General features: G+C 42.9%; 53 protein-coding genes, 1 tRNA gene, 2 rRNA genes and 1 riboswitch. Of the genes, 37 read left to right on the top strand and 19 right to left on the bottom strand.

The window, feature by feature from the left end; translation table 11 throughout:
- The 3 genes from L4C38_RS19805 to L4C38_RS19795 all read left to right on the top strand — a co-directional run.
- Positions 1–269: ribosomal RNA gene (locus tag L4C38_RS19805) — 23S ribosomal RNA — on the top strand; the annotation flags it as partial.
- A 92-nt stretch (positions 270–361) separates the two neighbouring features.
- A 5S ribosomal RNA gene (gene rrf / locus L4C38_RS19800) occupies positions 362–477 on the top strand.
- 44 nt (positions 478–521) lie between these two features.
- A tRNA-Asp gene (locus L4C38_RS19795) sits at positions 522–598 on the top strand.
- 278 nt (positions 599–876) lie between these two features.
- Here L4C38_RS19795 and L4C38_RS19790 read toward each other — a convergent pair.
- The 6 genes from L4C38_RS19790 to hemC form a co-directional block, all read right to left on the bottom strand.
- Positions 877–3,564 (bottom strand): DUF2339 domain-containing protein, encoded by a 2,688-nt coding sequence (locus tag L4C38_RS19790; protein ID WP_428799270.1) that lies wholly within the window; start codon positions 3,562–3,564, stop codon positions 877–879.
- Positions 3,565–3,727: 163 nt separating this feature from the next.
- Entirely contained in the window at positions 3,728–4,066 is a 339-nt protein-coding gene (locus tag L4C38_RS19785) for a c-type cytochrome (protein ID WP_428799269.1), read from the bottom strand.
- A gap of 129 nt (positions 4,067–4,195) precedes the next feature.
- Positions 4,196–5,377, bottom strand: coding sequence for a heme biosynthesis protein HemY (locus tag L4C38_RS19780; protein ID WP_428799268.1), 1,182 nt, complete (start codon positions 5,375–5,377; stop codon positions 4,196–4,198).
- Positions 5,377–6,591, bottom strand: coding sequence for a uroporphyrinogen-III C-methyltransferase (locus L4C38_RS19775; protein ID WP_428799267.1), 1,215 nt, complete (start codon positions 6,589–6,591; stop codon positions 5,377–5,379). The genes L4C38_RS19780 and L4C38_RS19775 overlap by 1 nt, the downstream gene beginning before the upstream one ends.
- Positions 6,591–7,334 carry a uroporphyrinogen-III synthase gene (locus tag L4C38_RS19770; RefSeq protein ID WP_428799266.1) on the bottom strand — a complete coding sequence of 248 codons (744 nt, stop codon included), beginning with the start codon at positions 7,332–7,334 and terminating at the stop codon, positions 6,591–6,593. Before L4C38_RS19770 ends, L4C38_RS19775 begins: the two co-directional genes overlap by 1 nt.
- A gap of 5 nt (positions 7,335–7,339) precedes the next feature.
- Positions 7,340–8,278, bottom strand: a complete 939-nt coding sequence (hemC, locus tag L4C38_RS19765) for a hydroxymethylbilane synthase (RefSeq protein ID WP_428799265.1) — start codon at positions 8,276–8,278, stop codon at positions 7,340–7,342.
- A 345-nt stretch (positions 8,279–8,623) separates the two neighbouring features.
- Between hemC and L4C38_RS19760 the strand changes: the two genes are divergently transcribed.
- Positions 8,624–11,155 (top strand): class I adenylate cyclase, encoded by a 2,532-nt coding sequence (locus L4C38_RS19760; protein WP_428799264.1) that lies wholly within the window; start codon positions 8,624–8,626, stop codon positions 11,153–11,155.
- A 43-nt stretch (positions 11,156–11,198) separates the two neighbouring features.
- On the opposite strand, the gene cyaY is transcribed toward L4C38_RS19760, so the two are convergent.
- Positions 11,199–11,513: an iron donor protein CyaY gene (gene cyaY, locus L4C38_RS19755; protein WP_428799263.1), complete on the bottom strand. Its 315-nt coding sequence runs from the start codon at positions 11,511–11,513 to the stop codon at positions 11,199–11,201.
- Positions 11,514–11,588: 75 nt separating this feature from the next.
- Between cyaY and lptM the strand changes: the two genes are divergently transcribed.
- The 6 genes from lptM to yigB are packed head-to-tail and all read left to right on the top strand — an operon-like array spanning position 11,589 to position 16,209.
- Positions 11,589–11,705: an LPS translocon maturation chaperone LptM gene (gene lptM / locus L4C38_RS19750; protein ID WP_428799262.1), complete on the top strand. Its 117-nt coding sequence runs from the start codon at positions 11,589–11,591 to the stop codon at positions 11,703–11,705.
- A gap of 58 nt (positions 11,706–11,763) precedes the next feature.
- The gene (gene lysA / locus L4C38_RS19745; protein WP_428799261.1) at positions 11,764–13,017 is read left to right on the top strand and encodes a diaminopimelate decarboxylase; all 1,254 of its coding nucleotides are present in this window, start codon (positions 11,764–11,766) and stop codon (positions 13,015–13,017) included.
- 10 nt (positions 13,018–13,027) lie between these two features.
- Entirely contained in the window at positions 13,028–13,858 is an 831-nt protein-coding gene (gene dapF, locus L4C38_RS19740; protein ID WP_428799260.1) for a diaminopimelate epimerase, read from the top strand.
- A 13-nt stretch (positions 13,859–13,871) separates the two neighbouring features.
- Positions 13,872–14,576, top strand: coding sequence for a DUF484 family protein (locus L4C38_RS19735; protein ID WP_428799259.1), 705 nt, complete (start codon positions 13,872–13,874; stop codon positions 14,574–14,576).
- Positions 14,548–15,477: a tyrosine recombinase XerC gene (gene xerC / locus L4C38_RS19730; protein WP_428799258.1), complete on the top strand. Its 930-nt coding sequence runs from the start codon at positions 14,548–14,550 to the stop codon at positions 15,475–15,477. The genes L4C38_RS19735 and xerC overlap by 29 nt, the downstream gene beginning before the upstream one ends.
- An 18-nt stretch (positions 15,478–15,495) precedes the next feature.
- Positions 15,496–16,209, top strand: coding sequence for a 5-amino-6-(5-phospho-D-ribitylamino)uracil phosphatase YigB (gene yigB / locus L4C38_RS19725; protein WP_428799257.1), 714 nt, complete (start codon positions 15,496–15,498; stop codon positions 16,207–16,209).
- A gap of 2 nt (positions 16,210–16,211) precedes the next feature.
- Here the strand turns inward: yigB and L4C38_RS19720 are convergent, their stop codons facing one another.
- The gene (locus L4C38_RS19720) at positions 16,212–16,814 is read right to left on the bottom strand and encodes a tRNA-uridine aminocarboxypropyltransferase (RefSeq protein ID WP_428799256.1); all 603 of its coding nucleotides are present in this window, start codon (positions 16,812–16,814) and stop codon (positions 16,212–16,214) included.
- Positions 16,814–18,355: a COG3650 family protein gene (locus L4C38_RS19715; protein ID WP_428799255.1), complete on the bottom strand. Its 1,542-nt coding sequence runs from the start codon at positions 18,353–18,355 to the stop codon at positions 16,814–16,816. Before L4C38_RS19715 ends, L4C38_RS19720 begins: the two co-directional genes overlap by 1 nt.
- A gap of 38 nt (positions 18,356–18,393) precedes the next feature.
- Between L4C38_RS19715 and L4C38_RS19710 the strand changes: the two genes are divergently transcribed.
- Positions 18,394–18,867: an EVE domain-containing protein gene (locus L4C38_RS19710; protein WP_428799254.1), complete on the top strand. Its 474-nt coding sequence runs from the start codon at positions 18,394–18,396 to the stop codon at positions 18,865–18,867.
- 27 nt (positions 18,868–18,894) lie between these two features.
- On the opposite strand, the gene L4C38_RS19705 is transcribed toward L4C38_RS19710, so the two are convergent.
- Positions 18,895–19,722: a Cof-type HAD-IIB family hydrolase gene (locus tag L4C38_RS19705; RefSeq protein WP_428799253.1), complete on the bottom strand. Its 828-nt coding sequence runs from the start codon at positions 19,720–19,722 to the stop codon at positions 18,895–18,897.
- Between the two features lie 127 nt (positions 19,723–19,849).
- A complete protein-coding gene (locus L4C38_RS19700) occupies positions 19,850–20,839 on the bottom strand; it encodes an alpha/beta fold hydrolase (RefSeq protein WP_428799252.1) in 990 nt (329 codons plus the stop codon).
- 85 nt (positions 20,840–20,924) lie between these two features.
- Here L4C38_RS19700 and rhtB point away from each other — a divergent pair, with 85 nt between their 5' ends.
- The 7 genes from rhtB to L4C38_RS19665 all read left to right on the top strand — a co-directional run bounded on the left by rhtB (position 20,925) and on the right by L4C38_RS19665 (position 27,203).
- On the top strand, positions 20,925–21,542 hold the full coding sequence (gene rhtB / locus L4C38_RS19695; RefSeq protein ID WP_428799251.1) for a homoserine/homoserine lactone efflux protein: 618 nt from the start codon (positions 20,925–20,927) through the stop codon (positions 21,540–21,542).
- Between the two features lie 31 nt (positions 21,543–21,573).
- Positions 21,574–22,800: an EAL and HDOD domain-containing protein gene (locus tag L4C38_RS19690; protein ID WP_428799250.1), complete on the top strand. Its 1,227-nt coding sequence runs from the start codon at positions 21,574–21,576 to the stop codon at positions 22,798–22,800.
- A 115-nt stretch (positions 22,801–22,915) separates the two neighbouring features.
- Positions 22,916–23,257 (top strand): metalloregulator ArsR/SmtB family transcription factor, encoded by a 342-nt coding sequence (locus tag L4C38_RS19685; RefSeq protein WP_428799249.1) that lies wholly within the window; start codon positions 22,916–22,918, stop codon positions 23,255–23,257.
- 20 nt (positions 23,258–23,277) lie between these two features.
- Positions 23,278–24,279 carry an ArsJ-associated glyceraldehyde-3-phosphate dehydrogenase gene (locus L4C38_RS19680; protein WP_428799248.1) on the top strand — a complete coding sequence of 334 codons (1,002 nt, stop codon included), beginning with the start codon at positions 23,278–23,280 and terminating at the stop codon, positions 24,277–24,279.
- 10 nt (positions 24,280–24,289) lie between these two features.
- Positions 24,290–24,787 (top strand): cyclin-dependent kinase inhibitor 3 family protein, encoded by a 498-nt coding sequence (locus L4C38_RS19675; RefSeq protein ID WP_428799247.1) that lies wholly within the window; start codon positions 24,290–24,292, stop codon positions 24,785–24,787.
- A gap of 64 nt (positions 24,788–24,851) precedes the next feature.
- A complete protein-coding gene (gene arsJ, locus L4C38_RS19670) occupies positions 24,852–26,072 on the top strand; it encodes an organoarsenical effux MFS transporter ArsJ (RefSeq protein WP_428799246.1) in 1,221 nt (406 codons plus the stop codon).
- Between the two features lie 117 nt (positions 26,073–26,189).
- Positions 26,190–27,203, top strand: coding sequence for an acyltransferase (locus L4C38_RS19665; RefSeq protein WP_428799245.1), 1,014 nt, complete (start codon positions 26,190–26,192; stop codon positions 27,201–27,203).
- Between the two features lie 22 nt (positions 27,204–27,225).
- Here the strand turns inward: L4C38_RS19665 and L4C38_RS19660 are convergent, their stop codons facing one another.
- A complete protein-coding gene (locus L4C38_RS19660; protein WP_428799244.1) occupies positions 27,226–27,555 on the bottom strand; it encodes a DUF2500 domain-containing protein in 330 nt (109 codons plus the stop codon).
- Between the two features lie 251 nt (positions 27,556–27,806).
- Here L4C38_RS19660 and L4C38_RS19655 point away from each other — a divergent pair, with 251 nt between their 5' ends.
- From L4C38_RS19655 to L4C38_RS19640, 4 genes are all read left to right on the top strand, one after another.
- Positions 27,807–28,172: a DUF4145 domain-containing protein gene (locus L4C38_RS19655; protein WP_428799243.1), complete on the top strand. Its 366-nt coding sequence runs from the start codon at positions 27,807–27,809 to the stop codon at positions 28,170–28,172.
- 948 nt (positions 28,173–29,120) lie between these two features.
- Positions 29,121–29,744, top strand: a complete 624-nt coding sequence (locus L4C38_RS19650) for a lysoplasmalogenase (RefSeq protein ID WP_428799242.1) — start codon at positions 29,121–29,123, stop codon at positions 29,742–29,744.
- Between the two features lie 69 nt (positions 29,745–29,813).
- On the top strand, positions 29,814–30,047 hold the full coding sequence (locus tag L4C38_RS19645; protein ID WP_428799241.1) for a YecH family metal-binding protein: 234 nt from the start codon (positions 29,814–29,816) through the stop codon (positions 30,045–30,047).
- Between the two features lie 100 nt (positions 30,048–30,147).
- Positions 30,148–30,735 carry a YhgN family NAAT transporter gene (locus tag L4C38_RS19640; protein WP_428799271.1) on the top strand — a complete coding sequence of 196 codons (588 nt, stop codon included), beginning with the start codon at positions 30,148–30,150 and terminating at the stop codon, positions 30,733–30,735.
- A 47-nt stretch (positions 30,736–30,782) separates the two neighbouring features.
- Here the strand turns inward: L4C38_RS19640 and L4C38_RS19635 are convergent, their stop codons facing one another.
- Positions 30,783–31,049: a DUF1145 domain-containing protein gene (locus L4C38_RS19635; RefSeq protein ID WP_428799240.1), complete on the bottom strand. Its 267-nt coding sequence runs from the start codon at positions 31,047–31,049 to the stop codon at positions 30,783–30,785.
- 10 nt (positions 31,050–31,059) lie between these two features.
- Positions 31,060–31,659 carry a 16S rRNA (guanine(966)-N(2))-methyltransferase RsmD gene (gene rsmD, locus L4C38_RS19630; RefSeq protein WP_428799239.1) on the bottom strand — a complete coding sequence of 200 codons (600 nt, stop codon included), beginning with the start codon at positions 31,657–31,659 and terminating at the stop codon, positions 31,060–31,062.
- 211 nt (positions 31,660–31,870) lie between these two features.
- Here rsmD and ftsY point away from each other — a divergent pair, with 211 nt between their 5' ends.
- The 6 genes from ftsY to glpG all read left to right on the top strand — a co-directional run bounded on the left by ftsY (position 31,871) and on the right by glpG (position 37,304).
- Positions 31,871–33,064, top strand: a complete 1,194-nt coding sequence (gene ftsY, locus L4C38_RS19625) for a signal recognition particle-docking protein FtsY (protein ID WP_428799238.1) — start codon at positions 31,871–31,873, stop codon at positions 33,062–33,064.
- A 27-nt stretch (positions 33,065–33,091) separates the two neighbouring features.
- Positions 33,092–33,766: a cell division ATP-binding protein FtsE gene (gene ftsE / locus L4C38_RS19620; RefSeq protein ID WP_428799237.1), complete on the top strand. Its 675-nt coding sequence runs from the start codon at positions 33,092–33,094 to the stop codon at positions 33,764–33,766.
- Entirely contained in the window at positions 33,756–34,718 is a 963-nt protein-coding gene (gene ftsX / locus L4C38_RS19615) for a permease-like cell division protein FtsX (protein ID WP_428799236.1), read from the top strand. Before ftsE ends, ftsX begins: the two co-directional genes overlap by 11 nt.
- Before the next feature lie 184 nt (positions 34,719–34,902).
- Positions 34,903–35,760 carry an RNA polymerase sigma factor RpoH gene (gene rpoH / locus L4C38_RS19610; RefSeq protein WP_428799235.1) on the top strand — a complete coding sequence of 286 codons (858 nt, stop codon included), beginning with the start codon at positions 34,903–34,905 and terminating at the stop codon, positions 35,758–35,760.
- Between the two features lie 393 nt (positions 35,761–36,153).
- Complete coding sequence (glpE, locus tag L4C38_RS19605) at positions 36,154–36,474, top strand: thiosulfate sulfurtransferase GlpE (protein ID WP_428799234.1); 321 nt, start codon at positions 36,154–36,156, stop codon at positions 36,472–36,474.
- An 8-nt stretch (positions 36,475–36,482) separates the two neighbouring features.
- On the top strand, positions 36,483–37,304 hold the full coding sequence (gene glpG, locus L4C38_RS19600; protein ID WP_428799233.1) for a rhomboid family intramembrane serine protease GlpG: 822 nt from the start codon (positions 36,483–36,485) through the stop codon (positions 37,302–37,304).
- A 49-nt stretch (positions 37,305–37,353) separates the two neighbouring features.
- Here glpG and L4C38_RS19595 read toward each other — a convergent pair whose 3' ends face one another.
- Positions 37,354–37,764: a flagellar basal body-associated protein FliL gene (locus L4C38_RS19595; protein ID WP_428799232.1), complete on the bottom strand. Its 411-nt coding sequence runs from the start codon at positions 37,762–37,764 to the stop codon at positions 37,354–37,356.
- A gap of 162 nt (positions 37,765–37,926) precedes the next feature.
- Here L4C38_RS19595 and L4C38_RS19590 point away from each other — a divergent pair, with 162 nt between their 5' ends.
- Positions 37,927–38,466 carry a chorismate lyase gene (locus L4C38_RS19590; RefSeq protein WP_428799231.1) on the top strand — a complete coding sequence of 180 codons (540 nt, stop codon included), beginning with the start codon at positions 37,927–37,929 and terminating at the stop codon, positions 38,464–38,466.
- Positions 38,463–39,317, top strand: a complete 855-nt coding sequence (gene ubiA, locus L4C38_RS19585; RefSeq protein WP_428799230.1) for a 4-hydroxybenzoate octaprenyltransferase — start codon at positions 38,463–38,465, stop codon at positions 39,315–39,317. Before L4C38_RS19590 ends, ubiA begins: the two co-directional genes overlap by 4 nt.
- Before the next feature lie 56 nt (positions 39,318–39,373).
- Here ubiA and plsB read toward each other — a convergent pair whose 3' ends face one another.
- Positions 39,374–41,830: a glycerol-3-phosphate 1-O-acyltransferase PlsB gene (gene plsB, locus L4C38_RS19580; protein ID WP_428799229.1), complete on the bottom strand. Its 2,457-nt coding sequence runs from the start codon at positions 41,828–41,830 to the stop codon at positions 39,374–39,376.
- Between the two features lie 194 nt (positions 41,831–42,024).
- On the opposite strand from plsB, the gene L4C38_RS19575 reads away from it, so the two are divergent.
- From L4C38_RS19575 to L4C38_RS19565, 3 genes are all read left to right on the top strand, one after another.
- A complete protein-coding gene (locus tag L4C38_RS19575; protein WP_428799228.1) occupies positions 42,025–42,387 on the top strand; it encodes a diacylglycerol kinase in 363 nt (120 codons plus the stop codon).
- An 85-nt stretch (positions 42,388–42,472) separates the two neighbouring features.
- Positions 42,473–43,093, top strand: a complete 621-nt coding sequence (gene lexA / locus L4C38_RS19570) for a transcriptional repressor LexA (RefSeq protein WP_428799227.1) — start codon at positions 42,473–42,475, stop codon at positions 43,091–43,093.
- A 98-nt stretch (positions 43,094–43,191) separates the two neighbouring features.
- A complete protein-coding gene (locus L4C38_RS19565) occupies positions 43,192–44,004 on the top strand; it encodes a class I SAM-dependent methyltransferase (protein WP_428799226.1) in 813 nt (270 codons plus the stop codon).
- Between the two features lie 72 nt (positions 44,005–44,076).
- Here the strand turns inward: L4C38_RS19565 and sthA are convergent, their stop codons facing one another.
- Positions 44,077–45,477, bottom strand: a complete 1,401-nt coding sequence (sthA, locus tag L4C38_RS19560; protein ID WP_428799225.1) for a Si-specific NAD(P)(+) transhydrogenase — start codon at positions 45,475–45,477, stop codon at positions 44,077–44,079.
- A 277-nt stretch (positions 45,478–45,754) separates the two neighbouring features.
- On the opposite strand from sthA, the gene fabR reads away from it, so the two are divergent.
- Both fabR and L4C38_RS19550 read left to right on the top strand, forming a co-directional pair.
- Positions 45,755–46,396 (top strand): HTH-type transcriptional repressor FabR, encoded by a 642-nt coding sequence (gene fabR / locus L4C38_RS19555; RefSeq protein WP_428799224.1) that lies wholly within the window; start codon positions 45,755–45,757, stop codon positions 46,394–46,396.
- Complete coding sequence (locus L4C38_RS19550) at positions 46,396–46,785, top strand: YijD family membrane protein (RefSeq protein ID WP_428799223.1); 390 nt, start codon at positions 46,396–46,398, stop codon at positions 46,783–46,785. The genes fabR and L4C38_RS19550 overlap by 1 nt, the downstream gene beginning before the upstream one ends.
- 66 nt (positions 46,786–46,851) lie before the next feature.
- Here L4C38_RS19550 and trmA read toward each other — a convergent pair whose 3' ends face one another.
- Complete coding sequence (gene trmA, locus L4C38_RS19545) at positions 46,852–47,958, bottom strand: tRNA (uridine(54)-C5)-methyltransferase TrmA (protein WP_428799222.1); 1,107 nt, start codon at positions 47,956–47,958, stop codon at positions 46,852–46,854.
- A 185-nt stretch (positions 47,959–48,143) separates the two neighbouring features.
- A riboswitch (cobalamin riboswitch) is annotated at positions 48,144–48,345 on the top strand.
- A 52-nt stretch (positions 48,346–48,397) separates the two neighbouring features.
- On the opposite strand from trmA, the gene L4C38_RS19540 reads away from it, so the two are divergent.
- Both L4C38_RS19540 and murI read left to right on the top strand, forming a co-directional pair.
- The gene (locus L4C38_RS19540) at positions 48,398–50,311 is read left to right on the top strand and encodes a TonB-dependent receptor (protein ID WP_428799221.1); all 1,914 of its coding nucleotides are present in this window, start codon (positions 48,398–48,400) and stop codon (positions 50,309–50,311) included.
- A 247-nt stretch (positions 50,312–50,558) separates the two neighbouring features.
- Positions 50,559–51,350 (top strand): glutamate racemase, encoded by a 792-nt coding sequence (gene murI / locus L4C38_RS19535; RefSeq protein WP_428799220.1) that lies wholly within the window; start codon positions 50,559–50,561, stop codon positions 51,348–51,350.
- Here murI and L4C38_RS19530 read toward each other — a convergent pair.
- Positions 51,316–51,765 (bottom strand): RNA recognition motif domain-containing protein, encoded by a 450-nt coding sequence (locus L4C38_RS19530; protein WP_428799219.1) that lies wholly within the window; start codon positions 51,763–51,765, stop codon positions 51,316–51,318. The genes murI and L4C38_RS19530 overlap by 35 nt on opposite strands.
- Between the last annotated feature and the right edge of the window lie 689 nt (positions 51,766–52,454).

Below are 52,454 nucleotides of genomic sequence, written 5' to 3'. Positions count from 1 at the left end.
TTGAAAGGGGCTGCTCCTAGTACGAGAGGACCGGAGTGGACGAACCTCTGGTGTTCGGGTTGTCATGCCAATGGCATTGCCCGGTAGCTAAGTTCGGAATCGATAACCGCTGAAAGCATCTAAGCGGGAAGCGAGCCTTGAGATGAGTTCTCCCTGGCACTTTAAGTGCCCTAAAGGGTTGTTCGAGACTAGAACGTTGATAGGCAGGGTGTGTAAGTGCTGCGAGGCATTGAGCTAACCTGTACTAATTGCCCGTGAGGCTTAACCATACAACACCCAAGGGGTTTTGTGGACTCAATACAAGAACGATTGAATGTGTAAGAACTTTATATAGAAACAGCTTTCCGAATTAAAGAATTTGCTTGGCGACCATAGCGTTGCGGACCCACCTGACTCCATGCCGAACTCAGAAGTGAAACGCAGTAGCGCCGATGGTAGTGTGGGGTCTCCCCATGTGAGAGTAGGACATCGCCAGGCTTTAAATTATGAACACTTGTTATAAATAACGAGTATTCCACTGCGGAGTGGTAGTTCAGTTGGTTAGAATACCGGCCTGTCACGCCGGGGGTCGCGGGTTCGAGTCCCGTCCACTCCGCCATTAATCGTAAAGCCCTGCTAGCAATAGCAGGGCTTTTTCGTATGCCTAGAATAATCTGTGTATCAATCGTTGCTTGATAGCATCTTCATTTTTTTGAATAGCACTCTGCTGTATTCGGTTCGTTATTATTATCCTTATGCGCAGAGGGATTTCTGTCGCCATCCTAGGTAATCTATCCCGTTTTACGCTTACCCTCTGCTGTTAAAAAAAGCCCATGATATTGCATGGGCTTCTTGTCTTTCTGGTAATGAAAAGCCTACTTAGCGAAAGCTAAACCGCTATTCAAAGTGCGCTTTCTTTTGGTTTGTTTGCTGGTAGTTCAGGCGCTGGAATAACCATCCAAGCGCTATGAGTGATCCACCTAGCCCTAAGAAGCTAATCGCTCGCCAGATCCCCTCTAAGGTTGCTGTATCGAGTAAAAATACTTTGAATACAGCGACGCCAAGAGTCGCTAAGCCAACCTTCTGGAGGATGGAGTTTTCTTTTCTTACTCCAAAAAATGTCGCTACAGCACCAGCTATAATAAGCGCCACAGAGTAACTGAACATCTCTGCCATACCTGTTGGTTGGCTCAATGTCATTTCACCTTCTTGCCAAAACTGGCGAATTGAGTAAGTCATCCATAGTGCAAAAGCTGTGGCTGAAAATGCGTATAGATGAAGGGCTTTAATCGATGCGGTATGAAATTTATACCTTGCGATAATGGCACTTATTATTCCGGGGACTAACCAACCAATTGATAACCAGTTAATGAGCGGTAAATCATTACCCACAACATATGTATTAACTAGTGGCTGATAAATTGAATTGAGTATTATAAATAGACTAGCTCCAATGGCGAGTAAGGTGTAAGAGTAGCTTTGGTAAAGCCAACCCAAACTCAGCGATGCTTTTTGTTTGAGTTGATATACACCAAATAGAGCCAATGATTGGCACATAAAGAGCGAAGCACTGTAGAAGCTGAATGCCGAAATAAAGTTAAAGCTGCCAAGTAGCCAGTAGTTGCTTTGAGCAAAAGTTAGCACTATGGCTACATGTAAGATCGAGGCATCAAACCATTCTTTTAATTCACTATTGGACTTAGTTAGAATCTGCCGTGCACTTAGCAAGATTATTAATGCTGGGAGATAACAGGCTAAAACCCAGCTCCATGCGCTAAATAATTTAATCTGTAGGTCTGATACAAAGGGAATTAAACTCATTAAGACAATAAGTAAACTCATGATGGCCTTAACGGCGAGTTTACCTGGTGAACAGAACTGTTTGTCTATTTGGATCACTGCCACCAAAATTTGCAGTGCAATCACGAGTATCAGCAATTCACTATTAATATAACAATAGCTCAGCACTAAAATAACAAGATGTAGTGCAATCGAAGTTTCCTGTACTAATTGTCTGGTTTTGTGTGCGTACAAGAGGGCAGTTATGCTGGTCGCAAAGCTAAATATAGCCCAATAATTTAAGTCTTGTGTATGGGTGTGATTGAGATAAAGCAGGTTGAAAATCAGTAATATGGGTAGAGAGAGAAAAGCCATCCAGTAGGCAACAGGATCTCGATCACCGTATAAGTATTGGCTGTAAGTTCTAACCGCTATGATTAAAGTCAAAATGCTAACAATCCACCATACATAGCTTTGTGGTGCATTATCGGTAATGGCAATCGCTGATAGTTGTACCATTAAAGTAGCCAATACAGTGACGCCATAAAAAGCTTGAGGAACGAGCTTGCGTCTTAACATTGGTAATACAAGTAACAGAGCAGGGAATACGAAGATCAATAACTCTTCACTATTCGAATAGAATGACTGCTTAAGGAAAACGATACTGACTAATGCTAGTCCAATTGACGGTATGATCGGATGGGCATAACGCCATGTTTTTGCAGATTGATAGCCAGTTTTAACTTTCCAGCCCATTGTTGGAGTAAATACAAGCAAATAGCTACTTAGCGGGATGAATAGTAAATACCACAAATTACTTAGTTCAGTAGGGATGCTGAATGCGATTAACAGCAGCCAGAGGCAATGACCAACGGATACGCATGTTGGTAGCCACTTTATCTTGCTACGAGAGTAAGTCAGAAGTCCTGCGAATGTTATAGCCAAAATATAACTGCTAAGCAGAAGATAGTTTGGTTCACTACCACCAATCCAGATTGGAGCGCTATAGCCACCGAATAGACCGAGCGCAGCCATCAGCGATCCCAATCTTAGAGTTAACGCAAGACTGGTTAATGCCAGTATAGCCATTGCGATTAATGCAACGCTTGGGGTAAAGAACTGATAAATAACGGTTGAAAATAGTATCGTGGCATATAACCCACTCATTCCTGAAGAATAGAGAGCTGCAGGAATATAGGTGCTGGCTCTTTCACTGAGGAAAGTGACGGAAATCGCGCTGATTTTTCTATGTGCCCATTCGCCAAGTGATATGAGTAATAGTGAGATAGTTGCGGCTAAGATAACCCTCAACATCGGAGGGACGGTAAAGTTGCTGCCAACCTCTTGAACTAGATATCCTGCACCAATAACCATGGCGATCCCGCCAATCCAAACTAGCCAATTGTCACGCATATGATCGAAGCATTTATCTGCCCATTGTTGCATTTGTTGTGACTGTAATGTGAATTGAGGTTGTGTGGAAAGCGCTAGTGATTCGATTTCATATGAAGCATCTTGATTAAGCTCCGATTTCGTTTCTTCTTTTTGCTTCTGCTGATTTACTGTTGGGCTAACGTTAGTTACTTGAGTTATGGAAGGTGTAACGGCAATGGGTTCTGTGATTGTTTCACTTTGGGCTTGTGGCTGAAGAGTTGGGTTATTGTGTTTTAGCTTTTCTATATCCAGTTTAAGCTGCTTGATCTGCTGCTCAAGTTGGTTTGCTTTTTGGTAGGCTTTTAAGGCCATAATGGGGGCGATGATGGCAGCTGCTACAGCCATCAAGCCGATAATACCAATCAATTCCATGACTCATTTCCATGCCGTTCTTGCCAGATATAGGCTCATCAACGCTGATGCTGATGTAAGATTCGATAGAAAGAGTATAAAGCCAATCTAAGTTTATGAAATAAGACCGCCATTAATAAGCCCTTACTTATACCGTCAATAACGGAATACTGGGCAGAGATCGCTATGGCGCTTGGTTAATTTCACGGATGTATACAAAAATGTCTTTCACTTGTTGCTCGGATAAAACACTCCCCCAAGCTGGCATGCCTTCATTGCCGTTCAGCACTGTGTCAATTAGTTCGGCTTCTGTTTCGAACCAAGAGTTTAGCCCGTCATTAATATTTGATGGAGCCTCACTCAGCGCTTTGCCAGCGATGCCGTCGCCATGTCCAAGCTCACCATGGCATGAAGAACATAACATCTGATAGTTCATTTTACCTTCATCAATAGGATTCGCATTAACTAAAGATGATGTTGAAAGAGTCAAAATTACGATTAGTGTTGATAGAAGTTTTTGCATCTGTTTGGTACCGTGTTTAATCAATATATTTATAGAATGCAATACTCTATATGAATTGATTCTGAACAACTTATTTAGAATAAAAAAAAGCCGACCTGATGGTCGGCTAGTTGGTTATGTATAAATATTCTATTGGTTATTAATTAGTGTTAGTGCTTTCTTTGATACTTCATGCGCTGCTTTGTTAAAATTTTGCTTTTCTAGAGCGTCAGCGAGGTAAGAATAATCTGAAACATTAGAACGTTGCGCGAGCGCTTTTTCTAAATGTTGTTGAGCCTCTGACCATTTTTGAGTGCGCAAGTGGAACTGAGCCAATGCACTGTGAGCTTCAGCATTATTAGCATCTTTGCGTAAAGCATCTTCGAGAAATACGATAGCTGGGTGGTTATCGGTGAGATTTAGTTCAGGTAGTAATTTATAAAGATCCGCAATAGGGTGCTTCTTCAGCGTCTCTTTAATAATGGTGAACGCTTGGTCGTCTGCTTTGCGGCTGATCAACTGTTTGGTAAAGCACTCGACTAGATGTAGATCTGATTTGAGCTTACGAGGAAGCGAGTTCCAGTGCTGAAGTAGACCTTCACTGCCTTTATTTTCTGCAATCTCAGCCAGTAGACCACATTGTGCTCTCAATTCGAGTTGCTGCTGCTCTTCTTTGTCGATGAGTTTTGCTTTTATCAGTTTAGGCAGAAGCTCTAAAAGTAGTTCCCAAAGCTTTAACTCAACATACACAGACTTAAGTAAGTTGAGCACAATAGGGTTATTTGGGTATTCGCCCTTTAGATCAGAGAGTGTAGCGAACGCGTCATTAAAATTCGTCTCACGTAATTGTTGCTTTGCACGTGTTAACTCGACGGCAAGACGAGAATCTTTCTGCTCAGTTGCTAACTTTAGGTAATGATCGCGTTTATTAGCATCACCTAGCCCTTGTGCCGCCTCGGAGGCTACAAGGTAGCAGAGCAGTGGCATATCGTGGTGGTTTGCCCAACGCGTTACTTTCTTCTCTGCATCTTTAAAATCACCTTCGAGTAGTTTGATGATGCCTTCGTTGGTGTAACGACGAGAACGACGCATTTTACGTACGCTGAAATAATTCCATGTCGCTGAACTCGCGTAGAAAATTTTCTTAATTATGAACTCTAAACCGAAAAGACCTGCGAGTGCTGCAATGATAAATATCACGAGAGTAGTAACACTCATTTCGATGGTCTTATCAGCCACAGATACGAGGACATAGCCTTGTTGGCCATTGTATTGGCTGCCTACAAACAGCCCTGCACCTAAAATGGCAAAGAGGAATATAAGTCGAAACATTATTTCTCCTCCGTCACTAAGGTTGTTACTTCGCGGCGTAGTCGTTCGCGGATGACATCAGATAGAATTTGCTGAGTTTCTAATTTAACTGGATATTCAACTTGGACAGATTGCTTACCGAGTAGCTCTAGAGTCTTATTAAATTCTTTTACTGAGGTATTTTCTTGATCATAGAAAGATTGTGACCAGGTTTTCGCAGTTGTTAGTGCCGCTACATAAATCTCTTGCTGCTCTACATAAACAGCTTTGATAGCCGTTTCAAGTTTCGCCTTCATGTTTTCTTTTAGATAGAAATGCTGTTGAGGTGAAAGTAGTGGGATCGCATTGCCGTCACGAGTGCGGAAGGTAATGAAATTCTCTGAGAAATCTTTAAGAGACGCCTTTAGGTTTGATTGCCAGTCATTGATATCTTGCGAGACTTGCTCTGGCTTCTCAATTTTAGCTTCAGGAAGAATGGCGTTTGCCAGTGGTAAACTATCGACTTGTTGCTGAAGGGCAGTTAAACGTAGCACCAAACCATCGCGATCAATGAGCGGTATAGATTTTAGGTTAGTGATGTCGTTTGCCATTGATTTACGTAAAGGCACCAAACTTGGGTCATTGAGTGCCGCGATACGCTGATCTGCACTTTCCATTAGAAGGGTGGCGCTTTCAGCGTCATGTTCTAAGAATAGTTTACGTCCCGCCAGCTTTACTAAATAGTCAGCTTCAGCTAGTAGCCAATCATTGGGACGGCGTCCTTTAACATCAGAAATTGCCAACTGAAGGCTTTCAATACTTTTCTGTTGTTGTGCTAAAACAGTTTCCGCACGATGAGTGACTTCCGTTGCCTTGGCAATAGTTGCCTGTTCTACCGCTTTCACTTCACTGATTAATGATGATTGAGTTTGATCCAGCTTAGCGCTGAGTAGCTTAATTTGTTCTTGGTATTGCGCGTCTTTTTGTTGGATGTGGAACGTTAAGCCACCACCAAATAAAATAGAAAGCACGATAGCAATTGCGCCTAGCTTCACCCCACGTTTACCCTGTTTTTCTTCTGCTTGGGGCGCTTTGGCTGGCTTAGTTTCTTTTGCAATGCCGCTATCTGCAGGCGTTGTTTTCTCGACTTTGGCTTCTGGTTCGGTGGGTGAGGTTATCTCGACATTTTGCTCTTGAGCTTGTGATTCCTCAGTTTTTTCAGATTCAACCTGATCGTTATTCTTCTTACTTGTCATTATTTTCGTCCTGTTTCCTTGGCCAGAGCTGCCAATAAGTCTTTATTTGAAGCACTTCCTGTATTGACGACGGTATGGAAGCCAACGCGTCGCGCTTCAATAGCTATGCGTTCACTCGGTACAAATAGCGCTAATTTAAAAACCCAATCTCTATACTGTGGCGCAATTTGCTCTATGAAGAAATTCAGTTGTCCCGAGCTAGTAATGATTAGTTGATTTATCTGACTATCTTGCCAGAAAGGCACTGCAATTTCTGAGCGGAAAGCGAGATTTTTCCGTTTATAAACCTCACAGTACTGTACTTGAGCTCCTCGTTCGACGAGAGCGTCGTAGATTAACTCGCGACCGCCATTCCCTCTTAATATGACAATTCGCTTTCCAGATACATTTTGCAACTGGGTCAGTTCAAGCAAGTTCTCGCTATCACTTCTCTCTGGGTAGTGTACTTTCTGATGAGTTGATTTGCTTAAAAACTGCGCAGATTTTTGACCGACGGCAAGGTAGATTGCTGTTTTGGGCCAACTCACGTTAGCGTTAGTGAGAGATTGATGAGTGAATTCAATGGTGTGCTGACTAACAGCAATGATGATATCTGCCGTTGGCAACACACTTATTAAGCTGGGGATTTGCTCCCCAGCTTGGATGGTGATTAGTGGATGGTGAAGCGCTTTGAAGCCATGCTGATTGAGTTGATGGCAAAGCGAGATTCCTTGTTCACCAGGCCGAGTAACCAACACTGTCATATGGGTTACTCGTGTTCAGCGTATAATCTAGTTAGGATTTCACGAGCGCCAGCATCAAGTAGTTGGTTTGCTAGCTTCACACCCATCTCCTCGGCTTGAGCACGTGGCCCTCTAATTTCACCGCGAACCATCTCTGTACCGTCAGGCTCGCCAACCAATGCCCGTAGCCATAGGTTGTCTCCTTCAAGTAATGAGTAACTACCAATTGGTACTTGGCATCCACCTTCGAGAGTAATATTCATCGCACGCTCACATTTGACCCGATCAGCGGTATCGGTGTGGTTGAGTGGTGCAAGCAGTTCAATAAGGCGTTCATCATCAAGGCGACATTCGATGCCAACCGCTCCTTGACCAACCGCAGGTAATGACTGCTCTGGTTCAATAAAGCTTGCGATACGCTCTTCAAGTTTTAATCGTTTAAGACCAGCCGCCGCCAGTACAATGGCGTCATACTCACCAGCATCTAATTTGCCTAGGCGTGTTCCTACGTTCCCGCGCAATTCTTTAATAACAAGATCTGGGCGATATTCTTTCAGCTGACACTGGCGTCGAAGGCTACATGTGCCGACAATCGCACCTTGAGGTAAGTCGTCCACGCAAGCGTATTGGTTTGATACAAACGCATCGCGAGGATCTTCACGTTCACAGATAGTGACAAGACCGAGGCCTTCAGGAAAATCGACAGGTACATCTTTCATTGAGTGCACAGCAAGATCGGCTCGCCCTTCTAGCATTGCCACTTCCAGCTCTTTAACGAACAGACCTTTCCCACCCACCTTCGCTAATGGCGTATCCAAAATGATATCGCCCTTGGTCACCATTGTAACGAGTTCAACCTCGAGGCCTGGATGCGCTGCTTGCAAAGCATCTCTTACATAGTATGCCTGCCATAGAGCTAGAGGGCTTTTGCGAGTCGCAATTCGAATTGGAGAAGTGTTTGTCATATTCGCCTGTTTTGAATTTGTGGTTGATGGCTAATCCTACCACTGAGAAGGAAAAAAATTTACTTATCTATGCTTTGAATGAAGAAATGCATTCGGAGTGGCACAAATCGGTCAAAATATTGTGATAAAAGTCTCGTTTGTTGACTAGGTTATTATTAGAAAAGGCGGATACACACCAAACTAGGGGCTAGGAACTTCACGGAAGTTGAAACACAAAACAATGTAGATTCGATCGTACAATTCTTTACCAATTAAAATAAAAATGTTAGATTGATCACGTTTTGTTGGCGCTTTTGGCGGTTTTTTGAGCAAAGCGTATTATAGGAAATAACCAAGGAATCTCCCTTGCAGGCTTACACCGAGAAGTTAATTCAAAGATTAGATAGTTTGAACCAGCAGCGAATTGATCGCGCGCTGGCACTTATGGATTTACAAGCTCAGCGAGTATTTCATCTTATTCCTGCTCTCCTGCACTACAATCATCCTGTATTCCCCGGTTATAACGATTCACAAACCCCTTATGGTCTCTATGGGTTTGAGCTCAACCAAGAGCAACAACAGTTCATCGAAGATACTGAATTAACCATTGGTCAGTCGTTAGTCGCAAACCCTCGTCCTGCTATTTTAGCCTTATATACTATGGGCAGTACTTCATCGATTGGGCAAAGCACATCCAGTGACTTGGATATTTGGGTTTGTGTGTCGCCATTAATGAGCCGAGATGAGCGTGAAATTCTCAATAATAAATGTCTGCTAATTACTGATTGGGCACAAAGCCAAGGGGTAGAAGCAAACTTTTTCCTTATGGATGAAGATCGTTTTAGATCAAATCGTTCTGAGGAAATGACCGGCGATAATTGTGGTTCATCGCAACACATGCTGTTGTTGGATGAGTTTTATCGCAGTGCTGTCCGTTTAGCAGGTCAACGCTTATTGTGGCAAATCGTCCCTCCGGAAATGGAAGAGTGCTACGACGAATACGTTAAAGAGCTTTGTAATAAGGGCTTTATTGATTGCAATACTTGGATCGATTTTGGTCAGTTGCACCGTATTCCAGCTGAAGAGTATTTTGGCTCGAATTTGTGGCAGTTATACAAAAGTATCGACTCGCCTTATAAATCGGTACTGAAAGCCATCTTATTGGAAGCGTATTCGTGGGAGTACCCAAATGCACAGTTACTCAGTATAGATACTAAGCGTCGATTCTTTGCGAACGAGCCAGCTCTCTACTGCATGGATGCTTATTATCTGATGTTGGAAAAGGTGACTCGTTACCTTGAGCGTATTGGTGATACTACACGCCTTGAGCTTGTTCGCCGCTGTTTCTACCTTAAAACGCATGAAAAATTATCACGTGAGCCTGGCGCTGGGTCAGTCCCTTGGCGCCGTGAGGTATTAAGTATTTTGGTAGAAAAATGGCAGTGGCAACCACAAGTGATTGCTGAACTGGATAACCGTCGTCACTGGAAAGTTGAACAAGTTAAATTGGTGCACCATTCGCTGTTAGATGCATTGATGCTCAGCTACCGTAACTTGATTCAGTTCGCACGTCGTAACGACATCACATCAGCCATTAGCCCACAAGATATCAGTATTCTTGCGCGCAAGTTATACGCCGCATTCGAAGTGTTACCGGGCAAAGTGACTTTGCTCAACCCACAAATTTCCCCTGATTTACACGAACCGGAACTGACTTTTATTGAAGTTCAACCGGGCCGTACCAATCAATCTGGCTGGTACCTTTATAAACAACCTTTGCAGCCACATCGAATTTTGGGTCAACCCTCTCTCGACCACAACGAATATCTAAGTAAATTAGTTGCTTGGGCGTTTTTTAATGGTTTGATTACGGAATCAACTCATTTGAATGCGGTAATTCGTGATGCCCACCTCGACATTGATAAGTTCTATCAAATGGTGGGTGATTTACGTAATACCTTTTCACTACGTAAACGACGCCCAACAATGCAGGCGTTAGCGAGTCCTTGTGAAATTAGCCAGCTAGCGATGTTCATCAACTTTGAAGAAGATCCGACAGCAGAATTAGGCAGTAAGTCGCTTAAAGTTGAATTGAAAGATATTGATATCTTCAGCTTTGGTCCAGAGCAGAAGTGCTTAGTAGGCAGTGTTGATTTAGTTTACCGAAATTCTTGGCATGAGGTGCGTACCTTACATTTTAAGGGCGATACCGCAATGCTTGATGCGTTGAAAACGGTGTTGGGTAAGATGCATCAAGATGCAATTCCACCGGAATCTGTCGATGTGTTCTGTTATAGCAAAAACTTACGCGGTGTAATGCGTAATATGGTGTACCAGCTATTGGCCGAGTGTATTGATTTACGTTTAAAGCCAGTTGAGCCAGAGAAACGCCGCCGATTTAAAGCACTACGTGTTGCTCAGCAGATGTATGGTTTGTTTTTTGAGCGTCGTGGCGTGTCTGTGCAGATGCTGGAAAACTCAGTCGATTTCTATCGCAGTATTTCGACCAACAAGTTGAACGGTTCACCATTACTGATGTTGGACCAAGAGCAGGATTATCAGTTACCAGCGATTGTCGACAATTGTGCTAGTGAAGGCTTAGTTCAGTTCTTTTTTGAAGACAATGAGCAAGGTTTCAATATTTATGTGCTTGATGAGGCAAACCGAGTTGAGGTTTATCATCAATACAATGGCGAAAAAGATGAAATGATTGCCAGTGTGAATAACTTTTATACATCTGTTCGTGATGATAATAAGGTGGCATCGAAGTTTATTAACTTCAACTTCCCGCAGTATTATCAAATCGTGTATTGCGAGGAAGGCGGAGAGCCTTATATTGTGCCTTATCGCAATGATGGTGCAACGTACGAAAAGCCCAATCGCGCGGTTAACGTCTAAAAATAAAAAAGAGCATATTGTTGCTCTTTTTTATTTTTAACCCTTACACCCAGCCAATTGTTTCACCAGCGTGTTTTTCACACTCTTGTTTTACCATCGCAATCAATTCGATGCCTGTTTTTGAGCAGACCCATTGCTGAGCAACGTAGGCAAAGTGAAAGCCACCTGAACGAGAAGCAAGCCAAATTTCTTTCATCGGTTCTTGGCGATTGATAATGATTTGGCTGCGGTCTTCAAACTCCAAAGTCATTACGTTGCCTGATGTTTCGTAGTCAACATCAGCGCCTGAATCATCAATCATTTCCTCGATGAATTGCATTTGCTCATCCGCAAGTTGATGAAATTCTGTATCGTTCATCTTGTCTATCCTATTGCTTTTCCTGAGTGTGGTGCGATTATAGGGGGCATTGAAAGAATAATCACGGTTAGACCTATGAAAAAATCAATCTTGGCTCTATTTCTTGTCTCTATGTTGGGTTTGGCTGGTTGTGGTCAAACGGGACCACTTTATACGCCTGATGACGCGCCACAAAACGAAACGTCTCAGTAATATCGCAATCGGCAATGACGCCAGGTGATAAACAACAAATAATTTAAGGGATAGCAAATTGGATTACTTCAACTATCAGGATGATGGCCAACTTTGGGCCGAAGAGGTTCCTCTTTCTGACTTAGCAGAGCAGTTTGGAACGCCACTTTACGTATACTCTCGCGCTACGATTGAGCGTCATTGGCATGCGTTTGATAAATCGGTTGGCGAGCATCCACATTTGGTGTGCTTTGCAGTAAAAGCCAATTCAAATATTGGCGTACTGAATGCGTTAGCTCGTTTAGGATCAGGGTTTGACATTGTCTCTGGTGGTGAATTAGAGCGCGTACTTGCCGCCGGCGGTGATCCAAGCAAAGTGGTATTTTCTGGTCTCGGTAAGACTGAAGCAGAAATGAAACGAGCTCTGGATGTGGGCATAAAATGCTTCAATGTTGAATCAGAGCCAGAGCTAGAACGCTTAAATAAAGTAGCCAGTGAGATGGGTGTCAAAGCGCCTGTATCCTTGCGGATCAACCCTGATGTTGATGCTAATACACATCCTTATATTTCAACCGGTCTGCGTGATAACAAATTTGGTATTGCTTTTGACCGTGCACCAGTCGTTTACACACTCGCTAACAGCCTAGAACACCTCGATGTAAAAGGTATTGATTGCCATATCGGATCTCAACTGACAGATCTTGAACCCTTTATTGATGCCACCGATCGTTTGTTAGCGCTCGTTGATCAATTGAAAGCTCAAGGTATTAATATCCGACATTTAGATGTTGGTGGTGGTTTAGGGGTTATTTACCGTGATGAGCTTCCTCCGCAGCCTTCTGAGTACGCTAAAGCGCTACTTGGTCGTTTGGACAATCATCAAGATCTTGAATTGATATTCGAACCAGGTCGAGCGATTGTTGCTAATGCCGGCGTGTTGTTGACCAAGGTCGAATTCTTGAAACATACCGAATATAAGAATTTTGCCATTATTGACGCGGCGATGAATGATCTCATGCGACCTGCACTATACCAAGCATGGCAAGATATCGTTCCGGTTCTGCCGCGTGACAGCGAGGCAAAAACCTATGACGTGGTTGGGGCAATTTGTGAAACCAGCGACTTCTTGGGTAAGGATCGTGCATTAGCCCTTGAAGCTAATGATTTACTGGCTGTTCGCTCAGCTGGTGCGTATGGCTTTGTGATGGCCTCTAACTATAATACTCGTACAAGAGCTGCCGAAGTCATGGTTGATGGCAATCGAGCGCACTTGGTTCGTCAACGTGAAAAACTGTCGAGCTTGTGGGAGCTTGAAAGCGTATTACCGGAGTAATTGAAACTGTATGCATTTCCATTTTTCTAAAATGCATGGTTTGGGTAACGACTTTATGGTTGTGGATTGTATTACCCAAAACATTTTTTTCTCCCCAGATTTGATCCGTCGTTTGGCTGATCGAAATACTGGGGTAGGCTTTGACCAGCTTCTTGTGGTTGAAGCTCCTTATGATCCTGAAAGCGATTTTCACTACCGTATTTTCAATGCTGATGGCAGTGAAGTAGAGCAGTGTGGTAATGGCGCGCGATGTTTTGCTCGTTTCGTTCGCATGAAAGGGTTGACCAACAAATACATCATCGGTGTGAGTACTAAGAAAGGCAAAATAGTGCTCACTATAGAAGAAGACGACCAAGTTACCGTGAACATGGGCGTGCCTGAGTTTGAGCCAAACAAAATTCCATTTAAAGCCAAACAAATGGAAAAGACCTACATTATGCGAGCAGAGGATAAAACCTTGTTCTGTGGTGCAGTGAGTATGGGTAATCCTCATGTTGTTACCGTAGTGGATGACGTTAATACGGTAGACGTTGGGACGCTAGGTCCCATGCTCGAGTCTCACGAACGTTTTCCGGAACGTGCCAATGCGGGTTTCATGCAAGTTCTCAATCGAAATGAGATCAATCTACGCGTTTATGAGCGTGGAGCGGGTGAAACGCAAGCGTGTGGTAGTGGCGCCTGTGGTGCGGTTGCCGTTGGTATACTGCAAGGTTTGCTTGATGAGCAGGTGAAAGTACATCTACCTGGCGGTGAACTGAATATTCGCTGGCAAGGCATGGGTACACCACTGTATATGACAGGACCTGCAACGCATGTCTTTGATGGACAAATTAACTGTTAACTAAGGATCTCTTGTGTCTCAGATTGAAGCGGATGCATTAACTGCAGAAGTAGTGGCAGAGTATCTGCGTGATAACCCTGATTATTTCGTTGATCGCCGAGAACTGGTGGATCGTCTTGCATTGCCTCATCAAGAGCAAGGTGCGGTATCTTTGGTTCACATACAGCTGAATCGTCAACGTCAACGTATTGAAGAGCTGGAAGAAGAAATTACAGCCTTTATGTCGTTAGCCGCGAACAATGATAGAACCTTCCATGAATTTATGGATCTGCAAGAGCAGATCTTAAAGTGTGACTCGTTATTGGCAGCGATTAGAGCGATTGAAAGTACAGCTAAGAAATTGGATTTAGTTGCCTACGTACGCTTGTTTGATGCTCCGTCAAAACATTATCGAACCAGTTTCGAGCATTATCAACGTTTTGCGACCACTAACCTCAATGGTAAATTGGCTTACTTAGGGCGAATGCGTAAAGCTGATCGAGAACTATTGTTTGGTGAGCAAAATCGCTCTCCAGAGCTTGGCTCTTATGTTGTGTTACCTTTAGCGAAAGGAAAGTCGCAAGGGTTAATCGCTTTCTCTAGTGGAGACGGTGGTCATTTTCAACCCCATATGGATACTCTATTTTTACGCCATTTAGCATTGGTCTTATCACATGTGATTGCGACATTGCCTTGGCATATGGACATCAATGAGCGAATTAGTACAACCTCTGCCTAACGGCTTACAAAAGCCCTTGGAACGCTTCTACGAATATCTACGAAGTGAAAAAGGGCTTAGTCTTCATACCCAACGTAATTATAAGCAGCAGCTTGAAACCATGGCGCGACATTTAGTCAGCATGGGTTTGAAAGAGTGGACACAAGTTGACGCGGCTTGGGTTCGACAGTTGGCAAGTAAAGGAATGCGTGAGGGGATGAAAGCAAGCAGTATTGCAACGCGGCTTTCTTCGTTACGCAGTTTTTTTGATTTTCTCATTCTGCGCGGTGAATTAGCGGCAAACCCAGCGAAAGGTGTTTCAGCACCGCGTAAACAGCGTCCATTACCAAAAAACCTTGATGTCGATGAAGTTGGTCAGTTACTTGAAGTGACCGACGACGATCCGTTGTCGATTCGTGATCGAGCCATGATGGAGCTGATGTACGGTGCTGGTCTGCGTTTGGCTGAAATGGTAAGCGTGGACGTTAAAGATGTCAGTTTTTTTAGTGGTGAATTACGCGTAGTGGGTAAAGGCGATAAAGAACGCAAAGTGCCATTTTCTGGTTTAGCCAAAGAGTGGGTTGGTAAATGGCTAAAACTACGTTCCGATTTTGCTAAAGGGGACGAGAAGGCATTGTTCGTCTCAAAATTGGGCGTTCGGATCTCTCATCGGAATGTGCAAAAGCGTATGGCAGAGTGGGGGCAAAAACAGTCGGTTTCGAGTCACATTAGCCCGCACAAATTACGTCACTCATTTGCGACACATATGCTGGAGTCGAGTAATAATTTACGTGCTGTGCAAGAGTTGTTAGGGCATGAGAATATCTCTACCACACAAATTTATACTCATTTGGATTTTCAGCATTTAGCGGAAGTCTATGACCAAGCACATCCACGAGCAAAAAAGAAATCGGAAACATGAAACTAGTAGGGTGAAGCGATGAAATTTTACCGTCAGTTAAAGCCAATTCAGGCAATGAGCTTTGATTTGGACGATACCTTATATGATAACCGTCCGGTCATCACTCGCCTTACTCGCGAGGCAACGGCTTGGTTTCATCAGCATCACCCAATCTCAAATACGCGTGACGATGCTTGGTGGCTACAACTTAAACTCAGTTTAGCGGAGCAAGATAATTGGCTATATAGCGATTTGACCTTATGGCGACATCGCACTACACAGGTAGGGTTAACTCAACTGGGTTACTCATCTCAACAGGCTAAGCAAGCGGCGGATGAGTTACTTGAAGTGGTATTCTCTTTGCGTAGTGAGTTCGTCGTACCAGATGAAACGCATCATGTCATGAATCAACTGGCTGAAAAGTACCCGCTGGTGGCTATCACTAATGGTAATGTCGATGTCGAACGAATTGGTTTGAGTGGCTATTTTGTTTTGATTTTAAAAGGTGGGCGAGACGGTCACGCCAAGCCTCACCCGGATATGTTTGTTAAAGCGCAGCAGTTTCTTGGCGTTGATAGTCATTCAATTTTACATATTGGTGATCATCTTAAGACCGATGTCGCAGGTGCCAAACATAATGGATTTCAAGCTTGTTGGTTTAACGACCAAATCCCGTCTCTACGCCAAGCCCGTCATGGGAGTGTGCTACCTGATATTGAAATCCATAAACTAAGATCATTGTTATTGCTTTAATATCACAACCTTAAAGTATGACCACTCTTATCCGCTTTAAATACTCGCATATAGTGGCAGAAGAAATCATCGAGCTGTTTGGCTTCGTTGCTTAAACCAATGCTTTTGATGATTTCTGCACCCACTTCTAATGTGCACAGATGTCCTTGTTGTTGATTGCGTCTTAGTTGATAATTTGATTGCTCGCTTGGCTGTAAATGAACGCAAGCTAACCCTGCCAGCCAAACGCTTTTTCTCAACATCTTTCCTGCTTCCTGCCATGTACCATCAAGAATGATGAACAGTGGTGTTTTTCCAGCCTCGGTACTCACACTATTAGCCTGTGATAATGGTAGGCTTTGTTCGCCGGGAAAAACTAAATAGGGCTGATATTGTTCATTGTTAATGAGCGCCATCAATTGAGGGCAGGGAGCTTTTCGTTGCCAAATATGCTGACTGGTTGAAGGAATGGCTTTAAGGAGCCATTGCCCAGTATTGGTTTCTCGGTTGAGTTCGTTTTCATGCATCAGCAGTGCGATATGGATCGGTGTATCAAAATGAGGCACTAAGTCACAGACACACTGGTGATGCAGACCACAACCTGCACAGGCGGATAGTGGCAACATTACAGTCTTACTCCCTCTTGATGTGGAGTGAGACCGTCGCTAAACAGCTGTACTGGGCTAATATCATCAAAACTGGCGACGGGAGCCGTACTAGGGTTTAGTGGGTAGTTGGTTTTATCGAAACGAAGCACATGTTGATTTGGCTGAGAGCCACCACCGCGAACAAACAGTATTAAGTCACGCCAGCCACTATTGGTTTTGTGTCCCAAATTCAACGGTGTGTTGACTAATGTAATTCGGCTATTGAAGCGCCAATTTTGTTGATGGTTTTCAAAAATTAACAATGTGCACCCACCTGAACCGCACCAATCTAACTGGGTTAAGAGCTCTTTCTGCCCATCGCCATTTAAATCATAAGTAAGCCAACGGTAGCGGGTATCACTCGCGTCGGTGTTGTTGTGCTCAAAGTATTCACGTAAAACGCGATCGACCTTAGGGCTAAACTCCGCTGATGATGAGATTGCTCTCATGTTATTTGATGTTGGTGATTGATTCGCTTCAGTTTCACTTTGTTGATGCTTGAACAGAACTAATCCACCATCCGCTATTGGGTAAATGACCTCTCCAACTTTTTCCTTATCGGCGTTAAGTGTATTGTCGTTACGTGTAAACAGACGTTCAGATAGCAGAGGTTGCTGCTGGTGATGTGTCATGACCACTTGAACTTGATGTGGACTTAATGATTGCCAATAGCCACGCTCAACTAAATCTCCACTGCCATCTTGATAGCGGTAAGTGGTGGTTGCTGAGTGGTCACCTTGCATATCCAAAATAACACTAAAACTGCTGCTCTTCGTTGACTCTGCTTGGTAGATGCCTGTCCAATCGAGGGTTGCGTCAGCATTGGAGAGTGTGGCACAGCCTTGGTAGTTCTTTCCATCGATCTGTAAGATGGCACTCCAACCATAAAGGCTGTCGCTCATACCATCAGAACAACTGCGTAGGTTTAATTCTAACTGCCCTTGTGCAAAACTATAACGGCGGCGATTGGGTTCGATGTGAGAAGAGTTGATGGCAAGAGTTTGCTTTTGACCACCCATAGGCTGAAAGGTTAAAGCTGAAGGGCTAAAGTTCAATGACCAAAAAGGTTCGTTGCCAAAAGCCCGAGTAGGCTGGATCTCACGATCGCAACGATTTGGGTTTTCTGCGGTAAGTAAATTAACTTGTTCGACAACAAAACGAGCATTGTAGTCACCGTCAAAACCCTCTTGGCTTGAGGTTTCTAAATGACCAATCATTTCCCCGTACATAGGTTGGTACGGGTGGTTGATTAAACGCATTGCCTGTTTGAACTTGTCGTTATCAACTTCAAGCCAGTATTGTATATCGCTGCCACAAGGCTGAATAGATTGTGCTTCATGTCCAAGAATGACTTCACCACGAATAATGAATGCTTGCGGATTAATGGAATTAGGTTGCTCTAAGTTCGCCAGAGGTACAGGGGACTTGGCTTGTTCGGCTTGTGATCCAAAATCGAACATTGAGCACGCTTGCAACGCTAAAAGACCGGCCAGCATCGCTGGGATTCTCAATGCCTTCATGCTATATCTTCCTTCTCCGAATTTATACTGAGGACATTATGGCATATTGGCTGTTTAAAACTGAACCAGACACTTTCTCAATTGACACTCTACAGACACAAAACTGTTCATGTTGGGAAGGGGTACGTAATTACCAAGCACGTAATATGTTACGTGACGAAGTGAAGGAAGGTGATTTAGTGTTGATATACCACTCCTCATGTAAAAACGTGGGTGTTGCTGGAATAGCTAAAGTGACGAGAGAGTCTTACCCCGATCATTTTTCTTTTGATATGGAAAGTGATTACTTTGATGCAAAGTCAACCGTGGAAAAACCACGCTGGTTTATGGTCGATATTGAGTTTGTTAGAAAAATGGATCGTGTGATTCCGTTAGCGGTATTAAAAGCGATGCCAGAATTGACGGGTTTACCACTAGTGAAGCGTGGCAATCGCCTCTCGGTTATGCCTGTTTCTGAGGCGGAGTGGCAAGCGATTCTAACCAAAGAGCACCTGCCATCGCGGCAAAAATAAAGGCAACCGAAGCTGCCTATATCGAAATTACAATAGATGATCTTGCAGATAGTGAGCTACCGCGTCATCAGCGTTACTACCAATCACTTCATTGTTTGGTAATGTATCTTTCAATCGTTGGTGAGAGGTTTCCATTACTAACCCTTTACCTGCCATTTGCAGCATTTCCACATCGTTCATGCCATCACCAAAAGCAATACAGTTTTCAAGACCTAAGTTAAGCGATTCGGCGATCACTTTAAGCGCTCCACCTTTGGATACGTTCGCTGCCATTACTTCTAAACACCAAGGTGTTGAGAAGGCGATATTTAATTGCTCGCCAAACTTCTCATTCAGTTGTTGTTCAAATTTAACTAAGTAATCGTGCTCTTGATTTGGATGGGTGAAGAACAATTTTGCTATGCCATCTGTTGGTGGGTTGTTCACATCGTACAAGGTATAGCTAAAACCAGATTCTTCGTGGTAGTTGCGCAAGAATTCGTCATCACGATCGAGCATCCAGTCTTCGTTGCGGTAGATGTGAATGAAAATTTCAGGATCAACTTTGATCGTGTCGATCACTTTTGCGACTAAATCCATTGGTACGTTGTTGCTATACATTAGCTTGTCGTTCTGATCATGAACGCGTGCACCGTTTGAAGTCACCATGTAAGCAGGAATGCCCACATGCTCACGAATACCGGCAACATCAATGTGGTGACGACCAGTTGCAAAGATAAATGTGAAGCCTTTGTCATGGAGATCTTTAAGCGTTCTCTTTGAGAAATCACTCAGTTTATGATCGGGAGCTAAAAGCGTACCGTCAAGATCCGAGGCTACCAGCTGGAATGGAGTATCTTTGCGTGTTGTGATCATATTACCCTCATTTGAACATAACGCTGCAATGCGAAGAACCGAATTGCGAGAACACTAAGTTTACTCCAATTGAGGAACGAAAAAGAGGGTAAAAAACAGTCGCACTATTTCCTTATTTTTATTTAGCTCAGTGAGCTGAGAAAAATTGTAGTGTGCTCTGTAATGCTTGGTTGCGATACTTGTCTTGCTCGAAAAAGAGTTCGTGTTTTGCACCGTAGATAATATGCATGGCGCAATGCCTATTGGTTTTGGCCAGTTTTTTAATGAATTGCACTTGAGCGTCGTTGGCAACGATTTGATCATTGCTGGCTTGCAAGAGCAGTAGCGGTATCTTCACCTGACGTGTCATTAAAAGACTTTGCTTACAGGAGATGAGCCCTTGCCATACCCAACGTGTACTTGCGCCACCAACTTGTAGCTCGGGTTGGTTGTCATAAAGCTGGCGAAACCATTGATAACGAGTATGACTTTGGCTGAGCAAATTACCTTTGTAGGGTTTTGAATAGTATGGCGCTTGCCCTGGAGCATAAGTCGGCTCGGCGTGGAACGCCGTAAGTAATTGGCCAACCCAACGCGCAATGGGTTTTAAATACCATGCGATATTAACGCCAAACATTGGCGCACTGAGTGCCATGGCATCGAAAGAGTGTTTGGGATGAGTTTGTATATAGCGAGCAATAACATTGCCGCCCATTGAGTGACCGAGTAGAAAGCGCTTTTTGTAGCGACTTAAATCAAACTGCTTCACCATCAACGCTAAGTCTTGTACATAATCATCAAACTCTTCAACATAACCAATATCGCGACTTTTCACTAAGCGATCGGAGAGTCCTTGACCACGATGATCGTAGGAATAAATGTTATAACCTTGGCGATACAGATCGTAGAAAAGCTCTTGGTATTTATAGGTGCATTCTATTCGCCCATTTACGACTACAATTGCTTTAGTATGGTGTTCTGAAGTGAGTGAAACCCAAAACAGATTGCGTCTGTCTGGTGAGCGTAAAAAACCTTCTTTGCGAGTGCTCCAGAGATCAGCAATTTCCTTATTGATTGCTTGCTCAAAATGAGACTCTTGAGTATAAGGAGGCGGATTGACTGCGCTGTTAGTGGTCATGGTTTGTGAACCTAAATTTCTTTGGGTTTTACGACAAGTTTTAATTATGTTTGGCTAATATAGATTAGTCGAGGGGTAATACAACATGGAATTGCATGTTTGGTTGGCGTATCTAGTAACCGCAACCGTTTTTAGCTTGGCTCCGGGATCTGGTACAGTCAACTCGATCAGTAATGGTTTGAGCTACGGTACGCGTAAATCTTTAGGGGCGATAGTTGGGCTACAGATCGGTTTGGCTTGCCACATTATTTTGGTTGGCGCTGGTATTGGTGCGCTGGTAGCGCAGTCTGCAATGGCGTTTACAGTGATTAAATGGGTAGGTGCAGCTTATCTTGTTTGGTTAGGCATTCAAAAGTGGCGCGACAAAACGAGTTTAGCGACTCTCAGTGGCGATGATCACCGCTCAGGTTGGGCGTTGTTGCGTAGTGCAATAGTGATTAATTTGACCAATCCTAAATCCATAGTTTTTTTGGTCGCGCTATTTCCGCAATTTATTAACCCAAGCCAGCCGCAATTGATTCAGTTTGCTGTTTTAGGTATTACAACTGTGGTGATTGACGCAATTGTGATGCTGGGTTACACCACGCTGGCATCGCAAATGGGACGTTTCATCCGTTCTGAGAGAGTGATGGGGAAGATCAACAAAGTATTTGGTTCCATGTTTGTTGGTTGTGGTGCACTATTAGCCACAGCTAAATCGTAAAATACTGATAATATTAATAATATAGTGAAAAATGAAAGATACTTATGTAGCGAGACAACCAATACTCAATGCTCGAAGGCAAACCCTCGGGTACGAGTTGCTGTTTCGTGATGGGGAGCAGAACGCTTACCCTGCACATATAGAATCGAACCGAGCGACTTACCGTTTAATTGCTGAAAATTTTTTGAGCATTGGCACTAACCCTGCCATTGCCCATTCTCGTTGTTTTGTGAATTTTCCGTACCAAAGCCTGTTGCGTCGTCTGCCTTTATCGTTACCGAAAGAAAAAATCGTGATAGAAGTCTTAGAGACTTGTCAGCCTACTGACGAGTTGTATGAGGCGATTCTTGAAATTAAGCGCCATGGCTATATTATCGCACTGGATGATTTTGCCTACAGTGTAGAGTGGGAGCGTTTCTTACCTTTAGTGCAAATAGTAAAAATCGATATTTGCGCGATGGGTTTAGAGAATGCTTGTCAGTTCGTAAAACAACGTTTAGCTGCAGGTAGCAAGCGAAAGTACTTAGCGGAACGTGTCGAGACAGAGCAAGAATTTACCAAGGTTCGTGAAGCTGGCTTTCATTTTTTCCAAGGTTTTTTCTTTAGCAAACCTGAAATGATACGCCAGCGTTATATCAGCCCAGAGCAAATGATTGCTATGGAGCTGTTTAAAGAAGTATGTCAAACGGAAGTTGATTTTGCGAAGGTAGAACGCATTGTGGCAAGGGATGCGACGCTTTCATACAAATTACTCCATTTTGTAAACAGCCTTTCTGACCGATTGGAAGTGACTATCTCTTCATTTCGACAAGCGTTAATTTATCTGGGGCAAGATCGACTAAAAATGTTTGTCTCTTTAACGGTTGCCTCTTTCATCTCCACCAAGAAACCCCGTGAACTGCTGTGTTTGTCTTTGCAGAGAGCGCAGTTTTGCTCATTAATGTCGACTCATAACCCATTACAACAGCATAAAGAGCAAGCTTTCCTTATTGGCTTGTTCTCGATATTAGATGCAATGTTCGATCTTTCTATTGAATATCTAGTAGACCAATTGCCACTTAGCCAAGCGATTAGGTTAGCTTTATTAGAGCGCCAAGGTCCTTACGGAATATTGCTGACGATTGAAGAATGCTATGAGCGAGCTGATTGGCAAGGTATGCAAAGTGCCTGTGATCTGCTCAACTTGTCTATTGATGATGTAATGTTGAATATTTCGGAAGCTCAGCGTTGGAGCCAATCCATCCAAAAAATCAGTTAGTTGCCCTAATCCTGCTCATCTCTTAAATGAATGTTTTATGACACGTGCTCTGAGACGCTTGATCTTGGTTTTAAAATAAATAAGAATATATGCATATCCATATGTGAGTATATTTATGTTGCCCCATCAGTTTTTCAAGTTACTTTCTGACGAAACTCGAGTGCGTTGCTTGATGTTAATTATGCGAGAAGAGTGTTTGTCCGTAGGTGAGTTAACGCAAGCACTACAAGAAAGCCAGCCGAAGATTTCTCGTCACCTTGCTCAGTTGCGCTCTAGTGGCGTCTTGGTGGATGTGCGTCAAGGTCAATGGGTGTTCTATCGCCGTTCATCATCGCTTCCAGGATGGATGAATAAATTGATTGATGATCTGGTTGCTTCAAACTGCTTAAAAACCCAATACCAACTAGATACTTCAAGACTTCACGCGATACAGGCTCGTCCTGTGTGCTGCCAATAAATTTAGAAAGAGACACGATTATGACGATTAAAGTAGGAATAAACGGTTTTGGGCGTATTGGTCGCCTAGCACTTCGCGCGGCATTTGATTGGCCGGAGATCGAGTTTGTTTTGGTTAATGATGTGGCAGGTGATTGCAACACTCTTGCCCATTTACTTGAATTTGATTCGGTACAAGGACGCTGGGGTTATGAAGTGAGCACGGAAGGCGATGAGATGATTATCGCTGGTCAGCGGATTAAGACGACTTGTGAAAAAGAGATCGACTCTGTCGATTGGTCTGGTTGCGATGTCGTAATTGAGGCGACAGGTGTTCATCGTAAAACTGAATTTCTGAATAAATACCTCGCACAAGGTGTAAAACGGGTTGTGGTGTCTGCACCAGTAAAAGAAGAGGGCGTCGCGAATATCGTGATGGGGGTAAATGATGAAATCTTTAACCCTGATGTTCATCGTATTGTGACTGCAGCTTCGTGTACCACCAACTGTATTGCACCTGTCGTCAAAGTGATCAATGAAAAGTTGGGTATTGAGCAATCTTCATTTACCACCATTCACAATTTAACTAATACACAAACTATTCTCGATGCACCACATAAAGATCTACGCCGTGCTCGAGCCTGTGGTATGAGTTTAATTCCAACTACGACGGGTTCGGCAACCGCAATTGTAGAGATTTTTCCTGAGCTTAAAGACAAGATCAATGGTCACGCAGTGCGAGTGCCGCTGGCGAATGCGTCACTTACCGACATTATTTTTGATGTGAAACGCGACACTACAGCGCAAGAAGTTAATGCACTCTTGGAGCAAGCTTCAGAAGGGGAACTCAAAGGTATTCTTGGCTTTGAAGATCGCCCATTGGTGTCAATTGACTATAAGGGTGATCCGCGTTCGACCATCGTTGATGCGCAATCGACCATGGTTGTCGGTACGCGCATGGTAAAAATTTATGCTTGGTACGATAACGAAATGGGTTATGCAACCCGCACGGCGGAGTTAGTCCGTAAAGTCGGCTTGGTATAAGGAGAAAGTAATGACACATCCAACATGGCAACTGAGTGTCGATGAGGGCGCACTGATTTTAACCCCTTGCCCGGGAACCAAAGAGGCTTCATTACAAGAAAGCTTGGAACAATTGAAGGCGCAAGGTGTTCAGGCGATTGTGACCGCGCTTGATTACTCTGAACTGGCTGAGAAGAACGTGCTTCAACTTGGTTCACTGACGAAAGAGCTTGGCATGCAGTGGTTTCAGATTGAAATTGAAGACGATTGTGCGCCGAATGATAACTTTGCCGCGAAGTGGCAAGTTGCATCGCCAGCACTGCATGAGATTGTTAATCAAGGTGGTAAAGTCGCCATGCACTGCATGGGTGGTTCTGGTCGAACAGGGTTACTCGCTGCGCATTTACTCCTAGAGCGTGAATGGGCATTAGACGAAATTATTTCTCAGGTTCAAGCATTGCGCCCTGGTGCGTTTACTAAACCTATTCAAGTAACTTATATCGAGCAGGTTGCTCAAGGCGAATCTTAGGTCGTGGCAGCTTTTGGAACATGGGTGTCCAAAAGCTCTCTTAGCTGTTCATATAAGGTGGTCTATGTTTTCCAATTTGAGCAAAAGTGTTCGCCAATACATGCTGGTGACGTTTAATTATTGGAACTTCACCATCACAGATGGTGCGCTTCGAATGCTGGTGGTGCTGTATTTCCATGATTTGGGCTACGGTACGCTGGAAATTGCCTCACTTTTTCTATTTTATGAATTTTTCGGTGTGGTCACGAATTTAATTGGTGGTTGGTTAGGCGCGAGGCTAGGGCTAAACAAAACCATGAATCTAGGGTTGGCGATGCAAATTGCAGCGCTAGTTATGCTCGCCGTGCCAAATGCTTGGCTGACAATTCCTTGGGTTATGTTGGCACAAGCGATGTCGGGTATTGCAAAAGACCTGAATAAGATGAGTGCTAAGAGTTCAATTAAAACCTTGGTGCCAGATGATCAGCAAGGCGCTTTGTACAAGTGGGTAGCGATCCTTACTGGTTCAAAGAATGCGTTGAAAGGGGTCGGTTTCTTTGTCGGTGGCTTATTGCTTTCGCTGGTGGGTTTCAAAACGGCAGTATTACTCATGGCTGGCGTACTAACTCTTGTTTTACTGGGGAGTTTGTTGGGTCTAGAAAGTAACTTGGGTAAAGCGACGATTAAGCCTAAGTTTAGCCAAATTTTTTCTAAATCAGAGTCGATAAATATTCTCTCTGCCGCACGTATGTTTTTGTTTGGTGCCCGTGATGTATGGTTTGTTATTGCGTTGCCTATTTACCTAGGCAGTACATTTGGTTGGTCTCATTTATGGGTGGGGGGATTTCTTGCACTTTGGGTCATCGCTTATGGTTTGGTGCAAGGCATAGCCCCGAAGATCACCGGTAAAGCACAAGGACGAGTACCTGATGGCCACGCAGCCTTAGTGTGGGTGGCGTTACTGGCGGTTATCACCGGAGGTATTGCTTACGCGGTCCAAATTGAATGGCATCCACAATGGGTTATCGTGGTGGGCTTGTTTGTATTTGGTGCCGTTTTTGCCATTAACTCTTCACTGCACTCATATTTGATTGTCAGTTATGCCAAAGGTGATGGGGTATCACTGGATGTTGGCTTCTACTATATGGCGAATGCCATGGGGCGCCTAATCGGTACGATATTATCGGGATGGGTATTTCAAATGGCAGGTCTTTCAGCTTGCTTATGGGTATCATTTGTTTTCCTTGTCATTACCACGCTTATCTCTATTAGGCTACCTAAGTTAGAGGTAGTTGCGAGCTCGTAATCATCACCTGACATTTTTAAACGTTTACTAAAAGCTGACTAAACCGTTACATCACATTGGTTTAGTCGGCTTTTTTATTGCTATATTCAATACACTTGGTTTATCGATTGGTCGTTTATGAGAGAACGTGTTCGTTTTTTTGATCTTTTACGTTGCGTAGCTGCCATTGCTGTCATCGCTATTCATGTCCTTGCGCCTTATCGACATGAATTGGGGATGATTCCATTTGATCAATGGGCTACGGCAGTCTCAATAAACAGCATTAGCCGCTGGGCGGTGCCGGTGTTTATTTTGATCACTGGCGCGTTAATGTTGAACGATAAACGCGAATTTGAGATTGGTTATTATATCAGACGCCGTTTGGGTAAAGTGATGGTGCCATTTTTAATTTGGTCGCTGTTTTACGCTTACCTTTCTGGTTGGTCAGCACAAGGCTTTGATAGCCAAGTGGCGAAAGAGGTGTTACTCGAAAGCCCAAGCCATGCTACTTACTACCATCTTGGTTTTTTTTACTACTTCATTCCGCTCTATTTTGTGATCCCATTTTTTCAATGGGTCGTAAAGCAAGGCAATGATGGCGCACTGTACGCTTATGTTGGTATTTGGTTAGTGACGACCTTATTGTATCTGTTGGGTATAAAAGGGCCTTGGAGTGCTGAGATGTGGCTTTACAGTGGTTACTTGCCCCTTGGTTACCTACTGTATCAAAAATTGCCACTTAGCCGCTTGGCTGTGATTGGTTTGACATGGTTAGGGGGAATCTCTTTGATGCTCACCGTTTTTATGGTGATCTCGAATAGTGTTGATATAGGGGAATATACGGTAGGTCGTTGGTTGTCTTATAAGACGCTGAATGTAGTCTTGGCTGCGAGTATGATTTTTATAGTTTGCCGCTATATGTGCGAATTCCTTTCCTCGCGGGCGAATAGCGTGATTGGATTTATCAGTCAGTACAGCCTAGGTATTTATATACTGCATCCAATTTTTTTGTGGCCGATGAAAGCGTTTGAATGGTATCAAGGGCACCCAGTTTGGGTTATTCCGTTATGGATATTAATTAGTGGTGGTGGTGCGCTAGCATTAAGTTGGTTACTAGCGCGAGCAAAAACAACAGCATGGCTGTTGCCTTAGTGATGACATTAGCAAGAATGGATTAGCGCTTCATTGCGAAATGAAGGAATTTATCACCTTGATAGGTGAGTGTGCCTTTGTCGCCAGGGTTTAATGCGTGAAAATAGTGAATGCCGATTTGAAATTCCCGTTTTGGTCCCAGGCGACCTCGTTGGACGTAGATCCAATATTCTTGATCATCTTGACCTAGTGAAGCGTCTTCAATCTCAATGACCTGTTTGTCTAATACAATGACATCGACGCTTTGCTCCGGCGCATTTTCACCTTGCATGTGCCGACGATAGAAATTGGTAAAAACCCAACCCGCCAAAAGACATAGCAAAGCAATGGCGAAAAATATTGAAATAGGCATCAGTTCCTCCCCATGAACTTAAGGGTGCATTCTAGCTACTTTTTCGACGTGATGTTGACTATGCTCTGAGATATAAAGCACATAATGTTCATGTCGAAAATAGATCTTCGATCTATATCACAAGCTATTGATGCTTAACTCGTTAATCTAGTCATAATTAGATAATTCATTTGTATGATTAGCTTTGCAACTTGTTTTATTAGAATGAGAATAGGGATGGAAGCTGTAGTACAGATACAGGGAGAGAAGTTATGTCAGATATCGATAGCGTAGTTACACGCACCCGCAAGATCGAGCATCTGCTGCGAACACAATACCATGCCAAAGGTAAAGGTCTACATCAGTTGATTACTAGCTGTGAAGAACGCTTACCTCATACCATTGTGGGTAAGCTGCGTTTTATCGCAACTGTTCGTAATAAAGTGGTTCATGAATATGATTATGAACTAGAGAATCGTCGTGAGTTTCTTGCAGTTTGCGATGAGTGCGAAAAAGAGCTCACACCTAGAAGTAGTCGCTTTATTTGGCGAGTTGCAATATCACTGATGACGTTGATCACTATAGCTGCAATGCTGTTTTATTACGCTCATTGGGATGTTTTATCTGAACACTTCTAATTATTGAATTGAAATGAATAAAATAGATAGTTTTAGTGAAAGGTGCAAAATTTGAAGTGCGCTTAATTATTGTTCGGCAATTGTCTATTATTCGGGCATAAAGCAAAAAGGGACGCCATGGCGTCCCTTTTTGCTTTTTAAATTTGAACTAGTACATCATCGGAAGAGTCATCAAACCAACGATGACTGCGATCATTACAAGTCCTTGTTTTTGTGAAGAAGTAATCATAGTTGTGCTCCCTAAAGATGATGTTGGAATCTATGTTTTACAGAATAGCAGAATTTTACTGCTTTGATCAAGGAATAAGCGCAAAACAGACTAAAAAAACAAATTAATGGTCTCGATTATGCCGATTTATCGCATTATGCCGTATGCAATTTATCACTTCTCCTGTTGGTGATTTTTTGTTTTTAATTGGGGTTTGTATTTAAGTTGCTGTAAATAAACAATAAAAAATGCGTTTAATAAGTGTTCGCTTGTTTTTTTTGTGTTTTTGGTGTGTTCGGTTTGCTAGATCGTATTTTTGCTTGTTTATCGTGGTTTTTGCTTTTTATTCTATGCTTGGATGCAATAAATTCTCATCCAGTAAGAGTGCTATGTGATTTACTAGGCAAAAAATTATTTTCAGTTTTTGTAGTACATCATTGCTCTTGGCTCTAAATTGCTATTTTTTTATGTAAGACTCTGTATTTGATGAATAAATTGATTATTTTTGTTTGTTGTTTTATTCCGGAAATTTGTCTTTATTTGCTTTTATTTGGCTTACTGGTTGTCAGGCTAGAAAGTGGATTTTTTTTGCTAAAAATGATGAGTATTGAAATCGAAATGTGATGGTAGAAAAACGAATCAGGATTGAATCGCTACCAAGATCCAAGTTTTTTGGTCTGATTGTGGACAATTGACACTCCGTGCCTAAACTGGCCGTTCGAAGTTATAGAGGTGTCATCATGTGGAGCTGGCTTGCTGTCGCACTATCGGGGTTTATTTCAACCTCTGCTTGTGAAAATAACCAACCTAAACAAGCGATGTTTTTTTCTTGTTTTTCACTGGTATTACTACTTTTTATGCTTTGGGGGCAAGAGAGCTTAGTTGGGCAGCTTGAGTGGTGGGTTTCGCTTGGGCTTGTTATATCTATGTTTGCTGATGGTCTTTATATTACGAAGGGTTTCAAACGTTTCTGCTTTGCGGGTTTTATTGCTGCTCAGCTTTGTTATAGCACTTCTTTTTGGTTGCAGCTCTCTGGAGAAGTTGTCTGGTGGCTGGCTGCTATGCTATTGGCTATGGGTATCGTTGCGTTTTTCTTACTGCTTCCCAAAATAGACCGTCTGATCTTTCCTGTTGTTATTATGGGCATGGTGTTATTGCAGTTAAATTGGGTTACGGGTGAGTTATGGCTGTTACAACAAAGCCAGCAAGCTCTATTCGCGTTTATTGGTAGTATGTCTTTAACCACTTCCGCAGTACTATTAGCGATCCATGACTTCCGCCATTCTATTTTTTTGGGGCGCTACCTCATTTCAGGTAGCTATTTGTTAGCCCATTCGTTAATAACGGCCTCCTTCATTATCTGATATCAAAGACGGATGAGCTTTGGATCCTCTATTCTTGGCGGTGTTTTACATCTTCAGGAGTTATCTACAATGAATGAAATTCATGCCCACAAAGTGCTTAATTTATTACGCGAAAAACCAATGACTGAACAAGAGTTACGTGAAGCTGTTTTGGTTGAGTTTGGCGAGCAAGTAAAGTTTCGTACCTGCAAACTAGCCGATTTTGACTTTGAAAAACTACTCACCTTCTTTATCGAAAAACAGAAAATTACCCAAGTCGGTGAGCGCTGGGCGATTAATTTAGAGCAAGTTTGTAGCCATTAGAGTTGAGTTTAAAGTGCCTTGAAATCGCTAAGGTTTAAGGTAAACAGGCATTACCGCTGAGATCGGTATATACTTCGCCGAAAAGTCTTGGAGGTAAATGATGGACATTATTTCGGCAGCGACCTTGCTGTTTTTGATTATGGACCCATTGGGAAATCTCCCGATTGTTCTATCGATTTTAAAACATTTAGAACCTAAACGACGTCGTATCATACTGATTAGAGAGTTATTTTTTGCTTTAGCGATTTTGTTGTTGTTCCTGTTTGCAGGAAAAAGCATCATGGCTTTCTTGCATGTACAGCCTGAAACATTGAGTATTTCTGGCGGCATCATTCTCTTTATTATTGCGATCAAAATGATCTTCCCTTCAGCTGGCAGCGTGACTGGACTTGCTGCGGGAGAAGAGCCATTCATAGTGCCAATGGCGATCCCAATGTTGGCTGGTCCATCAGTGATTGCAGCAATACTATTGTTGTCTACACAGCACCCCAATAGATTGGTAGAGCTCTCCGGTGCCGTTTTTATCGCGTGGTTAGCGACATTTATTATTCTGATGTTTTCCGGTGTGTTACATCGACTATTAGGTGAAAGGGGTTTAAAGGCGGTAGAGCGCTTGATGGGGTTATTGCTCGTAATGATCTCTACACAGATGTTCCTTGATGGTATGAAAAGTTACATGAATATTTAGAAATAAAAACGCCGCTTTCAAGAGCGGCGTTTTTATTTCAGTACTTTTTACATCATATGCTTACGACGGATATCGAGTAGGGAAAATATACCAAATATCAATATCGACCATTTTTCCCAGCTACTCATCTCAATCTTGTCACCGAACGCACCGATGAAGATCAGCATTTGCAAACCATGCATAAAAAACAGAAATGCCGTTAGAATATAAAGTGCGATTGCCGCTGTGCCAGGAAATGGCATAAAAATATTAAGGATTAGAATAAACCATACAAATCCAATCGCGGCTTTTGCTAACATAATCAGTGCTTTCATCATTTGTCCTTTATGCTGGTTGTCGATGGTAAAGGCGGAAGCTCACTTGACCTGCATTCTTTTCGCGGTACAAATGCCAATTTTCCGGAATACCATCAATGGGCAGCTCTTTTTCAGTTTCAATATAAATCATGGCATCTTCAGCGAGCCAACCATTTTGTTCAAGTAAGGATACTGTTTCGCTTAACAATCCTTTACGAAATGGTGGGTCGATAAAGACCACATGTTGTGGTGTGCCTGGTTGACTTAAGAAAGCCAACGCATCGGTATTTTTTGCCGCGATATTTACAGCTTTAAGTGATGCTATATTTTTCTCAAGTTGTTTAAATACCGCGGGATTGAGTTCAATCAATGTGACTATTTCAGCTTGACGTGAAGCTGCTTCAAAACCTAAGCCACCCGAGCCTGCAAACAGGTCGAGGCATTTGGCTTGAGGTACATCTTGTGCTAACCAGTTAAATACGGTTTCTTTGACGCGATCGGTGGTTGGACGAAGTCCTTGTGCATCGTGAACGGGCAATTTTCGTCCACGCCATAAGCCACTAATAATTCGAACAAAGCCAGTTGAAGGTTTATTTTGTGATGTGTTTTGCTGGGGACGTCTTACCATAGATTTTTTGACCGCTAATAAAGTGATACTATACCCAGTCGCTCAGCGTTTACGCCCTGAGTACAGCCAAATTTCATTGATGACAAAGTGTAACCTTAAATCGCTTTGAGCGTGGTAACTTTTCACTCTGTTGTCATTTTCTTTTTTCATTCTGCCATGGTGGGGTGAAAAAGAATGAGAGTTAATTAAGACAATCTAGGATATCCCCCAGATGACGGAAAAAAAGAAGCGTGGATTACTTTCTTGGCTTGGTTTCGGTGATGAAGACCAAGTCAAGCAACCAGGCGAAGAACAACAAGTAGAACCATTACAACCTGAAGTGGAAGAAAAGCAAGAAATCGTTGCCGAACCAGAACCCATTGAACAGGCTACAGAAGCAGAAGCAGAAGCAGAAGCAGAAGCAGAAGCAGAAGCAGAAGCAGAAGCAGAAGCAGAAGCAGAAGCAGTTGTAGTGGAGCGAGTGCAAGAACAAGAAAAACCAACGGAAAGTTTCTTTGCGCGACTAAAGCGAAGCCTTGCGCGAACGAAAGCCAATATTGGAGCAGGTTTCTTTGGTCTGTTCAAAGGAAAGCAAATTGATGATGATTTGTTTGAAGAGCTAGAAGAGCAGTTATTGATTGCTGATGTTGGCATGGACACGACTTTGAAGATCATCGAGAGCTTAACGGAAAAAGCGTCTCGCCAGGATCTTAAAGATGGTGAAGCATTATACGGTTTACTAAAAGAAGAACTGGCAGAGATTCTGTCGAACGTAGAGCAACCTCTTGAAGTTGATAGCAACAAAACACCTTATGTAATTTTGATGGTTGGTGTTAACGGCGTTGGTAAAACGACCACTATCGGTAAGCTTGCGAAGCAATTCCAATCGCAAGGTAAAAAAGTTATGTTGGCGGCAGGGGATACCTTCCGTGCTGCAGCGGTTGAACAGTTGCAAGTGTGGGGAGAGCGTAATGATGTACCTGTCATTGCTCAACATACTGGTGCGGATAGTGCCTCTGTTATTTATGATGCAATTGAAGCGGCGAAAGCTCGTGGTTTCGATGTGGTTATTGCGGATACCGCAGGTCGCTTGCAAAACAAAGCCAACCTAATGGAAGAATTGCGAAAAATTGTCCGTGTAATGAAAAAGATAGATGATTCAGCCCCACATGAAGTCATGCTGACTCTAGATGCGGGGACGGGGCAAAATGCAATTAGCCAAGCGAGATTGTTTAGCGATGTTGCCCCCGTGACTGGTATTACTCTGACTAAACTAGATGGTACGGCAAAAGGCGGCGTGATCTTTGCGTTGGCAGACCAATTCCAAATCCCAATTCGATACATCGGTGTGGGTGAAGGTATTGATGATTTGCGTCCGTTTGAAACACAAGAGTTTATTGACGCACTATTTAGCCGAGAAGATTAATCGGTTTGTGAGTAAGAGGAACAGCGGGTGATTAAGTTTCAGCAAGTAAGCAAAGCTTACCGTGGTGGTCGGCAAGCCTTACAAAAAGTCGATTTTCATCTTCATCGTGGTGAAATGGCCTTTTTGGGTGGTCACTCAGGTGCTGGTAAAAGCACCCTGCTTAAATTGATTTGTGCGATAGAACGTCCAACCGACGGAAAAATTAGCTTCAATAGCCACGACATCACCCGGATCCCAAATAAAGACATTCCTTTACTACGTCGAAATATTGGTATTGTATTTCAAGATCATCGCTTACTGATGGATCGTACGGTTTATGACAATGTTGCTTTGCCGATGCGTATCGAATCTATCTCTGAGAATGAAATTAAACGCCGTGTGTCTGCGGCGTTGGATAAAACAGGGTTATTGGATAAAGCGCGTTGCTTACCTAGCCAGCTTTCTGGTGGCGAGCAGCAGCGTGTGGGAATTGCACGCGCGGTGGTCAATCGTCCAACCTTGCTACTTGCCGATGAGCCAACAGGTAACTTAGATCAAGAGCTATCTAACCGAGTGTTAAAGTTACTTGAAGAATTCAATCGAGCAGGAGTGACGATTTTGCTCGCCACGCATGATGTAAATTTGGTTAATTCACGTCCGCAATATCGCCACTTGGAGCTGAATCAAGGTTTTTTGAGTGAGGTTGAAGATTATGGCCGCTAATACGCGCAATAAGAAGGCGGCGAAAAAGACTGATCGCGTTAAACGCGATAGCTATTTTTCTATTCATTTTAAACAGGCGAAAGTTTCATTTCTTAATCTGTGGTCGCGCCCGATGGGTAATGTCTTAACTCTAGCCGTCATTTCGATGGCGCTGACATTGCCTGCTACACTCTATCTTCTTGGCAAAAACATTGCGGTGGCGACGACGAGTGTCGCTGGTCCATCTCATGTCAGTGCTTATATTAAAGAACAAACATCAGAACCTCGAATCATGGTGTTGAAAGATGAGTTAGAGAGTTTGCCTGAAGTGATGGCGGTGGAATACATTTCGCCGCAGCAAGGTTTAGCAGACTTGAGCCAGTACTCAGGCTTTGATCAGGCTATTTCATTGTTAGAAGATTATTCACTACCAGGTGTACTAGTTATTTCTCCTGCGAGTGATGACAAGCAAGCTGTTAGTGCGTTAGCTGAGCGAGTGCGTGTGGAAGATGAAATTAGCGATGTTCGTATGGATGAAGATTGGTTAAGTCGTCTTGATGCAATCAAGAACTTGGTGGCGGGTATTGTGGTAACACTATCGGTATTGATGCTGGGCTCAGTGTTTTTAATTGTCGGTAATACGTTACGCTTTAATGTCCAAGCCAACAAACATGAAATACAAACCATGAAATTGATTGGTGCGACAGATGGTTTCATTTTACGACCATACTTATATTCCGGTATGTGGCTTGGTTTGCTTGGTTCGTTAACCGCTTGGATTCTTACAGCGCTAATCACAATTTTACTTAACAGCAGTGTGGAACAATTAGCGGTTCTGTATGATAGCCACTTCCGATTAATCGGTTTAAGTTGGGACGAAACCTTACTGTTACTGATGTTGGGCACATTTCTAGGTTGTTTGGCGGCAAAAGTGTCGGCCCAACGCCATCTCAATGAAATAGAGCCAGTTTAAATAAGTGATTAAATATTTATCACAACTTTACTTGCAAAAAGTAGACGCTACCGTATACTTTTTCACTCGTTGAGACATTTTGTTTGAACAATTTTAGATCCTGTTGTGTGAATCCTGTTCATTTAGGGTTCAGTATTGATGATCTAAAACTACCAATCCAGATCATAGTTTGATGAGGACTTGAATGACTAAGCAAGCGTATGCGATAGCTGCAGTTTCACAAGATAGCTTAGATAGCTACATCCGTTCAGTGAATCGGTATCCAATGCTGAAAGTTGACGAAGAACGTGAACTTGCAGAGCGTTTACATTATAACGGCGAGATCGATGCTGCTAAGGGCTTGATCCTTTCGCATCTGCGTTTTGTCGTGCATGTTGCTCGCGGTTACTCTGGTTATGGTCTGCCAATGGCTGACTTGATTCAAGAAGGCAATATCGGTCTTATGAAAGCGGTAAAGCGCTTTAACCCAGAAGTTGGGGTTCGCTTGGTATCCTTTGCTGTTCATTGGATTAAAGCAGAAATTCATGAGTACGTTTTACGTAATTGGCGTATTGTGAAAGTCGCAACAACTAAAGCGCAACGCAAACTGTTCTTCAATCTACGTAAGTCGAAAAAACGCTTAGGTTGGTTTAATAGTCGTGAAGTTGAGACTGTTGCGCGTGAGTTAGGTGTAGAACCATCAGAAGTACGTGAAATGGAGTCTCGTTTAGCGGCTCAAGATGCGACTTTTGAGTTCACAGCAGATGATGATGACAATGGCACATCTAGTTTAGCACCGATGCTTTATCTAGAAGATAATTCATCAGATGTGGCAGAAAATGTCGAAGCTGCTAACTGGGAAGCTCATACTAATAATCGCTTGAGCCACGCATTAGCAACTCTTGATGAGCGCAGTCAGCACATTGTACGTTCACGTTGGTTGGTGGATCAGAAATCGACCTTGCAAGAACTTGCTGAGAATTATGGTGTTTCTGCTGAGCGTATTCGACAACTTGAAAAGAATGCGATGAAGAAGCTTAAAATGGCAGTTGGAGAAATGTAATTTCGACGCGCTAAGAATTTAGAAAAAACCGAGATCAAATGGTCTCGGTTTTTTTATGCCTGATCACTTTATGCGATCTCTTTCGTTCTAATACCCTGTGGGTAACTCTGTGATGAAATTCTTGGTTACATGTCAGCAAGCAGGGTGAATAAAGGCTTAAACGCATTATGTCGATTGGGGATATAGTTATAATTACACACAAAAAAACAAGGATCATCACTACATCTAGTGGATCGAAATTGATTTAGACACTTTATCAACGCAATCCACAGGTTTATCCACAAATGGTGAAGAAGTGATCGTAAGTGGATAACCTTATTCCTACCGTGTACTTGTTGAGCATTGGATAGGTTACAATGTTGTCACTAATAAAAAGCCGAAAAGAGAAAGTAAATGGACCAGTTCCAACATATAGATGTACAAGCTGCTCATCACTTAATGGAAAATTCCGAAGCACATATGGTGGACATTCGTGATCCACAAGCATTTGCTGTATCTCACGCAGCGCAAGCATTCCATCTAACCAACGAAACAATGGTTCAATTTCTGCAGGAAGCTGAGTTCGAGCAACCAGTATTAGTTATGTGCTATCACGGGATCAGCAGCCAAGGTGCGGCGCAGTATTTGGTTAACCAAGGCTTTGAGCAGGTGTATAATGTTGATGGTGGTTTCGAAGCTTGGCACCGTGCAAGCTTACCTGTTGAATCAAACTAGGTAGAATTATGATCAAACTGATTACCTTGAATCAGCCGAGAGTAGCTCAGGCATTTATCGACTATATGGCGTCACGCCAAGTTGAAATAAAAATGATGCCCGAAGGGCAAGGTCAGTTTGCACTATGGTTATTGGATGCCCAGCATCAAATCGAAACTGAAGCTGAGCTGACAATGTTTCTTGCCAATCCAAGCGAATCTAAGTACCAAGCGGCATCTTGGGATATGGTCGAAACGCGACAAAACCAATTTCATTACAACTCACCAAGCATGATGTCGATGCTAAAGGCAAAAGCTGGACCATTTAGCTTGTTGATCATGGCGGCCTGTATCGTCATTTTTGCTATGCAGCAATTTGGTGCTGGTCAGCCAGTATTCAATACCCTTCACTTTCCTGCATTTACAGGGCAAGAGTGGCAGATTTGGCGTTGGTTTAGTCATGCCTTATTGCATTTCTCTATCATGCATATCGCGTTTAACCTACTTTGGTGGTGGCAACTCGGTGGAGATATTGAACTCCGGCTGGGTAGTGGCAAGTTGGCACAAATTTTTGCAGTGTCAGCAGTCGCTTCTGGCTTTGGTCAATATTGGGTGGAGGGGGCTAACTTTGGTGGCTTATCTGGTGTGGTTTATGCCTTAGTAGGCTACATATGGATGCTGGGATATCGCGCGCCGAGTAAAGGTCTGAGTATGCCTAAACCCATCCTCGGCTTTATGTTGGTCTGGTTGTTACTTGGTTTTGTGCAACCATTTATGGCCATCGCCAATACGGCTCACTTGGTTGGATTACTCTCTGGAGTTGTCATTGGCTTGTGGGACACTCGAAAATAAAAAAGGCGGCATGCGCCGCTTTTTTTTGTCGCGATCAATTTTCTTTCTTCTATTGATATAGGTATTTGGTAAAGAGTAGGTCTGCAATAACAGTCTTACCTGTTTCAGGTAGCAAAATAGCGTTTAACTCTTCAACTAAGCTTTTACGCAAATCTTCACGTCCTGCTAGAGACTTTACGGTTTCTTCTGTTTGCTTTCCTAGCATCTCGATCACGGCATCTCTAATAAGAGGCTGGTGCATTTCAATCAAGGACAAGTCGGCTTGATTGGCAACCATAATATCGATACGCACTTGGACATAGCCAAGTTTATTACCTTTGGTATAGAAGTTAGTGGTCAAGTCTGGCTCAAGGGTGAAGTAAGCGAGTTGGGGTACGCCAGCATCATCATTAGCCATGGCTGGCATGGTAATAATCAGAGCTAGAGATGCAAATATTTGGGCTAGGTAACGTTTAAACATATTTCTAACTTCTCTTTCTTCTGATCACGATACTCGAATCGCCGGAGTCTTGTTACAATAGAGCATCTATTTGTAAGGGATAATGGTTAATTGCTTTTTTAGCGGTTAACCAATGAATTGTAGCTTTATTGTACGCGATAGAGCGACTGATTGAATACTAGTATGAATCAAATGATTGCGCTTTATTTATCTGCACTGCGCCAAGTTAAATGGCAACAGCCTGAAAATTTTAGCTTTCCTTCTGAAATCGCGAGGGATTGGCTGCAAGAACAGGGGTCTTTGTCACGTTTATTAGAAACTTATTGCCAACAATTGAATGTGGATCTATTTCATAATGACATTGTTTCCTCACAGCAACTCGATCAGCAAGAGTTGGCGTTGCTGACTGAAGAACAATGCTTGTTACGTAAAGTTGTACTTAAAGGTGATGGTATGCCTTGGGTGTTAGGTCGAACTCTCATACCGCAGTCTTCGTTGACCGATCAGCCGCATGATCTTGCGCGTCAGGGGGAAATACCCCTCGGTATAACCATATTTAGTTCAAATAACGTTAAGCGAGATGCGCTGCAAGTTGGCTGGGCAGAAACGCCAAGTGGGTTGTGTCTAGTCCGTCGTTCTCGACTGTGGATGAACGATAAGCCTATGCTAGTGGCTGAACTATTTTTACCTAATGCACCGATCTACTCTAAGGAAAGTAAATGACTACCGCAAAAGTGCGCGCCTATTGGCAATTGATGCGAATGAATAAGCCAATTGGTACTCTTTTGTTACTTTGGCCAACTTTGTGGGCATTGATTATTGCTGCGCAGGGAATTCCGAGCTTTGAAGTATTGTTGGTGTTCATTCTTGGTGTTGTCCTGATGCGGGCTGCGGGTTGTGTTATCAACGATTTTGCTGATAGAAAAGTGGACGGGTATGTAAAACGTACCCAGCATCGACCTTTACCGTCAGGTTTAATTAGCAGTAGAGAAGCGGTCATATTGTTCATTGCATTGGCAGTATCGTCGTTTTTGTTGGTGATGACGATGAACCCTCTCACTATCAAATTGTCATTTGTGGGGATTTTTCTCGCGTTCATTTATCCATTCATGAAGCGTTATACTCATTTGCCACAACTTTTCTTAGGCTTAGCTTTTAGCTGGGCAATACCAATGGCTTGGGCTGCACAAGCCAATGAATTACCGCCAATGGTATGGTTTGTATTTGCCATAAATGTGTTGTGGACCATTGCCTACGACACGCAATATGCCATGGTCGATCGCGATGACGACTTAAAAATTGGGGTCAAATCAACCGCGATATTATTTGGTCGTTTCGACAAGATGATCATCGGAGGTTTGCAACTTGTCACCTTGCTGATGCTCATGGGCTTAGGGATGTGGTATGCACTCGGAGCGAGTTTTTATTGGAGTATACTGATCGTGGCGGCTTTGTTTGTTTTTCAGCAGCATTTGATCCGCCATCGAGATCGTGAGCTCTGCTTCCAAGCTTTTCTCAACAATAATTATGTAGGGATGGTAGTCACAATCGGGTTACTCATAGCATTTTGGTAAATGGAAGACAAAAGAAAAGGGCATCAATTGATGCCCTTTGTTGTATCTAGTCGACACTATTCAGCCGTTGAGTCACTGCTATTACAGTGCTCAGTTGCCTGACACACACTTTCACGAATAGTTAAGCGAACTTCAGGATAGAGCAGCGAGTAAAGTAACTCTGCAAGTGTACTGGTTTTGTTAAGGTCACAGTTTCCTTCTACATCCAAATAGGCTTGTTCTTTCAAGGTGGTAAACATTGATGAGAATACGCCTTTGTCGAAGTATTCCGGTGCGTTTATACCGTGCAAACGTCCGAGACGTTGAGCGATGTCTTGGCTCTTCATTTCTATGTCTGATTTACCAAGTTCAGGGTTAGCAACCAATAGGTTCAAAGCAATAGCATAACGCTGTAGTGTTTCTGAAATAGTACGACCGAGCAATACCAATACTTGCGTGTTGCTCTGTTTTAGTTCGACCATTTCATCGAAGACACTGATCAAACCTTGGTTTGCCAATTCAGTCACATACGCTTCAACTACGTCGTCAAGTTTAGACTCTTCAATACTTAAGAACAGCTCTTGCTTGAGGAATGGATAAATCTGCGCCACATTCAATTTGATTTGTGCCATGGTCAGCGTTTGACGGCGAACTAGCATTTGTGCAATCAGTGCGGGAATCGCAAATAGGTGGATGATGTTGTTGCGGTAGTACGTCATCAGAATCGACTGATTGCGATCAAGCGATACAATCTCACCCATACTATCGGCTTCGATAACAAACTTATCTAAAGACTCTGCGTGTTTTACTAACGCTTCTGCACCTTCACTTGGCATGGTGTAGGTTGAAGAGTAAGGCACGTTTTTAAGTAATGATAGATAGCATTCGATCTGTTCGACTAAGCTATCACGTGAGAGGGCTCGTTGTCGCGATGCTAAAAGCGCCGTAGCACAAAGTGTCAGTGCGTTTGCAGCGGCGGCATCATTGATGTTGGTCATCATTTTTGTAGCCAAGCTATTTACCACGGGGGTTAACCACTGTGGTTTTGAGCCTCCCATCGGGTCAATGTCTTTGGTCCACTCTGGAGCATGTTCATTTAAGTATTGATTGACAGGAATAGGCTCACCAAAGTTTACATAACCTTGTCCAAAGTTGCGTAATTTACGGATAGTACGCAGTACTAAGCTGGCATTTTCTTTCTCTTTATTCTTACCACGTAGTTCATTGGCGTAAGTGCCTACTTCCATTACGTGCTCATAACCAATGTAAACAGGTACTAACGTGACGGGTCTGTTGAGCCCGCGCAGCATTGCTTGTACTGTCATTGCCAGCATACCCGTTTTGGCTTGTAGTAGACGACCGGTACGAGAGCGGCCCCCTTCACTGAAATACTCAACCGAATACCCTTTAGCAAAGAGCTCAGCCAAGTACTCACGAAAAATAGTGGAATAAAGCTTGTTACCTTTAAAGCTGCGGCGAATGAAGAACGCGCCACCTCTACGGAAAATTGGACCGGCTGGGAAGAAGTTGAGATTAATCCCTGCGGCAATATGTGGCGGAACCATACCTTCATGATAAAGCACGTATGAAAGTAATAAGTAGTCCATATGGCTGCGATGACATGGCACGTAGACAATCTCATGACCATCTTGTGCTAAACGACGAACTGTTGCGGCATTGTTGATGTTTAAGCCTTGGTAAATGCGGTTCCAAAGCCAACCAAGAATACGGTCACCATTTTTGACTAATGAATAAGAGAAATCAGCTGCAATTTCATCCATCATGTTATGGGCTTCTTTGCGTGCTTTCTCTAGTGAGATACCTTTAGCATTCGCCTCATCTTCAATCGCTTTTTCAATCGCTTTCGATTTCATTAGTCGACTAAATAGCGCCTGACGGCTAGGGAGGTTAGGTCCTGAAGCAGCCAATTTTTGGCGTGAAAAGTGAATACGAGCAACACGAGCAAGTTTATGAGCGATCGATGAGTCTGTACCGTGTGAGTTTGCCATGTAACGTAGCGATACCACTGGGCTGATCCGCACTAAGCAGTCACGACCTGCGAGTAGTACCGCTTTAGCTTTTTGCGGACCATTGAGTGACTGTAGGTAATTAGTGTGCTTACTCTCTTTACCTGGTTTTCGACCCCATAGAACGGTAACAGGGATAACTTGAACATCAAGTTCACTATCTTCTTTATGTAGCGCTAGCAGTTCTGAAAATAGAGCGATAGACTCTGTAGGCACATCACTATCATTGCCCATAACTGTTTGGCGAAAAGAAGTAAAAACATAACGGCTAAAATTTTGACCGTTAATTTCAAGAGGCTGTAAAGGATCCGGTAGCCCCAGCGACATTACCTGCTTTTGTACGCTAAGCAAGTCAACTGCTGAACGGTAAGGTAGTGCATAAATGATGGGCTTGTTAATATCAATGCTATGATCTTCAATCGGATTTGAAGGTATAGCCGTTCCCTTTACTAGTACCGACAGGGGTAATTTTAAAAGGGAGCGTGATAGAGAACGTCCAGAAGACATAAAGGTTCTTTGCCTCAAATAGATGATAAGCACATTTCCAGTTCTTTTAGTTTAGAACTCGAAATGTGCCCAAGCGATTTTTTTAGGCAGCAAGGATACCAGAAACTGGTCGAACCTTTTAATTATTATTGAGCGTAAAAGCAGCAGTCTCGGTGATGGTTTGCCAAGATTGTGTCATTTTTTGAGAGATTAATGTGAAACCCAAATCTACCCATAGTTTAAAACGAGTCTTTAGCGCTACGCGTTATTCATGGCAAGGGCTGAACGCTGCGTTCAAACACGAAGCCGCTTTTCGTGAAGAGATCATTTTGGCCGCTATTATGCTTCCAATTGCTTTCTGGTTAGATGTGACCCAAGTAGAAAGGATCCTATTGGTTGCCAGCGTAATATTAGTACTGGTGGTTGAACTGATTAACAGCGCAATAGAAGCTATAGTTGATCGAATTGGACCTGAGCTGCATGAGTTATCCGGACGGGCGAAAGATATAGGTTCTGCGGCGGTGATGTTGACTATGCTATTAACTGGTTATACATGGCTAGAGATTGTGTTTCTCTAGCCTTCTAAAATAACATCAATTTGCTTTTCATTTGTTCAATTACTGGATATACTCACAGTTAACTGTATAAAAAGACAGGTGACTTATGAAGCCGTTAACGCCCCGCCAGCAACAAGTTTTTGACTTAATCAAAAGTAGAATTGATGAGTTCGGCATGCCGCCAACGCGTGCAGAAATAGCCAAAGAACTCGGTTTTCGCTCTGCGAATGCTGCTGAAGAGCATCTTAAGGCGCTTGCCCGTAAGCAAGCCATCGAGATAATTCCTGGTGCATCGCGCGGGATCCGCATTCTGCTAACTGAAGCAGCGAATGATGACCAAGGATTGCCATTAATCGGTCAAGTTGCTGCTGGTGAGCCAATTTTGGCTCAAGAGCATGTTGAATCACATTACAAAGTTGATCCAAGCATGTTTAAGCCTCAAGCCGATTTTTTACTGCGAGTTAACGGAGAGTCGATGAAAGATATCGGTATTATGGATGGTGATCTCCTTGCTGTGCATAAAACTCAAGATGTGCGTGATGGTCAAGTTATAGTGGCTCGTGTCGATGATGATGTCACGGTTAAGCGCTTAGAGCGTAAAGGCTCTACAGTATTACTGCATGCAGAAAATAAAGAGTTTGAACCAATCAAAGTCGATCTTACTAGCCAGCATCTTGCTATCGAAGGCATTGCGGTAGGTATTATTCGTAATACAGATTGGATGTAACCATTTACTGTCATTTTATTGAGATTAGTTATCACTAACTTGTATTTGTAAGTGATATTCATTATCATCTTCTATCTTGCTAAGGAAGGAAGATGATAATGACAGCCCCCCAACGTCCCCCTAAAACTCGTTATCAGATACCGACAAATCTTCTACAGCCGTTATGGTTCCGTAGCAGGGAAAGTCTTGCTGATGACGGTTTGGTGTATGATCCTATTGCCGCGACGGCGTGTCACCGCTGCCTGTTGGCACCTGAGTGTTTTTCCGGTGATATCGATCAGAAACAGTTACTTCATGCCACGCTTACTCAGCTTTGTGATGATCAAGTGAATGCTTTTCTTAAGCAAAATCCTGATGGTTGGATCATTAATGTTGGTGCTGGGTTAGATACGCGTTTCTATCGGTTAGATAATGGTTTATGCCGCTGGATCGAACTGGATGTGACCGAAAACTTGCTGTGGCGACAAAAGCTATTTCATAATAGCGAACGCTACCATCACCATTGCGGTAGCGTGACACATCTTTCTTGGCTCGATGAGTTAAATATCCCGGAAAAGGCACCCGTTATGCTGGTTTGTGAGCATGCATTGTTGGATATCAATGAAACTCAAGTGGCAAGCTTTGTTCAATCTCTGGGGCTACATTTTGATGATGCACGTGCGTGTTTGGTGTTAGCGGGCGATCTTAGCCAAACAAAAATAGGGCAAAAGATGGGCTCTGGTCAGTACGCTCATGGCTATGAATCGACGAAAGACGCTCTAATACAATACTTGCCTTGGTTGCGTAGAGTTCGAACCTTTTCCCCTATTGATAAACAATGCCGCAGATGGAAGTGGTGGCAACGGTTGCTGACCAAGTTTTCTGCTGTAAAACATAGACTCACGCCAGTGGTCGTTTTATTGCGTTGGTGATCAAGACGAAATGACAAAGCCACTCAAAATGAGCAGCTTTGTCATTTAAGCTAAACAAGGTTTCACGCCAGATCAGAACAGTCGGTTCAAACCATTCAGTGCAGCAACACGATATGCCTCTGCCATAGTAGGGTAGTTAAAGGTGGTTTTGACAAAATACTCAATGGTATTCGCTTCTCCTTTTTGCTCCATAATGGCTTGCCCAATGTGAATGATCTCTGCAGCGCGTTCGCCAAAACAATGAATGCCGAGAATTTCTTTGGTTTCACGATGAAAGAGAATTTTTAAGCTGCCAATATCTTTACCTGCGATCTGAGCGCGGGCTAAATGTTTGAACGATGAACGTCCAACTTCGTAAGGGATCTTTGCAGCTGTCAATTCTTGTTCGGTTTTACCGACGGAGCTGATTTCCGGAATGGTATATATACCGGTTGGGATATCATCAATAAGATAGTTATCCGCTTTCCCTTTAGTGATTGCTTGTGCGACAAATCGACCTTGATCGTAAGCTGCACTGGCTAGGCTTGGATAGCCGATAACATCCCCGACCGCAAAAATGTGCTCAGCTTCGGTTTGGTAGTTGCTGTTCACTTTTAATTGACCTCGAGAATCTGCAGCCAAACCAACAGCACTCAAGTTGAGTTTGTCTGTATTACCGGTACGTCCGTTAGCATAGAGAATGCAATCAGCCTTCATCTTTTTACCAGATTCCAAATGGACGATAACGCCATCTTCGGTGCCTTCTACCTGCTCAAATGTTTCGTCGTTACGAATCACAACGCCACTGTTCCAAAAATGGTAAGAGAGTGCATCCGAGACTTCATTGTCTAAAAAGCTTAATAGACGGTCACGAGTATTAATCAGATCGGTTTTAACCCCGAGACCTCGGAAGATGGAGGCGTATTCACAGCCGATTACTCCTGCGCCGTAAATGATGATATGACGAGGATCGTGTTTTAAACTGAGGATGGAATCGCTGTCATAAACACGCTCGTGGTCAAAATCGACATTGTCAGGGCGATAAGGGCGAGAGCCTGTTGCAATAACAAATTTATCTGCGGTGTAGATTTCATCGCTGCCATCATTTTGCATTACCGCCACGGTATTGCCGTCAATAAATCGAGCAGATCCGAAGAGTAGCGTGCATTCGTTGCGATCGTAGAAGCCTTGACGTAAGCGTGTTTGTTTATCGATAACAGATTTAGCGTGGCTGAGAATATTAGAGAAGGTGGAGTGTAAGCTAGTGTTGTTTTTGCAAAAGAGAGGGTTGCTATTAAATTCAATAATGCGGCTTACGGCATGGCGTAATGCTTTAGATGGAATCGTACCCCAGTGAGTACAACCACCACCAACGCTGCTTTCTTTTTCAATAATCGCGACGTTGAGACCGGCTTTTGTCAGCCCCATAGCCGCCCCTTCACCGCCGGGACCACTCCCTATTACAATGACATCAAAATGATTGCTTACAGCCATAACTCTTTCCTTGTTATACTATTTTAACATTGCCTTAGCGTGATTTTAACGAATTATAACTTTGGGTAAATGATTCTCACGCTAGAGAGTCGATGTGATCACGTGCGGGAGATGAAATTTGCGTTGTTAACTCCGTTTGAGATCTCTAATTTGAGGCGAAATGATTGTAATCATTATTTAACTGGGGTTAATTTCTTCCTTATAAGGAAAGGCTTAAGTCATAAGGAGAATCATTGTATATTAAGGACTCCCTTGTCAGAAAAGTAGAACTTAGAAAATGAAAACCATGGGAATTCGCGCACAGCAAAAAGAGAAAACGCGTCGTTCACTTGTCGATGCATCATTTAGCCAGTTGAGTGCAGATCGAAGCTTTTCTAATTTAAGTCTTCGAGAAGTCGCGCGTGAAGCGGGGATTGCACCTACCTCATTTTATCGTCACTTTAAAGATATGGATGAGCTAGGATTAACCATGGTAGATGAAGGTGGCTTGTTGCTGCGTCAATTGATGCGCCAAGCTCGACAACGGATTGTTAAAGAAGGTAGTGTTATTCGTACTTCTGTGGAAACCTTTATGGAATTCATCGAGAGTAGCCCTAACGTTTTTCGATTACTATTACGTGAACGTTCAGGAACCTCTTTTGCTTTTCGTACCGCGGTGGCTCGTGAAATACAACATTTTGCGGCAGAACTCACAGAGTTCTTGATCACGACAGGAATGAGTCGTGATGAAGCCTACATCCAAGCAGAAGCGTCAGTCACATTAGTATTTAGCTCAGGCGCAGAAGCTTTAGATCTCGATCGACGTGAGCGTGAAATTTTAGCTGAACGTCTGATCATGCAGTTGCGAATGATAGCCAAAGGGGCTTATTGGTATCGCAAAGAACGTGAACGTAACCGACTAAAAGGCGGGATAGATTAATGTCTAATGAAAATAATCCAATTAATCGTGGCTCGGAAAGGAAAACACTGGTTCTAGCTCTAATTGCTGGTATGTGTGGAGACGCATTGCTTTCATGGCTAACGATGAGTGAAGTAAGCTTTTCAATTTTTCCAATCATAGCACTCGTATTGGCAGCTCAAACGCTATACAAAGAATACCTAAGTAACCCTGTATCAGAAGATATTCCGCTTATTGGTTTAGCATGTTTCTTTGTCGGAGCATTTGGTCATTCAGCGTTTATTAAAGCGCAACACCCAGAATCGGGTTCAAATTTCTTTGCCATTATGGTAGCAATGTTATTGATGCTTTGGATTGGTAAAAAGCTCGGTTATATGTCGAAATCGAAAGAAGACGCAGCCGCAGAATAATTGAACAAGAGTAATAAAAAAAACGAGCCAAATGGCTCGTTTTTTTATATCAATTCAAATGGACAACTATTTACGCTCTAGCATCACACCCGCTTCCATATGGTGGGTATACGGGAACTGATCGAACAGTGCGAATCGTGTCACCTTATGTGTTTCGCATAATACATCTAGGTTTTCTTGTAGTGTTTCAGGGTTACACGAAATGTATAGGATGCGTTCGTAGCTTTGCACCATTTTACAAGTATCAATATCCATACCTGAGCGAGGTGGATCGACAAAGATGGTGTTGCAGTTATAGCTGTTTAAGTCGACACCTGCATCTTTCAAACGGCGGAACTCACGCTGACCTTCGATCGCTTGGGTAAACTCTTCCGCAGATAAGCGAACAATTTGCACATTTTCAATCTTGTTCGCGGCAATATTGTACTGCGCTGATTCTACAGAAGGCTTTGCCAATTCGGTTGCGAGTACACGATTGAAGTTCTGTGCAAGAGCCAGTGAGAAGTTACCGTTACCACAGTAAAGCTCGAGTAAATCACCTTGGCTTTCTTGAGTGCAATCGACAGCCCATTCAAGCATCTTCGTAGCGACTTTAGCATTAGGCTGGGTAAAGCTATTTTCAACTTGTTGGTAGATGTATGGCTTACCATCTACATCCAGCTTTTCTATCACGTAATCGCGGTCAAGCACGACCTTCATCTTACGCGCACGACCAATTAAGTTAAGGTTGAAACCTTCATCGTTCAGACGTTGTTTTAATGCTTTCGCTTCATCAATCCAAGCATCATCCAACTGGCGGTGGTAAAGCAGAGAAACCAAGATCTCACCACTTAATGTTGATAAGAAGTCGACTTGGAAAAGCTTACGACGTAGCGAGTCGTTGTCTTTCATCGCGTCAATAAGTAGTGGCATCAAGTCATTGATGAGCCGGCTTGCTGCTGGGAATTGATCAACGCGGTACTTTTCGCGAGTTTCTTGGTCGAACATGATGTAGTACATGTCTTCACCTTCGTGCCAAACGCGAAACTCTGCACGCATACGGTAGTGCTGCTCTGGAGATTCGAACACTTCCAACTCTGGCACATTGTATTGAGTAAACATCTCATTAAGACGTTCAACCTTTTCTGCCAACTGCTGTTGATAGTGCTGTGGATTTACATCAAGAGTCGCCATAGTAATAACCTTTGTATGGTGCATTTTATTTAAGAGCGCAGATTTTATTCGATATCAGCTATATGTCCAGTTTTGAACGAAAATGCGTAAAAGATAACTTCTCAGAAGTAAGAAGGTAATCGAATCATTGGATAGTAAATAATAGAGGCATCAGATATTTGCTGGACAAATAACCAATTGCTTAATACCATCGTCGCGTAGCTGGTGCTATCTAGAAGTATAGATGGCTGAATAGGGAATCTGGTGAAAATCCAGAACTGACGCGCAGCGGTAATAGAGAACGAAAGCTCAAATGACACTGCATCTAGATTGATGTGGGAAGTCGAGCGATTAGATTAAGATGTAAAGCTCTAAAGTCCGAATACCTGCCAGCAACTGAGCCCACACTGGAAGCGATTGCTCCACGCTCAGTAGATTTTACGCGATTTAGGACGATAAAATGAACCGATCAATTTTAGCTGTGACAGTCGCGTCACTGCTTTCTTACGCCCCTTATTCCCAAGCCCAGCAAGCCGCTGACGAGACAATGGTTGTTTTGGCTCGTAGTGAAAACGTTAACACCGTAGCTGATGTTCCTTCAAATGTAACCATCATTACTCGTGATGAGATAGAGAGTAGCGGCGCTAAATCATTAGAATCTCTATTACGTGGTCGAGCTGGTATTCAAATTTCAGATTCAAATAGTGGTTCTGCATTTTCACTTCGTGGTTTTAGTGGTGAACAGGCATCAAGCAATACGCTTGTACTGCTTGATGGACGCCGCCTAAACTCACAAGATATCGTTGCACCAAATCTTAACTTTGTACAATTGGATGACATTGAAAGTATTGAAGTTTTGTCGGGTAGTGCAGGTGTGCTCTATGGTGATCAAGCCGTTGGTGGTGTAATTAATATTGTTACTCGTTCGTCCAAAGAGAATCGTGTGGGTGTAAGTGCTTCCTACGGCAGCTTCAATTCAAAGGTGATTAATGCATCTGCATCAGGCTCTATCGATGATGAACTAAGTTACCGTTTTTCAGCAACTCAAAATAATTCAGACAATTATCGTGATCATAATGCCAGTGAAAATGGGTCAATACTTGCGAGAGTAAATTATGAAAATGATACCCAAAAATTGTTTGTGGAGATTGCGTATTATGACAGTGATAGAGAGTATGCTGGTAGTTTAACTGAAGAACAGTTTAAGGATGATCCAACGCAGTCGTCATCGAATGAATATAATCATGCAATTACACGTGTGGTTAGGTTTGGTTACAATCAGGATATTTCTCAGGCTTGGGTCTTAAAGAATGAGATTATATTCGATGACACTGACGAAAGTGGTTTCGCTAGTGGGGGCAAGAAAAAGGCAGATGGGGGACAAATATTTTATGCAGGGCAAGTCGAAGGTGGCTTCGCAAGTTCCCATGGTTTGACGAATATTATATTGGGTTTAGATGTTGCTAAGAAGCATTATGATTATCTTGGGAAATGGACTGATAGAGATATAGAACAAAATTCTTGGAGTGTATATGGTCGTTACACTCATCCTTTGACTGACGCTTTGTCAGTTAATCTTGGCGGTCGTTATGCTACTGTTGAAGATGATATAACAGACGCTGCCCAGTTCCCTGATGGTCAGGCTATTGATGAAAATGCTACAGCCTACGAGGTCGCATTAAATTATGTCGTCAACGATAGCATGCGTCTTTATGTTCGTACTGAGAGTAATTTTCGTTTTGCCAAAGTATCAGAGCAGTCTTTTACTTTGCCTGGGGTGATTGGGCTTAAGCCACAAAAAGGTATTTCAAATGAGCTCGGCTGGAATCTCTACAACGAAAACTATTCAATAAATCTGAATTTATTTAATTTGGAACTTGAAGATGAGATTGTGTATGCCACAGATCCTGCTTCAGGAAGTGGCGCAAATATGAATGCTGATGCTTCAACTCGGAATGGAGCGGGGTTATCGGGAAGTTTTTATGTCACAGAACAATTTCAAGTATCAGCCGAATATAATTATATAGATGCGGAATTCACCGAAGGTGAAAACAAAGGAAATGATGTTGCATGGGTGGCAAATCATACTGGTAAGGTAGGGTTTAATTATGCGATAGCAGATAATATCAATCTGTATTCTGATGCTGTATATACGGGCGAGCGATATCAAGATGGTGATAACTCGAACAATTTAGATAAGTTAGATTCTTATTGGCTGGTGAATCTAGCTTTGAACTATCGTGTATCGGACTTAAATATTTCTCTTAGAGCAGATAATTTACTTAACGAAAAATATGCTAGTTATGTATTTTATAGGGGCTATTACTCGGGTAATGAACAGGCATATTATTTAAGCGCAGCCTATGAATTTTAAGATGTACCTAAACCGCCAGTAGGCGGTTTTTTAATCTATGAATTATACCTTTAGTTGCAAATGGTTTTAAACTAATGAATTTCTAGAGTGTTCAGCGGCGCTAGTATGACGAGCATCTGTTAGCTGGATTATTTAAAGAGATTGACCCATGGTGAGCGCTTTTCTCACCAAAGATACCAAGCCAAAATATTGCGAAAAGCAAATCACAGGGTATGATTTGCCCCATATTCATTGCAGGAAAAGTTAAGTGTCTCAGCAACCCAAGGTTTTGATCTTCGATTCTGGTGTCGGTGGGCTCTCTGTCTATAAAGAGATAGAAGCTCGATTGCCACAACTTGATTACTACTATCTGTTTGACAATGCAGCATACCCTTATGGCGAGCTTGAACGTCAAACTTTGATCGAACGGGTTAATCAGCTTGTTTCCCTAATGGTTGAAAAACACAAAATTGATTTAGTTGTTATTGCTTGTAATACCGCAAGCACAATCGTATTGCCTTCACTACGTTCTCGACTTATGACACCTGTCGTCGGTGTCGTTCCGGCAATTAAGCCCGCTTCCAATCTTGCTAATAAAGCGGTAGGACTCATCGCAACCCCAGCTACGGTTAAAAGAGAGTACACGCAAGAATTGATCAAAGACTTTTCACAAAACAAGCCTGTTGAATTACTAGGGGTGACACGTCTGGTTGATATAGCAGAAGAAAAATTGCGCGGACATCCGGTTAGCCTCAAGGAAATGAGTCAATTACTGGCGCCAATTGCGAATAAAATTGATGTCGCTGTACTTGGTTGCACTCACTTCCCTCTTATAAAAGAAGAGATACAAACTGTGCTTGGTGAGAAAGTGCTGCTGGTGGATTCGGGTGAGGCAATTGCCCGTCGCGTGCAGGAGCTGCTAGGTATTAATAAGAATAGTAATATAGAAGGAAAGAAAGATATCTATTCCAGCGCAACTCCTTGGCAAGAAGATGCGCTGAATATAGCATTAGCTAAGCTAGGGTTTAATCCAGTTCGTCCCTTTCATCTAGGGCCTTAGGTTCATTTGCGATGCGTACTTTGAGCGTACGCTGCATATAATCCTGCTCATTTAAGGCTGCAATGGCAGTTTCTGCGTCAGATGCAGCCATTACCACGAAACCAAACCCTCGTCTTTTACCTGTGCGCTTGTCTTTCATTAAACGAACAGCAAACACTTCACCATGCTTAGCAAACAACTCCTTCACGTGAGACTCGTTCGCTTTGTAAGGTAAATTACCTACATATAGCGTTTTAGTCGCAGGATCATTGAATGGTATTGTATCAACTGTTGCGCTAGAAAATTTCAAAACAAAAGCGGAAGCAACAACACCAACAATAAAGCTGATGGCTGGAGAGATATCTACCTGGGAAAAGACAATACCACCAAGTACGGCTAGGGCAATTATCATTACTATCGATTTATTTGAACTCATAATCAGAATACTACTTCTAGGTCAGAGAAAATTGAACGTCTACATATTAACAATATAGACACATGGATCTTACGTATATGGCTGGCATTTTTCCAATATATTGATGTGACATGACTCAAATGTTGATATTTTATACTACTTTTAATGATTTGCTGCCTTTTTAGGCAAACGGAATCTTTTTTAGGAAAAAACACTTGTCATGTTTTCAAACCTCCTTATAATCCCGCCTCACTGACACGGAGCGAGACGCAAGTCACCATCCGTTGAAAGTAGAGAGAAAAGAAAGTTTTAAAAAACTCTTGACTCTTAAACTGGGAAGCGTAAGATTCGCACCCCTAGCAACGAAGCACTGAGTGCAAAGTTAGCTAGAAAGCTCTTTAACAATATAAACCTATCAATCTGTGTGGGCACTCGTTGATGATAATCCAATAAGTTATTCTGTTCCTTTTTATAAAGAGCGGCAATAACTGTTTCTTCGGAAACACATTGGGTTCAATGAACTGAGTGACCAATACGAATAGCTACTTTCTCTTGTAGAAAGGAATTATTTGGCACAGTCAATTCATTATCATTCTGTTGGAATGATAATAGCTTTAGAATTACATGTTTATCTTCGGATAAATATTAGTTTTGAAGTCAGTATTCATTGAGCCGAAAAAACTTTAAATTGAAGAGTTTGATCATGGCTC

The organism is Vibrio kasasachensis (assembly GCF_050337565.1).
GTDB classification, from domain to species: domain Bacteria; phylum Pseudomonadota; class Gammaproteobacteria; order Enterobacterales; family Vibrionaceae; genus Vibrio; species Vibrio kasasachensis.
Note: the sequence above shows the minus strand (reverse complement) of the source record. Positions and strands in the feature narration are given on the sequence as shown.

What these genes read in the sequence shown, in the direction of transcription:
- L4C38_RS19700 (WP_428799252.1), bottom strand. Translation starts at nt 20,839, where the DNA reads ATGACCACTAACAGCGCAGTCAATCCGCCTCCTTATACTCAAGAGTCT.
- L4C38_RS19550 (WP_428799223.1), top strand. Translation starts at nt 46,396, where the DNA reads ATGTCTAATGAAAATAATCCAATTAATCGTGGCTCGGAAAGGAAAACA.
- sthA (WP_428799225.1), bottom strand. Translation starts at nt 45,477, where the DNA reads ATGGCTGTAAGCAATCATTTTGATGTCATTGTAATAGGGAGTGGTCCC.
- yigB (WP_428799257.1), top strand. Translation starts at nt 15,496, where the DNA reads ATGAAATTTTACCGTCAGTTAAAGCCAATTCAGGCAATGAGCTTTGAT.
- cyaY (WP_428799263.1), bottom strand. Translation starts at nt 11,513, where the DNA reads ATGAACGATACAGAATTTCATCAACTTGCGGATGAGCAAATGCAATTC.
- xerC (WP_428799258.1), top strand. Translation starts at nt 14,548, where the DNA reads ATGAGCGAATTAGTACAACCTCTGCCTAACGGCTTACAAAAGCCCTTG.
- glpE (WP_428799234.1), top strand. Translation starts at nt 36,154, where the DNA reads ATGGACCAGTTCCAACATATAGATGTACAAGCTGCTCATCACTTAATG.
- ftsX (WP_428799236.1), top strand. Translation starts at nt 33,756, where the DNA reads ATGGCCGCTAATACGCGCAATAAGAAGGCGGCGAAAAAGACTGATCGC.
- rsmD (WP_428799239.1), bottom strand. Translation starts at nt 31,659, where the DNA reads ATGGTAAGACGTCCCCAGCAAAACACATCACAAAATAAACCTTCAACT.
- L4C38_RS19775 (WP_428799267.1), bottom strand. Translation starts at nt 6,591, where the DNA reads ATGACAAGTAAGAAGAATAACGATCAGGTTGAATCTGAAAAAACTGAG.
- L4C38_RS19655 (WP_428799243.1), top strand. Translation starts at nt 27,807, where the DNA reads ATGTCAGATATCGATAGCGTAGTTACACGCACCCGCAAGATCGAGCAT.
- arsJ (WP_428799246.1), top strand. Translation starts at nt 24,852, where the DNA reads ATGTTTTCCAATTTGAGCAAAAGTGTTCGCCAATACATGCTGGTGACG.
- L4C38_RS19780 (WP_428799268.1), bottom strand. Translation starts at nt 5,377, where the DNA reads ATGTTTCGACTTATATTCCTCTTTGCCATTTTAGGTGCAGGGCTGTTT.
- L4C38_RS19530 (WP_428799219.1), bottom strand. Translation starts at nt 51,765, where the DNA reads ATGAGTTCAAATAAATCGATAGTAATGATAATTGCCCTAGCCGTACTT.
- ftsY (WP_428799238.1), top strand. Translation starts at nt 31,871, where the DNA reads ATGACGGAAAAAAAGAAGCGTGGATTACTTTCTTGGCTTGGTTTCGGT.
- rpoH (WP_428799235.1), top strand. Translation starts at nt 34,903, where the DNA reads ATGACTAAGCAAGCGTATGCGATAGCTGCAGTTTCACAAGATAGCTTA.
- dapF (WP_428799260.1), top strand. Translation starts at nt 13,028, where the DNA reads ATGCATTTCCATTTTTCTAAAATGCATGGTTTGGGTAACGACTTTATG.
- L4C38_RS19680 (WP_428799248.1), top strand. Translation starts at nt 23,278, where the DNA reads ATGACGATTAAAGTAGGAATAAACGGTTTTGGGCGTATTGGTCGCCTA.
- L4C38_RS19595 (WP_428799232.1), bottom strand. Translation starts at nt 37,764, where the DNA reads ATGTTTAAACGTTACCTAGCCCAAATATTTGCATCTCTAGCTCTGATT.
- L4C38_RS19710 (WP_428799254.1), top strand. Translation starts at nt 18,394, where the DNA reads ATGGCATATTGGCTGTTTAAAACTGAACCAGACACTTTCTCAATTGAC.
- lexA (WP_428799227.1), top strand. Translation starts at nt 42,473, where the DNA reads ATGAAGCCGTTAACGCCCCGCCAGCAACAAGTTTTTGACTTAATCAAA.
- glpG (WP_428799233.1), top strand. Translation starts at nt 36,483, where the DNA reads ATGATCAAACTGATTACCTTGAATCAGCCGAGAGTAGCTCAGGCATTT.
- L4C38_RS19690 (WP_428799250.1), top strand. Translation starts at nt 21,574, where the DNA reads ATGAAAGATACTTATGTAGCGAGACAACCAATACTCAATGCTCGAAGG.
- L4C38_RS19650 (WP_428799242.1), top strand. Translation starts at nt 29,121, where the DNA reads ATGTGGAGCTGGCTTGCTGTCGCACTATCGGGGTTTATTTCAACCTCT.
- ubiA (WP_428799230.1), top strand. Translation starts at nt 38,463, where the DNA reads ATGACTACCGCAAAAGTGCGCGCCTATTGGCAATTGATGCGAATGAAT.
- L4C38_RS19720 (WP_428799256.1), bottom strand. Translation starts at nt 16,814, where the DNA reads ATGTTGCCACTATCCGCCTGTGCAGGTTGTGGTCTGCATCACCAGTGT.
- L4C38_RS19665 (WP_428799245.1), top strand. Translation starts at nt 26,190, where the DNA reads ATGAGAGAACGTGTTCGTTTTTTTGATCTTTTACGTTGCGTAGCTGCC.
- L4C38_RS19635 (WP_428799240.1), bottom strand. Translation starts at nt 31,049, where the DNA reads ATGAAAGCACTGATTATGTTAGCAAAAGCCGCGATTGGATTTGTATGG.
- L4C38_RS19640 (WP_428799271.1), top strand. Translation starts at nt 30,148, where the DNA reads ATGGACATTATTTCGGCAGCGACCTTGCTGTTTTTGATTATGGACCCA.
- rhtB (WP_428799251.1), top strand. Translation starts at nt 20,925, where the DNA reads ATGGAATTGCATGTTTGGTTGGCGTATCTAGTAACCGCAACCGTTTTT.
- L4C38_RS19660 (WP_428799244.1), bottom strand. Translation starts at nt 27,555, where the DNA reads ATGCCTATTTCAATATTTTTCGCCATTGCTTTGCTATGTCTTTTGGCG.
- lptM (WP_428799262.1), top strand. Translation starts at nt 11,589, where the DNA reads ATGAAAAAATCAATCTTGGCTCTATTTCTTGTCTCTATGTTGGGTTTG.
- L4C38_RS19785 (WP_428799269.1), bottom strand. Translation starts at nt 4,066, where the DNA reads ATGCAAAAACTTCTATCAACACTAATCGTAATTTTGACTCTTTCAACA.
- L4C38_RS19685 (WP_428799249.1), top strand. Translation starts at nt 22,916, where the DNA reads ATGTTGCCCCATCAGTTTTTCAAGTTACTTTCTGACGAAACTCGAGTG.
- L4C38_RS19565 (WP_428799226.1), top strand. Translation starts at nt 43,192, where the DNA reads ATGACAGCCCCCCAACGTCCCCCTAAAACTCGTTATCAGATACCGACA.
- L4C38_RS19715 (WP_428799255.1), bottom strand. Translation starts at nt 18,355, where the DNA reads ATGAAGGCATTGAGAATCCCAGCGATGCTGGCCGGTCTTTTAGCGTTG.
- L4C38_RS19705 (WP_428799253.1), bottom strand. Translation starts at nt 19,722, where the DNA reads ATGATCACAACACGCAAAGATACTCCATTCCAGCTGGTAGCCTCGGAT.
- L4C38_RS19790 (WP_428799270.1), bottom strand. Translation starts at nt 3,564, where the DNA reads ATGGAATTGATTGGTATTATCGGCTTGATGGCTGTAGCAGCTGCCATC.
- L4C38_RS19645 (WP_428799241.1), top strand. Translation starts at nt 29,814, where the DNA reads ATGAATGAAATTCATGCCCACAAAGTGCTTAATTTATTACGCGAAAAA.
- L4C38_RS19675 (WP_428799247.1), top strand. Translation starts at nt 24,290, where the DNA reads ATGACACATCCAACATGGCAACTGAGTGTCGATGAGGGCGCACTGATT.
- L4C38_RS19770 (WP_428799266.1), bottom strand. Translation starts at nt 7,334, where the DNA reads ATGACAGTGTTGGTTACTCGGCCTGGTGAACAAGGAATCTCGCTTTGC.
- L4C38_RS19540 (WP_428799221.1), top strand. Translation starts at nt 48,398, where the DNA reads ATGAACCGATCAATTTTAGCTGTGACAGTCGCGTCACTGCTTTCTTAC.
- fabR (WP_428799224.1), top strand. Translation starts at nt 45,755, where the DNA reads ATGAAAACCATGGGAATTCGCGCACAGCAAAAAGAGAAAACGCGTCGT.
- trmA (WP_428799222.1), bottom strand. Translation starts at nt 47,958, where the DNA reads ATGGCGACTCTTGATGTAAATCCACAGCACTATCAACAGCAGTTGGCA.
- L4C38_RS19590 (WP_428799231.1), top strand. Translation starts at nt 37,927, where the DNA reads ATGAATCAAATGATTGCGCTTTATTTATCTGCACTGCGCCAAGTTAAA.
- hemC (WP_428799265.1), bottom strand. Translation starts at nt 8,278, where the DNA reads ATGACAAACACTTCTCCAATTCGAATTGCGACTCGCAAAAGCCCTCTA.
- plsB (WP_428799229.1), bottom strand. Translation starts at nt 41,830, where the DNA reads ATGTCTTCTGGACGTTCTCTATCACGCTCCCTTTTAAAATTACCCCTG.